This is a genomic window from Embleya sp. NPDC001921 (assembly GCF_053594475.1).
In genome coordinates this window covers 115343-161111 of sequence record NZ_JBSFEO010000031.1, presented here as the reverse complement: position 1 = coordinate 161111, position 45769 = coordinate 115343, and the positions used below count along the sequence as shown (strand labels likewise).

At 70.2% G+C, this 45769-nt stretch carries 47 protein-coding genes (1 of these 47 only partly in view); 23 read left to right on the top strand and 24 right to left on the bottom strand.

The features are described from left to right. Nucleotides 1–21: 21 nt before the first annotated feature. The 5 genes from ACWCPW_RS31805 to ACWCPW_RS31785 all read left to right on the top strand — a co-directional run bounded on the left by ACWCPW_RS31805 (nucleotide 22) and on the right by ACWCPW_RS31785 (nucleotide 3368). Nucleotides 22–1161 carry an N-acetylmuramoyl-L-alanine amidase gene (locus ACWCPW_RS31805; protein WP_449765009.1) on the top strand — a complete coding sequence of 380 codons (1140 nt, stop codon included), beginning with the start codon at nucleotides 22–24 and terminating at the stop codon, nucleotides 1159–1161. A gap of 2 nt (nucleotides 1162–1163) precedes the next feature. Next, nucleotides 1164–1406, top strand: coding sequence for a holin (locus tag ACWCPW_RS31800; protein ID WP_449765008.1), 243 nt, complete (start codon nucleotides 1164–1166; stop codon nucleotides 1404–1406). Continuing rightward, nucleotides 1403–1831 (top strand): hypothetical protein, encoded by a 429-nt coding sequence (locus tag ACWCPW_RS31795; RefSeq protein ID WP_449765007.1) that lies wholly within the window; start codon nucleotides 1403–1405, stop codon nucleotides 1829–1831. The genes ACWCPW_RS31800 and ACWCPW_RS31795 overlap by 4 nt, the downstream gene beginning before the upstream one ends. Then, the gene (locus ACWCPW_RS31790; protein WP_449765006.1) at nucleotides 1828–2190 is read left to right on the top strand and encodes a hypothetical protein; all 363 of its coding nucleotides are present in this window, start codon (nucleotides 1828–1830) and stop codon (nucleotides 2188–2190) included. Before ACWCPW_RS31795 ends, ACWCPW_RS31790 begins: the two co-directional genes overlap by 4 nt. Before the next feature lie 329 nt (nucleotides 2191–2519). Beyond that, on the top strand, nucleotides 2520–3368 hold the full coding sequence (locus ACWCPW_RS31785) for a hypothetical protein (protein ID WP_449765005.1): 849 nt from the start codon (nucleotides 2520–2522) through the stop codon (nucleotides 3366–3368). A 127-nt stretch (nucleotides 3369–3495) separates the two neighbouring features. Here ACWCPW_RS31785 and ACWCPW_RS31780 read toward each other — a convergent pair whose 3' ends face one another. From ACWCPW_RS31780 to ACWCPW_RS31765, 4 genes are all read right to left on the bottom strand, one after another. After that, nucleotides 3496–3696 carry a hypothetical protein gene (locus tag ACWCPW_RS31780; RefSeq protein ID WP_449765004.1) on the bottom strand — a complete coding sequence of 67 codons (201 nt, stop codon included), beginning with the start codon at nucleotides 3694–3696 and terminating at the stop codon, nucleotides 3496–3498. A gap of 60 nt (nucleotides 3697–3756) precedes the next feature. Next, on the bottom strand, nucleotides 3757–4005 hold the full coding sequence (locus tag ACWCPW_RS31775; protein ID WP_449765003.1) for a hypothetical protein: 249 nt from the start codon (nucleotides 4003–4005) through the stop codon (nucleotides 3757–3759). A 70-nt stretch (nucleotides 4006–4075) separates the two neighbouring features. Continuing rightward, nucleotides 4076–4324, bottom strand: coding sequence for a hypothetical protein (locus tag ACWCPW_RS31770; protein WP_449765002.1), 249 nt, complete (start codon nucleotides 4322–4324; stop codon nucleotides 4076–4078). Beyond that, complete coding sequence (locus ACWCPW_RS31765; protein ID WP_449765001.1) at nucleotides 4321–4596, bottom strand: hypothetical protein; 276 nt, start codon at nucleotides 4594–4596, stop codon at nucleotides 4321–4323. The genes ACWCPW_RS31770 and ACWCPW_RS31765 overlap by 4 nt, the downstream gene beginning before the upstream one ends. Before the next feature lie 201 nt (nucleotides 4597–4797). On the opposite strand from ACWCPW_RS31765, the gene ACWCPW_RS31760 reads away from it, so the two are divergent. The 4 genes from ACWCPW_RS31760 to ACWCPW_RS31745 all read left to right on the top strand — a co-directional run bounded on the left by ACWCPW_RS31760 (nucleotide 4798) and on the right by ACWCPW_RS31745 (nucleotide 7028). Beyond that, entirely contained in the window at nucleotides 4798–6000 is a 1203-nt protein-coding gene (locus ACWCPW_RS31760) for a helix-turn-helix domain-containing protein (protein WP_449765000.1), read from the top strand. Nucleotides 6001–6115: 115 nt separating this feature from the next. After that, nucleotides 6116–6316 (top strand): hypothetical protein, encoded by a 201-nt coding sequence (locus ACWCPW_RS31755; protein ID WP_449764999.1) that lies wholly within the window; start codon nucleotides 6116–6118, stop codon nucleotides 6314–6316. Beyond that, entirely contained in the window at nucleotides 6313–6510 is a 198-nt protein-coding gene (locus ACWCPW_RS31750) for a hypothetical protein (RefSeq protein ID WP_449764998.1), read from the top strand. The genes ACWCPW_RS31755 and ACWCPW_RS31750 overlap by 4 nt, the downstream gene beginning before the upstream one ends. A 311-nt stretch (nucleotides 6511–6821) precedes the next feature. Beyond that, entirely contained in the window at nucleotides 6822–7028 is a 207-nt protein-coding gene (locus ACWCPW_RS31745; RefSeq protein WP_449764997.1) for a hypothetical protein, read from the top strand. Between the two features lie 88 nt (nucleotides 7029–7116). On the opposite strand, the gene ACWCPW_RS31740 is transcribed toward ACWCPW_RS31745, so the two are convergent. Further along, nucleotides 7117–7485 carry a hypothetical protein gene (locus tag ACWCPW_RS31740; protein WP_449764996.1) on the bottom strand — a complete coding sequence of 123 codons (369 nt, stop codon included), beginning with the start codon at nucleotides 7483–7485 and terminating at the stop codon, nucleotides 7117–7119. A gap of 155 nt (nucleotides 7486–7640) precedes the next feature. Here ACWCPW_RS31740 and ACWCPW_RS31735 point away from each other — a divergent pair, with 155 nt between their 5' ends. Then, nucleotides 7641–8384, top strand: a complete 744-nt coding sequence (locus ACWCPW_RS31735; protein WP_449764995.1) for a GntR family transcriptional regulator — start codon at nucleotides 7641–7643, stop codon at nucleotides 8382–8384. A 148-nt stretch (nucleotides 8385–8532) separates the two neighbouring features. Here the strand turns inward: ACWCPW_RS31735 and ACWCPW_RS31730 are convergent, their stop codons facing one another. Then, the gene (locus ACWCPW_RS31730) at nucleotides 8533–8907 is read right to left on the bottom strand and encodes a PH domain-containing protein (protein ID WP_078979150.1); all 375 of its coding nucleotides are present in this window, start codon (nucleotides 8905–8907) and stop codon (nucleotides 8533–8535) included. A gap of 49 nt (nucleotides 8908–8956) precedes the next feature. Next, entirely contained in the window at nucleotides 8957–10063 is a 1107-nt protein-coding gene (locus tag ACWCPW_RS31725) for a PLP-dependent cysteine synthase family protein (RefSeq protein ID WP_449765016.1), read from the bottom strand. A 231-nt stretch (nucleotides 10064–10294) separates the two neighbouring features. Between ACWCPW_RS31725 and ACWCPW_RS31720 the strand changes: the two genes are divergently transcribed. The 5 genes from ACWCPW_RS31720 to ACWCPW_RS31700 all read left to right on the top strand — a co-directional run bounded on the left by ACWCPW_RS31720 (nucleotide 10295) and on the right by ACWCPW_RS31700 (nucleotide 15603). Further along, complete coding sequence (locus ACWCPW_RS31720) at nucleotides 10295–10804, top strand: SigE family RNA polymerase sigma factor (RefSeq protein ID WP_395859804.1); 510 nt, start codon at nucleotides 10295–10297, stop codon at nucleotides 10802–10804. 203 nt (nucleotides 10805–11007) lie between these two features. Then, on the top strand, nucleotides 11008–11949 hold the full coding sequence (locus ACWCPW_RS31715) for a hypothetical protein (RefSeq protein ID WP_449764994.1): 942 nt from the start codon (nucleotides 11008–11010) through the stop codon (nucleotides 11947–11949). 183 nt (nucleotides 11950–12132) lie between these two features. Next, nucleotides 12133–13503, top strand: a complete 1371-nt coding sequence (locus ACWCPW_RS31710; RefSeq protein ID WP_449764993.1) for a DUF2252 domain-containing protein — start codon at nucleotides 12133–12135, stop codon at nucleotides 13501–13503. Between the two features lie 88 nt (nucleotides 13504–13591). Beyond that, on the top strand, nucleotides 13592–15052 hold the full coding sequence (locus ACWCPW_RS31705) for an AlkA N-terminal domain-containing protein (protein ID WP_449765015.1): 1461 nt from the start codon (nucleotides 13592–13594) through the stop codon (nucleotides 15050–15052). Next, nucleotides 15049–15603: a methylated-DNA--[protein]-cysteine S-methyltransferase gene (locus tag ACWCPW_RS31700; RefSeq protein ID WP_449764992.1), complete on the top strand. Its 555-nt coding sequence runs from the start codon at nucleotides 15049–15051 to the stop codon at nucleotides 15601–15603. The genes ACWCPW_RS31705 and ACWCPW_RS31700 overlap by 4 nt, the downstream gene beginning before the upstream one ends. Before the next feature lie 44 nt (nucleotides 15604–15647). Here ACWCPW_RS31700 and ACWCPW_RS31695 read toward each other — a convergent pair whose 3' ends face one another. Continuing rightward, nucleotides 15648–16448, bottom strand: coding sequence for a hypothetical protein (locus ACWCPW_RS31695; RefSeq protein ID WP_449764991.1), 801 nt, complete (start codon nucleotides 16446–16448; stop codon nucleotides 15648–15650). A gap of 327 nt (nucleotides 16449–16775) precedes the next feature. Between ACWCPW_RS31695 and ACWCPW_RS31690 the strand changes: the two genes are divergently transcribed. Further along, nucleotides 16776–17981, top strand: a complete 1206-nt coding sequence (locus tag ACWCPW_RS31690; RefSeq protein WP_449764990.1) for a DUF4073 domain-containing protein — start codon at nucleotides 16776–16778, stop codon at nucleotides 17979–17981. Nucleotides 17982–18233: 252 nt separating this feature from the next. Here ACWCPW_RS31690 and ACWCPW_RS31685 read toward each other — a convergent pair whose 3' ends face one another. Further along, nucleotides 18234–19172, bottom strand: a complete 939-nt coding sequence (locus tag ACWCPW_RS31685; RefSeq protein WP_449764989.1) for a hypothetical protein — start codon at nucleotides 19170–19172, stop codon at nucleotides 18234–18236. A 34-nt stretch (nucleotides 19173–19206) separates the two neighbouring features. Then, complete coding sequence (locus ACWCPW_RS31680) at nucleotides 19207–21120, bottom strand: IucA/IucC family protein (protein WP_449764988.1); 1914 nt, start codon at nucleotides 21118–21120, stop codon at nucleotides 19207–19209. Nucleotides 21121–22020: 900 nt separating this feature from the next. Here ACWCPW_RS31680 and ACWCPW_RS31675 point away from each other — a divergent pair. Continuing rightward, nucleotides 22021–22566, top strand: a complete 546-nt coding sequence (locus ACWCPW_RS31675; RefSeq protein WP_449764987.1) for a hypothetical protein — start codon at nucleotides 22021–22023, stop codon at nucleotides 22564–22566. A 44-nt stretch (nucleotides 22567–22610) separates the two neighbouring features. Here ACWCPW_RS31675 and ACWCPW_RS31670 read toward each other — a convergent pair whose 3' ends face one another. Next, nucleotides 22611–23033, bottom strand: coding sequence for an ATP-binding protein (locus ACWCPW_RS31670; protein WP_355529513.1), 423 nt, complete (start codon nucleotides 23031–23033; stop codon nucleotides 22611–22613). A gap of 242 nt (nucleotides 23034–23275) precedes the next feature. Between ACWCPW_RS31670 and ACWCPW_RS31665 the strand changes: the two genes are divergently transcribed. After that, nucleotides 23276–23773, top strand: a complete 498-nt coding sequence (locus ACWCPW_RS31665; protein ID WP_449764986.1) for a hypothetical protein — start codon at nucleotides 23276–23278, stop codon at nucleotides 23771–23773. An 82-nt stretch (nucleotides 23774–23855) separates the two neighbouring features. Then, nucleotides 23856–25418: an MDR family MFS transporter gene (locus ACWCPW_RS31660; protein WP_449764985.1), complete on the top strand. Its 1563-nt coding sequence runs from the start codon at nucleotides 23856–23858 to the stop codon at nucleotides 25416–25418. Here the strand turns inward: ACWCPW_RS31660 and ACWCPW_RS31655 are convergent. Continuing rightward, a complete protein-coding gene (locus ACWCPW_RS31655) occupies nucleotides 25380–25919 on the bottom strand; it encodes a hypothetical protein (RefSeq protein ID WP_449764984.1) in 540 nt (179 codons plus the stop codon). The genes ACWCPW_RS31660 and ACWCPW_RS31655 overlap by 39 nt on opposite strands. 274 nt (nucleotides 25920–26193) lie before the next feature. Here ACWCPW_RS31655 and ACWCPW_RS31650 point away from each other — a divergent pair, with 274 nt between their 5' ends. Next, nucleotides 26194–26724 carry a hypothetical protein gene (locus ACWCPW_RS31650; RefSeq protein WP_449764983.1) on the top strand — a complete coding sequence of 177 codons (531 nt, stop codon included), beginning with the start codon at nucleotides 26194–26196 and terminating at the stop codon, nucleotides 26722–26724. A 52-nt stretch (nucleotides 26725–26776) separates the two neighbouring features. Beyond that, entirely contained in the window at nucleotides 26777–28657 is a 1881-nt protein-coding gene (locus ACWCPW_RS31645) for a serine/threonine-protein kinase (RefSeq protein ID WP_449764982.1), read from the top strand. 22 nt (nucleotides 28658–28679) lie between these two features. Here the strand turns inward: ACWCPW_RS31645 and ACWCPW_RS31640 are convergent, their stop codons facing one another. Beyond that, a complete protein-coding gene (locus tag ACWCPW_RS31640; protein WP_449764981.1) occupies nucleotides 28680–29054 on the bottom strand; it encodes a peptidase inhibitor family I36 protein in 375 nt (124 codons plus the stop codon). 202 nt (nucleotides 29055–29256) lie between these two features. On the opposite strand from ACWCPW_RS31640, the gene ACWCPW_RS31635 reads away from it, so the two are divergent. Continuing rightward, nucleotides 29257–29757: an AMIN-like domain-containing (lipo)protein gene (locus tag ACWCPW_RS31635; RefSeq protein WP_449764980.1), complete on the top strand. Its 501-nt coding sequence runs from the start codon at nucleotides 29257–29259 to the stop codon at nucleotides 29755–29757. Between the two features lie 42 nt (nucleotides 29758–29799). On the opposite strand, the gene ACWCPW_RS31630 is transcribed toward ACWCPW_RS31635, so the two are convergent. The 6 genes from ACWCPW_RS31630 to ACWCPW_RS31605 form a co-directional block, all read right to left on the bottom strand. Beyond that, nucleotides 29800–30471: a class II aldolase/adducin family protein gene (locus tag ACWCPW_RS31630; RefSeq protein WP_449764979.1), complete on the bottom strand. Its 672-nt coding sequence runs from the start codon at nucleotides 30469–30471 to the stop codon at nucleotides 29800–29802. Between the two features lie 56 nt (nucleotides 30472–30527). Continuing rightward, on the bottom strand, nucleotides 30528–32165 hold the full coding sequence (locus ACWCPW_RS31625; RefSeq protein WP_449764978.1) for a BCCT family transporter: 1638 nt from the start codon (nucleotides 32163–32165) through the stop codon (nucleotides 30528–30530). 92 nt (nucleotides 32166–32257) lie between these two features. Beyond that, entirely contained in the window at nucleotides 32258–35431 is a 3174-nt protein-coding gene (locus tag ACWCPW_RS31620) for a hypothetical protein (RefSeq protein WP_449764977.1), read from the bottom strand. A 257-nt stretch (nucleotides 35432–35688) separates the two neighbouring features. Beyond that, entirely contained in the window at nucleotides 35689–36636 is a 948-nt protein-coding gene (locus ACWCPW_RS31615) for an ABC transporter ATP-binding protein (RefSeq protein ID WP_449765014.1), read from the bottom strand. A 38-nt stretch (nucleotides 36637–36674) separates the two neighbouring features. Beyond that, nucleotides 36675–37484: an ABC transporter permease gene (locus ACWCPW_RS31610; protein WP_449764976.1), complete on the bottom strand. Its 810-nt coding sequence runs from the start codon at nucleotides 37482–37484 to the stop codon at nucleotides 36675–36677. After that, nucleotides 37477–38331, bottom strand: coding sequence for an ABC transporter permease (locus ACWCPW_RS31605; protein WP_449764975.1), 855 nt, complete (start codon nucleotides 38329–38331; stop codon nucleotides 37477–37479). The genes ACWCPW_RS31610 and ACWCPW_RS31605 overlap by 8 nt, the downstream gene beginning before the upstream one ends. A gap of 301 nt (nucleotides 38332–38632) precedes the next feature. Between ACWCPW_RS31605 and ACWCPW_RS31600 the strand changes: the two genes are divergently transcribed. Then, the gene (locus ACWCPW_RS31600; RefSeq protein ID WP_449764974.1) at nucleotides 38633–39946 is read left to right on the top strand and encodes a TerD family protein; all 1314 of its coding nucleotides are present in this window, start codon (nucleotides 38633–38635) and stop codon (nucleotides 39944–39946) included. Nucleotides 39947–40462: 516 nt separating this feature from the next. Here ACWCPW_RS31600 and ACWCPW_RS31595 read toward each other — a convergent pair. The 5 genes from ACWCPW_RS31595 to ACWCPW_RS31575 all read right to left on the bottom strand — a co-directional run. Then, nucleotides 40463–41512: a hypothetical protein gene (locus tag ACWCPW_RS31595; RefSeq protein WP_449764973.1), complete on the bottom strand. Its 1050-nt coding sequence runs from the start codon at nucleotides 41510–41512 to the stop codon at nucleotides 40463–40465. Between the two features lie 292 nt (nucleotides 41513–41804). Continuing rightward, nucleotides 41805–42740, bottom strand: a complete 936-nt coding sequence (gene arcC, locus ACWCPW_RS31590) for a carbamate kinase (protein WP_449764972.1) — start codon at nucleotides 42738–42740, stop codon at nucleotides 41805–41807. Nucleotides 42741–42902: 162 nt separating this feature from the next. Continuing rightward, a complete protein-coding gene (argF, locus tag ACWCPW_RS31585) occupies nucleotides 42903–43904 on the bottom strand; it encodes an ornithine carbamoyltransferase (protein WP_449764971.1) in 1002 nt (333 codons plus the stop codon). Between the two features lie 100 nt (nucleotides 43905–44004). Beyond that, nucleotides 44005–45231: an arginine deiminase gene (locus tag ACWCPW_RS31580; protein WP_449764970.1), complete on the bottom strand. Its 1227-nt coding sequence runs from the start codon at nucleotides 45229–45231 to the stop codon at nucleotides 44005–44007. A gap of 160 nt (nucleotides 45232–45391) precedes the next feature. Then, nucleotides 45392–45769, bottom strand: the 3' portion of a protein-coding gene (locus tag ACWCPW_RS31575) for an amino acid permease (protein WP_449764969.1). Its footprint extends 1077 nt past the window's final position; the window shows 378 of its 1455 coding nt (coding positions 1078–1455); its start codon lies off the right edge, out of view; it ends in the stop codon at nucleotides 45392–45394.

Below are 45769 nucleotides of genomic sequence, written 5' to 3'. Positions count from 1 at the left end.
GGGCCGGCGGATCTCCCGGCGGTGGCCGCCTACTTCTCCGGCATCGCGAGCGTCTTCGACACGGCGAACGTGGGCATCTACGGCGGCCGGCGCGCAATCGAGTGGGCGATGTCCTCGGGTGCGGCCCGCTGGTTCTGGCAGACGGGCGCCTGGTCGGCCGACCACAGGGTGCCCGGTATCCACCTGTGGCAGCGGATCCCGACCACCCGCCTCGGGGCCTACGAGATCGACATCGACGACAGCCTCCAGGCCGACTATGGCGCCTGGTTCACAACTGGAGAGGCCATGGCTTGGTGCCCGTTCGCCAAGAAGATGGAGCTACTGCCGGAGTCCAACTCGCAGGCGGCGATCAAGCCGACGCAGTTCATCCTGCACTCGATCGCGGCGCCGTGGACGGTTCAGCGGATCTTTGAGTACTGGCGGGACTCGACCAACCTGGACAGCCACTTCGGGCTGGGCTTCGACGGTTCGCTCGGCCAGTACATCGGGACGCAGACCCGCGCCGACGCCAGCGCCCAGGCGAACGTCCGCGCGATCAGCCTGGAGTCTGCGAGCAATCTGCAGCACACGGATCCGTGGACGGATGCGCAGGTCGCGATGATCATCCGCCTGGGTGTGTGGCTGTGCCAGACCCACGGCATCCCCGCCCGCAAGCCGTCGTCGTGGGACGCGCCGGGGATTGGCTACCACCGGATGTATCCGCAGTGGTCGACCGGCGGCACCGCGTGCCCGGGTGACGCGCGCGTGCGGCAGTTCGACCAGCTCATCCTGCCCGGTATCCAGCGCGGCCTCGCGGGCGGGCCGATCCCCACCACCCCTTCATCAGGAGATGAGTTCGATATGGCGAGCGTGGAAGAGGTCACCAACTCGGTCACGGCTGCTGTCGTGAAGCGGCTGCGGGACGACCCGTACCCGGAGGCGACGTTCGAGCTGGACGGCAAGCCCTACGTGCCGCGCGGGTTCGAAGTCGACCGGGAGATCTACATCTTCAAGAAGCAGGTGATGGACGTGCTCGCCGAGATCCGGGCCGCCCAGTCCACGCCGGTCCCGGTCCAGGTCGACGCGACGGCTGTGGCTGCGGCGATCGCGGCCGACAAGACGCTCATGTCGGCGATCGCCAAGGCGGTCGCGGACGAGGACCACAAGCGGACGGAGGCGTGACCATGGCTGCTCCTGTGGAAACGAAGGTGAAGGCTGCCGGTATTGCCACGTATCTCGGTCTGGCCGGCCTGCTCGGGATCCTGAACGCGACGGGTGACGCGGGCCTGCTGGGTGGTTTGCCGGACGTGGCCGAGGTGTTCGTGGCTCCGATGCTGCCGACTGCGATCACGCTGGTCGCGGGTTGGCTGGCGAAGCACACTCCCCGGCCGGAGGACGACACGGCCTCGCCGGGGTACTCGCGGTGAGGCTGGCGGCGGCTCGTGCGCGGCAGCGTCTGGGCCGCCGCGGCATCTACCTGCTGGGCGCGGGCCTGGGGAAGGTGTGTCTCGGTGTCAGTTACCTGACGGGTCCGCTGACGACGGTGAGCCCGCTGACGTCCGTGATGCCCGTGTGGGCGTGGGCGTGGCTGTGGATCGTCGTGGGGGCGTGCGTGTTCGCGGGTGCGTGGATGCCGGTCGGTCGTGACGGCCCGGCGTTTCTCGTGGCGCTGGTGCCGCCGGTCGCGTGGGCGGGGACGCTGTTGTGGGCGTGGTGGACCAGCGACTACCCCCGCGGCGCGGCGTTGTGGGGCTGGCTGATGTGCGGCCATGTGTGGGTGATCCTGTGGGCGAGCACGGTGCCTGAGCACTCGGTCCCGCCTGCGGACCAGGTGAGAGCGAGTGACTCGTGAGTGAGATATGGAGCCTGGCGGGGATCATCGGGAGTGCGGGGATCACGGCTGCGGGGGGCTGGTTCACGCTGAGGGCGACGCAGCGTGCGACGCAGGCGGGTATCGAGGCTCAGCGTGCGGTCGCCGAGGTCACGGCGGAGCCTGCGCGTGACCAGGTGAGTCTGTCGATTCTGAAGGAGACGACGGAGCGGGTCGACCGGGAGAACGGCGAGTTGCGGCAGCGGTTGTCGCGGCTGGAGGCGGTCTTGCGGGCGTTCTCGCGGAGCGCGGATCGGTGGTGTGCGCAGATGCGCCGGGCGGGGATCGACCCGGAACCACCGGAGCCGTTGGTGGAGGAGTACCAGCGAACTGGAGTGTGATCGGCCCCGCTGTCGCCTTCGGGCGGCGGCGGGGCTTCTCGTCGTGAGGGGGTGTGTCGTGGCTCGGATGCTGGGTGTGTGCCGGCGTGCGTGGTGTCCGGTGTGTCGGGCACCGGGCGGTGTGGACTGCCCGTCGACGAGCAGACCGAAGGGGGCAGCGCGCGCGAGGGAAAAGGCCGGGTGGCGGTGGGAACTGACAGGCGTGGCGCGCCGGTTCGAGCGCGCCTTCAAGGGGTGTGGCGACTAGAATCGAGGCAGAAAACACAACGGCCGGACGGATCCAACTCCGCCCGGCCGTAAGTGATTTCGGCGGGCTACCGACCCGCGCAGTGCCCTATCACCGTCACGCAGTAAGGCACGTCTATGACTGTACCGATCCCTGTCCGGCGCCGTCATCACCGGGCGGCAACATGCTGAGGATACGTCGCTCCAAGCCCGTCTCCGGGTTCACGATCCTCCCGAACGACACCTTGCGGGACGACCGCTTGAGCTACTGCGCTCGCGGCGTCCTCGCGGAACTCCTGAGTCGCCCCGACAAGTGGGAGACGAACGCCGACGCCCTGTCCGAGCGGGCCCGCAAGACGCGCGGTGACGTCGTCGGCGAGGGCCGCCGCGGGATGCGCGCGGCGTTCGCCGAACTCGAAGCCGCGGGCTACATGGTCCGGCGGAAGGAGAAGCTCGCGAACGGCCGCTTCTCCACGGTGCTGGAGGTTTTCGACCTGCCGCAGGACCGGGGTACCGCTCGCGGTACGTCGGCGGACGGTACGTCGGCTCGCGGCACGTCGGTGACCGGTACCTCTTCAGGAAGTACCGATGAACGAAGGAATGATGGCGAAGACGGCGGCGAGGAACATTCCTCCGCGCTCGCTGCTGCTCGCGCGGGGCAGGCGGGCCCGCAAGATCGACTCGGCGTCGAATTGCAGGCGTGCTACGACGCGGCCGACCGGCTCGACGACGAACGGCTTCGGCGGCACCTGCTGGCATTCGAGCGGAAGCGGCCCCAGATCTACCGGCTGTGCCGCCAGGGCGCCCTGGTGCAGATAGGCAACGAGCCCGGCGGCAGGCAACTGTTGGGTAGCGAGCGCGGTGTGCGGACGATCGATCTGCTCAGCTTCAAGTACGCGCTCCAGCACTACGTGGAACGGATGCCTGATTGGCTGGTGAAGCTGCCGGCCTGAACAAGTCCTCGCGTCCGTTGCACGGATGTCCGTCCCGGCGGCTAGCGTGTCTCTCGTCGGCCCCGCTCGCGCGGGGTTCGCGGCCCCACCTCCTCACGGGGGTGGGGCCGCTTCGTGCCGTCCGGACTCAGCCGACGCTGCCCTGGTAGTACAGCCGCCCGTCGGATGGGTCGTTGCCCGGCTCGTAGTTGTGGAGCCGGTCGTCGTGACCCTCGGTCTGGGGCAGGAGCACCCCGTCGTCTCCACCGCCCTCGGCGATCGCGGACGCCAGGTCGATGACCTCGCCATCGAGGGGTCCGCCGGTCAGGACGCGTTTCGTGTCAGCCATGGACCCAGGCTGCCGGCCGCTGGCCACAGGTGACCCGGTTATCCACAGACCCGATGGCCCCTACTCGCCTGCGGCCTGCCGCGCCCGGTACAGCGCGACAACGGCCGCCCGCGCCTCGGCCTGGAGCCGGCCCCACTCCTCGACCCAGGCGGCGTGCTCGGCGTCCCACGCGGCCCGCTCGCCCTCGTCCTCGGGCGGGGTCGCGTCGTTCCGCCAGCCGGTCCGGGCGTGGGCTTTGACCGCGGCGTCGGCCGCGTCCCACCGTGCTTGGGCGGCGTCGAGCGTGGGGGTGTCGTGCGAGTCGTGCATCCGCCCGACGCTACCCGCCGCCTCCGACACCGGGCTCGTGGGCGCGGCCGGCGTCCGGGTGGCGGCTCGGCTACCAGGCCAGCGCGCGAACCACGGTGACGGTGAGGACGGACGCCGACACCTCGTACTCGATGATCACCGTGGACACCGAGGCGGACCGCCGGTCCTTGTCGCCGCGCACGGCCGAGGACCCACAGCCGTAGGGGTCGCGGCCGATGGTCCGCTCGATCTCCGCTTTGACGTTGGCCCGACTGGTGGACGACAGGCCGGCCAGGCCCGTCTCGGCTTTGTCGGTGTAGGCGACGTAGTAGCGGCTCACTGCGGCTCCGGGGGCTCGAAGGGCGTGCCGTCCGCGTTGTGCAGGCCGGAGAAGTCGCCGGCCCTGAGCCGGGCGATCTGCCCCTCGTCCTCTTCGTGGGCCTCGTCGGGCAGCGCGAAATCGATCAGCGCGACCTGGGCGATCTGCCTGAGCGGGGTGGCGCCGATGACCTTGTCGAACTCGGCGCGACGTTCTTCGGGGAGGGCTGCGCGGATCCCGTCGAGGGTGTCGGGGAGGACGACGGCCTGGCCGCGGACGTGTGTGATGGGCATGGGCCCAGCGTGGCACCACGCCGCCCGTGATCGGTAGCCGGCGCACTCGCGCGGGTTACGCGACCCGGTGTGCGCCCTGCGGCTCCGGGGCCGCTTCGACCCGCACAGTTTTGTGCGGGTGGGCAGGCTTCATCTGTGCGTTGGTATGCGGACAGGTCTGGCGACGTACTCTGCGATTGCCACCGAACCGGGGAGACAGCGATGGGCCTCATGGACGACGAGGGCGTGGGTGCGCGCATCCGTACCGCGCGCAACCTGCACCAACTCACTCAACAGCACACCGCGAACGCCGCGGGCATCTCCGTCAGCTACCTCGAAAAGCTGGAGCGCGGCGCACGGCTCCCGACACACGACGTCTTGGTGCGCCTGGCTGGCGCGCTCCGTACCGACGTGACTCGCCTAAACGGTCAGCCGGACTTCACCGACCGGGACGTGAGCGGCGTAATCCCCGAGTTGCGGCGGGTCCTGCTGTGCTACCGAAACCCGGCCCGGTTGACCGTCGCGCCGCGTTCCCTGGCCAAGTTGCGTGTCGAGGTCGAGAAGATCAGTCGGCACCGTCGCGCCGCGCAGTACGCGCAGGTGGCCCCGAGTCTGCCGGGCGTGCTCACCGAGTTGGGGCACGTCGCCCTGGGGGCGGAGGGCTCCGAGCGTCGCGAGGCGTTCGGATTGCTGGCGACCGGCTACCGGGCTGCGAACTCCCTGGCCCACAAGCTCGGCTACTACGACCTGAGTACGTCCGCGCTGGAGCGCACGGAATGGGCGGCCGAACAGTCGGAGGACCCGCTGGCCGTGGCAACCGCGCGCTACCTCCTGGGTGGGGCCATGCTGCGCGAGGGCGCAATCGAGTCGGGGGTACACCTGCTGGAGGGCGTCGAGCGGGACCTGGTCGCGTTGTCCGCGCAGCGACCGCGCACGATCCAGGACACCGGTGTGCATGGTGCGATCCTGCTCAAGCTGGCGATCCTGACGGCGCGCGGTGTGGGCAACCGCAACCCCGGGGCGTACTTCGAGGAAGCCGACCGGCTGGCGGCCACCATGGGCGGCGACAAGGTCGTCTACGAGACGACGTTCGGGCCCGTCAACGTGGCCATTCACAAGGTGGCCGCCGAGATCGAGATCGGCGAGATGGACAACGCAGTCCGCATGGCGGACGGCATGGTGCTGCCGGACGATCTGGCCCCCGAGCGGAGTTCGCATCACCACATCGACGTGGCGCATGCCAAGTTGGCAACGGGTGACCGAGAGGGGACGCTGAAGTCGCTGCAGGAGGCGCGGAAGTTGGCGCCTCAGCACACCAGGCACCATCCGCGGGTGCGCGACACGGCCGCCGCGCTGTTGAGGCAGGATCGTGGGAACCGCGAATCCATCGCCGGATTCGCCCGTTGGAGTGGTATCGACCTCTAGTCCCCGGTGTATTCGCACTTCAGAGGGCCCGCACAAAACTGTGCGGGTCCTCCTCTGTTTTCTCTCGCAAGATCTATGCACTGGGAGTGACACCAAGATCACTAAGGGAGAAGCGATGGCCGGCGAAACCGAGCAGCCGCGAGTGACCCTGGAGCTGGAGCCCGAGGCCGACCGGCCCTTCATCGTGCGCATGTCCGGCGCCGGGCCGGCTGCGCAGGTGGAGCTGACTCGCGAGGAAGCCGAGCGTCACGTCGCCGAAATGGTCGACCTTCTCGACCTGTTCGACGTCAATGCGACGGCAAGGAACGTTCGGTGAGCGCCTCCGTTCCGGTCGTGAGCGTGGGCCCCTCCGGCGATCCACACCGTCCGATCCGCGTGAAGCTGCCGGACCGTGAGCCGACGGACATGACGCACGACGAACTCGTCGCTCTCCAGCACGAGATCCGCGTGTACCTGCTGTACCGGGTCCCGGCTCCGCCTATCGGCCGGATCTCGAACTCGGGCGGCTAAGCCCCGCCCGACGCCGCCCGCGATCGATCCGCGGCGGCACCCCCGGCTGTTCGCCCTTCGCCCGGCGGACGGCCTGGCCCGGCGGCTGGTAGACCGCCGGGCCCTCGACTCCGGTCCTGCTGCCACCGGCGCGGTAGCGGGGCCGGCCCACTGTCGCCCGCCCTTCCGTTCGACGGGCGACTCGGCCCGGTGGTGCCTCACATCACCGCCGGGCCCTCACCACCTCGCCCGGCCGGGGGAGATCGCGCCCAGCGCGCCGGCCGGGCGAGGCACCAACACGCAGCCACCCACCCACCTGATGGAGATACGTGATGGCCCACGACGCGCGACCGCCCGGAGACGGCGACCACGTCGAGTACACCTTCGACGCCCGAGGGCGCGCGCCCGGGATCGTGCAGGGTTGGCCCCAGCGCGGTCGAGTGTGGGTGAAGCCGCACAACGGCGACGCGAAGTGGTCGGCGAAGGTCGAGGACGTTCGGGTGATCCGCAGGTACCAGGCCAGCAGGCCCACCTGGTAGGCCCCATAGACCACCGCCGGACCAGGCGGTGCCGCACGGGCGGGGTCTGAGCTACGCAGGCAGGGACCCCGCCCAAGACACTCTCTGTCTACTCCATCCAGGTGATCCGCGCACGCATGATGACCACTCCATCGACGTCGACCCGCTGCTCGAGCGAGTCCGCCAGCGCGTCCACGATCACCAGCCGTGGATGCTCACCAAGGTCGACGCCGCTGCCCGGCGTGGTGGGCCCCGGCTCACGGGACGTCACGACGACCACGCACTCGCCGGCCGTGCGCTGGAGTTCGACGCGCACATCCCCTTCGGCACCCTGGGCCAAGGCCTCGCCGAGGAGTTCGCCGACGACCTGCTCGACAGCCGCCCGTCCGGGTGAACCGTCCAGCAGCAATCGCGCCCACGCCCGGCCGAGCGACACACTCGCGGGCGTCGCGGGCAGGGTGATGTGTGCGGGATCCATCCGGGAGCTCCAGCCGTTCTGGCCACCTTTGGTCACGGACTGTACACGTTATGGGTATAACTGGCGGCTCTCCCGAAGGATGACATCCTTAGCCACGCAGAGTGGCAGGAGGAACCGTCGTGGCAGGTGTCCCTCACGGGGAGACGGCGGCGTACATGCGCGTGGCGGCCGAGCTCCGAGACCGAATCCAGTCGGGGGCCTATCCCCCTGGATCACGGATTCCGTCGCGGGCACAGATCACGCAGGAGTTCGGCGTCGGCCACGGCACGGCCCTCGAGGTCCTGAAGGTCCTGACCGCCGAGGGTCTCGTCGAGGGCCGGCAGGGCACCGGGACGTTCGTCCGCAACCGGCGTTCGGAGGTGCACCTCGTGCGCCACTGGACTGAGGACATAGGGCACCGCATGCCCTACACAATGGCCATGGCGGCCCGGCCGGGAGCGGACCCGACCTGGACGGTAGATACGTCGACGGACGCGGTTGCGCCCGAGCACATTGCCCAGCGCCTCGGCATCGCCGCCGGCGATCGCTGTGTCCGGAGCGTCTACGTCTTCCGCCTGGGCGCCGATGTGGTGATGTGGCATTCGAGCTGGGAGCCGTATGCGATCACCGGCGGGACGCCCGTTCTCCTGCCGGAGCGTGGGCCGCTCGCGGGTGCCGGCGTACCGGCCCGCATGGCCGCGATCGGACACGTGATCACTCGCACGATCGAGGACCTGACCGCCAGGCCGGCGCTTGCGGAAGAGGCCGCGGCTCTCGACGTGCCGACGGGGGCGAGCCTGCTCGTGATCAGGCGGACGTGGCACACCGACGACGGCCCGGTCGAGACTGCCGATCTCCTGATCCCTGGCGGCGCGAACGAGGTGCGGTACGAACTCCCCGTTCGGCCCCCCACGCCGTAACGCAACGAAACGCCCTGGGACGCTACAGGGATTTCTGGGATCCCAGAGGGACGAAACTAACCCCTCCGAGAGAACGCAACGAAACGCCAGGGAACGGTGTTATGCCTGATCACCTGGCGTTTCCCCACCTCCGCCGCCGGTCACAGGCCTAGTGCATGATGTAGTGCAGGATCACGTCGTGGACGTGTCGGCCCTTGTCGTCGCTGCGGAACTCCACGCTGTAGGTCTGCGTGCCGACGTGGATCGCTATTTCGCTGGAGCTCAGGTACGAGCCGGTGAAGCTCTTGTTGGAGACCATGCTCACGCTGCTGATCTTCGAATAGGGCAAGGAGGTGATCGCGACCTTCTTGCCGACGAAGCTGTTGTCCTGGATGATCGCGCGCCGGTCGGTCAGCCCGATGAACCCGGTGCCGACGCCCTTCGCGTCGTAGACCGCGATGATCTGCTCACCCGGCAGCAACCCGCTCTGGATCTTCTCCAATTGCTCACGCTTGTCGAAGACGACGTTTCCCGCTCCGCTCATCCCTTGCTCCTCCTCGTCGACCTGCGACACCCAGCCTAAGGCCGCTCGATCAGCGCCATTCACTCGTCGCGTGGAAGTGTCGCAACGTGTCCTCGTACGCGGTCAGATCCAGCTTTTGGCGCGCGAGCCACTCGTCGGAGTAGTACGAATGCGCGTAGCGCTCGCCGCCGTCGCACAGCAGCGTCACCACCGATCCGGTCCGACCCGCGGCGCGCATCTCGGCCACCAGACGCAGCGCGCCCCACAGGTTGGTGCCGGTCGAGCCGCCCGCCTTGTGTCCGGTACGCCGGTGCAGTTCGCGCATCGCCGCCACCGACGCGGCGTCGGGGACCTTGATCATGCGATCGACGATGTTCGGCATGAAGCTGGCCTCGACCCGAGGTCGCCCGATGCCCTCGATCCGCGACGAACACGCCTCGGTGTACGCCGGATCGTGCGTGCGCCATCCGTCGAAGAAGGCCGAGTTCTCGGGGTCCACGACGCAGATCTTGGAGTGGTGCCGGCGGTAGCGGACGTAGCGGCCCATGGTCGCGCTCGTGCCGCCGGTGCCGGCGCCGGCCACGATCCACTCGGGGATGGGATGCCGCTCCTCGGACATCTGCTCGAAGACCGACTCGGCGATGTTGTTGTTGCCCCGCCAGTCGGTCGCGCGCTCGGCGTAGGTGAACTGGTCCATGAAGTGCCCGCCGGTCTCCGCCGCCAGCGCGCGCGAGACGTCGTACACCGTGGCGGCGTCCTCGACCAGGTGACATCGGCCGCCGTGGAACTCGATCAGCTCGATCTTCTCGGGGCTGGTGGTGGCGGGCATGACCGCGACGAACGGCAGGCCGATCTGGTTGGCGAAGTACGCCTCCGAGACGGCCGTGGAACCCGAGGACGCCTCGATCACGGTGGTGCCCTCCTCGATCCACCCGTTGCACAGGGCGTAGAGGAAGAGCGAACGCGCGAGCCGGTGCTTGAGCGAGCCGGTCGGGTGGGTCGACTCGTCCTTGAGGTAGAGGTCGATGCCCCACTCCGCGGGCAGCGGGTAGGCCAGCAGGTGAGTGTCGGCGGAACGGTTCGCGTCGGCGGCGACCTTGCGGATGGCCTCGTCCACCCAGTCGCGGGTCTTGGCGCTGAAACGATCCACATCGTGGTCCACCGACGTCACGTCCACTCCCCTGGTTGGTTCGTACCCCACGCCGGGTTCGGGCGGCGAGGGCTGCGGGATCGATGGTGATCGATCGTGGCCCAGGCTACGGGCCGACGCGCGGACCCCCGGGCCAACCCCTCGAATGGCCCATGAGCTGCGCATACGTATTCTCGGCCGGAAGTTGTGACGTGCCGGGGGGTCCGCCGCGTCTATGGGGTGGGTACGCGCGAGGGCGCGTAGGGACGAGGAGGGTCTATGGCGGGCTTCGACGCTGAGCCGGCCGATTTCCTGGAGTTCGCCAACGCGTGCAGCGGTCGGCTGTTCCGGACGGCATGGCTCCTGTGTGGCGATTGGCATCTCGCCGAGGACCTCGTGCAGACGACGCTGGGCAAGTTGTATCGGGCCTGGAAGCGGGTCAGCCGGGCCGACAGCCCGGAGGCGTACGCGCGCACCGTGCTGACACGCACCTATCTGTCCCACCGACGCAGGCTGAGCAGCACCGAGCAGCCCTACGCCGACCTGCCGGAGGGCTCCGGCCCCGAGGAGGACCAGGCGTTGCGGTTGACGCTCTTGAAGAGCCTGGCCGAACTGCCGCCCAAGGACCGGGCGGTGCTGGTCCTGCGGTATTGGGAGGACCTGAGCGTGGAGCAGACGGCGCGGCAGATGGGCGTGTCCGAGGGGGCTGTGCGCAGCAGATCGATGCGGGCCTTGGAGAAGTTGCGCAGCGTGCTCGGGGCCGAATCGGGATGGCTCTCCGCCGCATGAGGGAGTTGCCGCGTACACCGCCGGTACGGCCGTACGGCTGGTGAGCAGCACGACCTGTGTTCGCACGGATGTCAGCGATGCGAGGAGACGGTAGGTCTATGGGGTCCGACGAGAATGAGCTGGCGGTCGCGATGCGAACGTCGGCGTCGGGGCTGGTCCCCCCGACAGGATTGGTCGCGGGCGGCATCGCCCGGGGCAGACGCATGAAACTGGTACGGCGTATCCAGGTCGGCGTGTCGACCGCGGCGGTACTGGCCGTGGCGAGCACGACCCTGCTCGTCGTGGCGGACGGAAGCGACGACCACCGCGGGCAGGTGGCGGGGCCCGCGAGCACGACCGCCGAGGTCTCCGCGCCCGCCTCCCAGGCCGGAAAACCCCGGCCGACGCTCACGGTCCCGGCCGGGACCGTGCCCGTGCTACCACCGCTGCTGCTGCAGAAGTTCCTGGAACTTCTGCCACAGGACACCCTGAGTTCCGGGATCACCGGGTCGGACAACACGGACCGGACGTCCGCGGGAATTCACGTTGCGGGCGCGTCGGCGTCGTTGGTGCTCGAGGACTCCGTCGGGCCCAGCCTGCTCTCGGTGTCGGTGCAACAGAACGCCGAAAATCCGGAAACCGTGGAATGTCCGCCTCCGGGCGGCGAAACCTACGCCAAGTGCGTGAACTACCAGGCTCCGGAAGGCAGGGTGGTGGAGCGGCAGGACTGGGTCTACCCCGCGGCGCCGGACACCCCGGAAAACCGGGCGGAGGGCAAGGCCGGGCCGTGGGGCAACGGGCCCAAGGTCTGGTCCGTGCGCGTCGTGCGTCGCGACGGCGTCGTGATCATGCTCGAGGAGATCGCCTCTCGGGAGGAGAAGGGCAAGATCGCCCGGAACACGCCGATCCTGCCGATGGACCGGCTGCGCGCGATCGCCCTCGACCCGACCTGGCAGGTGTGGGTGGCTCCGGACGCCAACAAGGTGGCGGCGGCCACTCCGCCCAGGATCGACTACCGATCCCCGCTCCGCCCGAAGTCCGACACCCAGCCGCCCACCCTGCCGTCCCCGCCGAGCTCCGGGGCGGCGTGGCCGCCGAACGGGGCAGGAGCCGTCCCGGGAACCAGCACTCCCTCCGGAACGATCGGGATCGGCTCGCAGTCCTGAGCATCTTCGACGCGTCCCGGGCATGACTCGCCGCCGACCGGGCATGCGCCGGATGTCGAGCCCCCGGGCGCCTCTGACTCCCCCCTCACGCTCCGGGGGCTCGATGCCCTCCCGGTCCTCCCGTCTGGGATCCTGACGCGGGGTCCTGCCGGCCTCGCGGAGACTTCGAGGGAGGCGGTCGCGATGACCGAGGGCATAGGGATCGGTCTGGGCGGCGTGGGGTTCGAGGGCGGCTACGCGGAATACGGCCCGGCGGACGCCGAGGACCGCGCCCGGCACATCCTGGAGGTCTTCGAACGGGCCTTCGGCGCGCTGATCGACGGCGATTCCGCCGCGTTCCGGGTGAAGTTCCGCAAGATGGCGTCTTCGGCGTTCGCGTTCTATCGGGGTACGGCCTGCCTGTTCTACGCCGATCTGGACGGCCGCGAGGACCCCTTCCTGGACGAACGCACCTCGCGGGTGTGGATCCACGGCGACCTGCACGCGGAGAACTTCGGCACGTACATGAACGCGGACGGCAAGCTCGTGTTCAACGTCAACGACTTCGACGAGGCGTACGTCGGCCCGTGGACCTGGGACGTCAAGCGCTTCGCGGCGAGCCTCGCGCTGATCGGACACGGCAAGGCCCTCAGCGACGACACGATCACGACCCTCGTCGCGGGCTACGGAGCCGCCTACCTGGACCAACTTCGGCTGCTGACCGACAAGACCACGCCGCAGGAGGCCGCGCTGACCCTGGCGACGACCGAGGGGCCGCTCCTGGAGGTGCTGCGGCAGGCTCGGCTGCAGACCCGGATCGAGTTGCTCCGTTCGCAGACGGTGGTGCAAGACCACGAACGGCGGTTCGCCCTGTCCGGCGGCGCGTTCGAGTTGTCCGACGACGTCAAGGCGACGGTACTGGAGGCCTTCGGGCGTTATCTGGACACGTTGCCTCCCGCGACCCGGCAGCGGCCGGACACCTACGACGTCAAGGACGTCGTGGGGCGGCGCGGGGTCGGCATCGGCAGCGCCGGCCTGCCCTCGTACAACCTGCTGATCGAGGGCAACACGGAGGCGTTGGAGAACGACGTGATCCTGTACATGAAGCAGGGCCAGACGCCGTCGGTGAGCCACCACGTCACCGACCCCGAGGTGCGCTCCTACTTCGAGCACGAAGGACACCGCACGGTCATCTCGCAGCGCGCCCTGCAGGCGCACGCGGACCCGTGGCTGGGCTACACCGACATCGACGGGGTGGGCCAACTGGTCGCCGAGGTGTCGCCGTACGCGAACGACCTGGACTGGTCCGACCTCAACGAGGTGGCCACGATCGCGGAGGTCGTGGAATACCTGGGCCGGGCCACCGCGACGATGCACGCGGTGGCCGACGAGGAAAGCGGTCACACGCTCGTACCGTTCTCGACCGAGCATGCGATCCTCGAGGCGATCGAGCGCGACGAGGCGGGCTTCACGACCTCGCTCGTGGACTTCGCGCACGCGTACGGTGCGCGCGCTCGCGCCGACCACGCCATCTTCGTCGACCTCTTCCGCAACGGGCTGATTCGGGGGTTGTAGGCGTCACCGGCGGCGCGAAGGCGGCCTCACGGTGCTGTCCGATTCCCGCCGGCCACTCCCGTGGGAACAGGTGACACTGGTCGACGTGATGGACGACGAGCAGTGCTACCGAGCGTGCAGCAGCCGGGACAGTCGGTTCGACGGCTGGTTCTACATGGCGGTCACGAGCACCGACATCTACTGTCGGCCGAGTTGCCCCGCGGTCAAGCCGAAGCGTGAGAACGCGCGGTTCTACCCGTCGGCCGCAGCCGCGCAGGCGGCGGGGTTTCGGGCGTGCAAGCGCTGCCGTCCGGACACCTCGCCGGGCTCGCCGGAGTGGGACGTCCGCGCCGACGTGGTCGGGCGCGCGATGCGCCTGATCGCGGACGGGGTCGTCGACCGTGAGGGCGTCGGCGGCCTCGCGGGCCGGCTCGGGTACAGCGACCGCCAGTTGAACCGTCTGCTGATGGCCGAGGTCGGCGCGGGCCCGCTCGCACTCGCCCGGGCCCGACGGGCGCAGACGGCCAGGATCCTGCTGGAGACGTCCGACCTCCAGATCGCGCAGGTCGCGTTCGCGGCCGGGTTCGCGAGCGTGCGGCAGTTCAACGACACCGTGCGCGAGGTGTTCGGCCGTACCCCCTCGGAGGTGCGCGGTCGGGCCGGCACCCGAGGCGTCGAGCCGGGCGAAATCCGGCTGCGGCTGCCCTACCGGGAGCCGATCGCGCTCGGGCACGCGCTCGACTTCCTGGGGTTGCGGGCGATCCCCGGCGTCGAGGAGTACGTCGACGGGGTCTACCGCCGGGTGCTGTCGCTCCCGCACGGCACCGGCGTGGTCGAGCTCTCGCCCGGCCCCTCCTGGGTGTGGTGCCGCCTGGTCCTCGCCGACCTTCGCGACCTGGGCGCCGCCGTGCAGCGCTGCCGACGGCTGCTCGACCTGGACGCGGACCCGCTCGCGGTCGACGAGGCGCTCGGGAGTGCCGAACCGGGCGAGGGTGGCCTGGGCGCGCTCGTGCGGGCCACCCCGGGGCTGCGCTCGCCGGGACACGTGGACCCCGACGAACTCGCCGTGCGCGCCGTGCTCGGCCAGCAGGTCTCGGTCGCGGGCGCGCGCACGATCGCAGGCCGGCTGACGGCCCTGTACGGCAAGCCGCTGGCGGCGCCCCTGGACGGACTCACCCACGCGTTCCCCTCCGCGGCCGCGCTGGCGGACGCGGATCCGGCGGATCTGCCGATGCCCGTGTCGCGTAAGAAGGCGCTGTTCGCGCTCACCGGTGCGCTGGCGTCGGGGGCGGTCCGGCTCGACCCGGGCGTGGATCGCAGGGCGGCGGAGGCGGGTCTTTTGGCCCTTCCGGGTATCGGCCCCTGGACGGCGTCGTACATTCGACTGCGGGCACTGGGCGATCCGGACGTGTTCCTGCCCACCGACTTGGGCGTCAAGCACGCGCTCGCGCGATGGGACCTCCCGGTCTCGGCCGCGCAGTCGTGGTCCCCATGGCGCTCGTACGCACTGCACCACCTGTGGGCGAGCCTGTCCGCAGCACCCACCGTCTCGGTGAAGGAAGCAGCATGAACCAGGACGCCCTGTTCGAGGCCGTCGAAACGCCCGACCCGCACGTGCCCCCGGCCGTGTTCCACACCCCGCTCGACGGCCCCCGCCGATACGCGGTGATGGACTCCCCGGTCGGCGAGCTGCTCATGATCGGCGACGGCGTCTCGCTCACCGCCCTCTACATGGCGGCCACGCCGGGCGCGGACTGGGTACACGATCCCGGTGCGTTCACCCAGGCGCAGGCGCAGTTGAGCGCTTACTTCGCCGGCGAACTGCGCGAGTTCGACCTGCCGTTGGCGCCGGCGGGCACGGCCTTCCAGCTCAAGGTCTGGTCGGCCCTGACCACCATCCCGTTCGGGCACACGATGTCCTACGGCGCCCTGGCGACGAGGTTCCTCGGCCAACCGACGGCGTCCCGCGCGGTCGGACTCGCCAACGGCCGCAACCCGATCAGCATCATCATCCCGTGCCACCGGGTGATCGGCGCCGACGGCACCTTGACCGGCTACGCGGGCGGATTGCCGCGCAAGCAGCGCCTGTTGGCGCTGGAGCACGTCCGCGTCACCGGGTAGCCGGGCCACCCCGAACCGCACCGGCACCGGCGAGACCGCGCGATTCACGACTGGAACGCCCGCCGCACGACCCCCGCGACCCGCCCCCGCCGGAGCGTGTCGTGCCAGGTGAAGCGCAGCACGAGCGCGCCCACGAGAGCCAGTTCGTTGGCCCGGGACCGGTCGCGAAAGAGCGCGTCGGGCCGCGAGTGCACGTCCGCGCCGTCCGCCTCCGCGAAGATCGGTCGCAAGCCGGTCAGCCACGCGAGATCCACGCGGGCCCGGCCGCCGCCGGGCAGCGCGACCTCGTGCTGCAACTCGTCCGGTGCGACCCCGCCCCGAACGCAGTCGAGTCGTACCCGCGACTCCAACGGGCTCTCGGCCCGCGCGTCCGCGATTTCGAGCAACGGCCGAACCCGCCCCGCCCCGGGCCGGCCCGCTGCCGCCCGCTCGACCGCCTCCAGCTCCGCCGCCTCGACCAAGCCCAGATGCAGCGCCGAATCGAGGACCGCCAGACCCTCCTCGGGTGGCAGCGTCGGCACCAGGTCGGCCAGTGTTCGCACCGGCGTCGTCACCGCAAACCCGTCCACCGTCACGACCTCGTCGGCCCGCAATCGGCGCCGATGCGCGACGATGCCGGGCCCACCACGACGCGACGCGGTGTCGGGCGTCGCGATGTGCACACAATCCACCCGCGGCACGCCACGCATCCCGTGCACGCGGGCCGCACTGTGCAATGCGGCCACGGCTCGCTCGCCATAGGCCGCGAGCCCGGCGCGCAACAACCCGCGCGAGGAGAGCACACATCGATCGGCATCGACGAGCCCCACGCCTCGCGCGAGTTCGCGCACCTTCCCAGCGTTCACGAGTCTGCGCCACACCCGCCCGGACACCCCGGCGGATACCGCCTGTTCCCGCGTTACCACTCCGTCGTGCTGCCATGCCAACCCCCGCAAGACTCGTACGGCCTCTTCCATCCCCGGATCCTGGTCCGCACGGCCCGCGGCGCGGTGTGAGCGGTCGCAATCTGTGGACAACCCGGCACTTGTGGACACCTTGGGGCACGCTTTGCCGGATTCGCGGATGATCTTCAGCCGCTCGACACCTTCATGATCATTGCGAGCCGCCGTGCGGCCGGCGCCAACCGGTGTGATGGGCGGGTCCCCACGCCCCGCGTCGTCCCGAGGATCGCCATGCCCAACTTCCGCAAACACCGCCGCGTCGCGGCCGTGTGCGCCGCGCTCGCGCTCACGGCGGGCGCCGGTGCCGCCTACGCCGAGAGCCACCCGGCTCCCCGTGCGTCCGCTCCCGTCGGCGCCGCCCCCGCCGCGCCCGCCAAGGTGTCCTTCAACGTCATCAGCGACGTGCAGGGCGACCTCGCGGACTTCGGTCGTGCACTCGACCAGATGAAGGTGATCAACCCCGCAGGCAGCGCGCTCGTCGTCAACGGCGACATCACCCCGCGCGGCTACAAGGCCGAGTACGACCAGGTGAAGCAGGTCCTGAACACGCGTCCGCACCCGGCGAACACGTTCTTCACGATCGGCAACCACGAGTTCTACGTGCCCAAGTACTGCAACCCGGACAAGCTGTGTCAGGAGACCTGGCCCAACGGCACCACCGAGCAGTCGCTCTTCCAGAACTTCTACGACTTCACCGGGCTCGACAAGGTCTACTACGAGCGCGTCGTCGACGGCGTCCCGATGTTGTTCCTCGGCACCGAGAAGTACATGAAGTACAGCGACCCCACCAAGTGGGACGAGGTGTGGTTCAGCGATGAGCAGCTGACCTGGCTCGAGCAGCGGATGAACTACTGGGAGGCGCAGGGCAAGCCGACGTTCGTGTTCTCGCACCACGTCCTGCCGGACACGGTCTCGGGCACGCGCAACAAACTCTACAAGTCGGACTACCTCCAGGCCGACCGCATCATGAACATCCTGGGTGCCCACAAGGACGCCGTGCTGTTCACCTCGCACACGCACTGGGACCTGAACCTGTCCGACTGGGCGGTCCGCAAGGTCGTGCCGGGGACCGGCAACCTCGAAGGCTTCACGGTCGTCAACACCGGTGCCGTCCAGACCCAGTGGACCGACGACGGCTCGGGCGGTGAGAGCGCGCTGAGCGGGTTGGAGAACAGCGGGCTCCAGGTCGAGGTCACCAACGACCGGGTGTCGATCAAGGCCCGGGACTTCCGACGCAACCAGTGGATCAAGGAGCTCAACGTCCCCCTGCACACCAAGTGCGCGGCGGCCAAGCCGTGGACCGAGTCGATGACGTACACGAACGGCGACACCGTCGTGTGGAACAACCACACGTGGCGCGCCAAGTGGTGGACGCGCGGCGAGACGCCGGGCACGACCGGCCAGTGGGGCGTGTGGGAGGACCAGGGCGCCTGCTGATCGCCCGCGACAAGCCCTGAAGGGGTGGGACCGTCGGCGGCCGGTCCCACCCCTTCGGCCGACCCGCACCCGCAGCGGACGTCACAGGACTTCGGGGCGGACCCGCGGGCCGATCACCGCACGAGGATGCCTTTGGTAGAGGCATCGCCTCTACCGATACGGCTCGGCTTCGGACGCCGCAGGACGAGGCTTCCCGGGCCGTTGGCGACCAAGGCGACCGGTCGTCGACGCCCTCACCCGCCGAGTCGAGCGCTATCGGGGCCCGGCTCGACGCCGGACGGACGACGACGACGGGGGCGTACGCGGAAGGTCTCGCGCGTGATCGGGCGCCGCGTCCGAGGCCACCGGAGCCCGAGCCGGGCCAATCATGGGGTCGATGCGCACGATGGTCAGGTCCCCGTTCTCGAGAACGCCCGCCCGCCGACGCGCGGCCGCCCACCGGGCAAGTTCGCGGGGACTGCCCGCGGCCGGCTCGCGCAATTCCTCCCACGGCCGCCCGCCGGCCAGAGCGCTGCGCAGGAACCACGCGCCGGCCGTGTCGTTGGCCACGTACAGCAGATCCCTGTCGGTCCAGGTTCCTCGCGCACACCGAACCCGCCGCGCCACCGCGGCGGGGTCGGCGCCGTTGCTGGTCGCGACGTCGGGCCGTCGTGAGGTCGGAAACACCCGCCAGAGCCGGTCGCCGCGCACCTGGAAGAGATAGGCGTCGCCGAGCACCGCCGCCGCCCACTGGCCCCGCCCGGACAACCACGGATGCGGCGCGAGGTGCGCCGCGAGCACGGCGGAAGCGTGCGCTCCGCGTTCCAATTTGCGTAGTTCGTAAGGCTGTACCGGCATTCCGCGCCGGTCCCGCTCGACCAGGTAGCGCTTGGTCAGCTCCGGCCATCGGTCCGCCGCACGCGCCAGCACGTCGGCGAATCCGGTACCGCCGCACAGGAGCGGGGTGGGCGCCGCACCGCACGCTCGCACCAGGAGTTCGGCCCAGCGCCGCGCGAGCAGACTCTCCGCGGCGCCGTCCGCGAGGGCGACCCGCAAGGCGCCGGGGCGATCGACGCGGGCGCGCCTGCACGCGGGCCCGGCCGGCGGCAGGAACCCGCGTCCGGCTCCGTCGCCGATCCAGACCGCGTCCTCGTATTCGAGGGGTTCGCCTTCGTGCCGGTGCAGCGCCAGGACCGTGACGTTCGCGCGCACCGTGCCGTCTCCTCTGTGGTGGTACGAGAACCGCTCAGCCGCGTACGTCCGCGATCGGGTTGAGGATGTCGACGTAGACGGATTGGGTCTCCAACGGGACTTCGAGTTCGTCGAGACCCGCGACGCGGGTGAGCAGGTTGGCCTTGCACCGCAGTGTGGCACCGTCGAGGAGGCGGTCCACGAGCGGGCGCCCGGCGGGGTGATCCGTGCGCGTGCGCACGAGCCGGTCGCGGAAGATCGCGATCAACGCCCGCTCGTCGGCCAGGCCTTGCGCACCCATCGCGCCGACGAGGCCGAGCACGTTGTTGATCGCGAGGTAGTAGCCGAGCCGTTCGTCGATCACGTGGTCGGGACACCACGTCCCCAGGTCCCGGCCCGCGCCCGGGAGCCAGCGGGCCAGGCGCGCGCCGCGTTCGGCCGAGAAGTAGTAGCCCTGGTTGCCGCGATAGCGACCACCGATCGGGCGGCCGTCGGTGTCCAGCACGACCAGCGTGTTCTGCTGATGCGCCTCCAGTCCCAGGCCGTACTCGCCGTGCAGCCACAGGATCGGCGCGACCAGCACGTCCAGGTAGCGGCGGAACCACGACTCGGCCGTCTCGCGCAACGGCGTCGCGGTGCGGGCGGCGAGCGTGTACAACACGTCGGCGAGCATCGACCGACCCCGTGGCAGATCGGGGCGTGGCGCGGCCAGTCCCGCGATGCAGTACACGCGGTCGCGCGGGCCGAACGGGTTGTCCCGCACCACGAGTTCGAGGCCGGATTCGCCGCGTCCGCCGGGGACGTCCACCGCTATCCAGCCAAGATCGCGCAGCACGTCGAACCCCGGGTGGGCGGAGTGCATGACGCGCTTGAGGCCGGCGTCGAGCATCCGGTGCACGGCGAGACCTCGGCGCAGTTCGCTGCGGTGGTTCTCCCGGCGGGAGTTGGTGATCTCGACGCCGAGCGAGGTCTTCAGCATGACGGGCGCGCCGGTGCGGTACACGGTGCGCAGCGAGGAGGTGGCCGACCACGCGGGCCCGCCGGGCCCGAGGTCGCGGAGCAGCCCGCGCTCCAGGAGCGCGGCGACACCGGGTCGCCCGAGTACGTCGCGGGCCTGCCACGGGTGCGCCGGCAGGGCGACCATGCCCGGCGGCAGGTTCACATCGCCTTCGGCGAGCCCGGCGAGCACCACCGGTACGGGTCGCCCCAGGTCGCCGTCGTGGACCGCCACCGAGGGGTCGACGGCGAACCAGTGCAGGGGGAACGATCCGCGTAGTTCCGGGGAGTAGCGCGGCGACGAGGGTCCGTACATGCCTTGCCGCGATGCCGGCGAGGGATGCATCGGGTGGCCGAGAACGATCGACTGTTCGGTGCACAGGAACGGCGTCGTCCCCGGAATGTCCTCGGGCGCCTTGCGGCGCTCGGCGAGGTGGTGGGCGATCCGCCGGGTCGAGTCGATCACCCGGTCGGTCATGTCGGCGATCGCGGTGATCGAGCCGACTCGGCCGTGCGCCGCCTCGATCGCGAGGAGCACGGCCAACGTGGTCGCGTCGAGTGCGACCCCACTGCTCAGTCGGACCGGGCCGAAGCGGTGCATGCCGGTCTCGGAGCGGTACAGGATCGGCGCGACGACGGTGCTGGCGGTCGCGGGCAGCGGAAGCCGTAACGGCCCGTCCGCCGGAACCGCGGTTCCGCTCTCGCGGATGCGGCAGCGAAGCAGGTTCTCGATGGCCGCGTGATCGGCGGCACGTGCGGGCGCGGGGTCGAGCAGTGGATCGCTCGACCCTCGGTCGCCGGGGGCGAGGTGTCGCGCGGCGCCGAGTACCGCCCCGGTGCGCGGATGTTCGGGTTCGAGATGGGCCGGGTGGGCACGCGCGGGCGAGGGCTCGTCACCTGCCGGGCCCGGAACGGGCTTTCGAGGGCTGCCCGGTCGCGCCGGCTCCGGAAGCGCCTCCGCGGATGTCGACATGTGCGGTACGTACCTCCCCTGGTCTGCACGGCCGTGGGTCGGGCTACGGTTCCAATCGTGGACGCGGTCCATTCGCCACCGCTCCCAGGGACGTTCACCGTACGGCAATCCGCCGGCTATCAGAATCATGTCCCGCAACGGGCTCCCGTGTGCGGGCTTTGCGTGATGGCAACCCCTTGGCATGTTCCGCGAGGCCGGTGGTCGCGGACCGATCGCGGTCGCGACCCGTCGCTCGCGGCGTCGGCACCGGGCATGTCCGAGGACGCCTCGCCACGGTACGAACGGCCCCGTAAGAGCGGCATCAGGGGCCGGAGTCGGCAACTTCGGTCGGTTTCGCGCTCCCCGGGGTGGGGTCGCGCGGGCTCGGCAAGGCGATCGTGGGGTCCGCCGGCCCGGGGTGATCGTCGATGCGGGCGATTGGGGATGAACGCGATGTACATCTCGCACCTCGCACCCATATGGAGTTTGCGCCATTCACGACGGATCGGGGCGCGGGTGGGAAAATTCCCCCCTGCGATCTCCTCGATCCGTCGATCATCGCCACCGACCGTCCACTTGTGGTTACGATACGAACGCCCTTGTGCCGTAGGTGCCGAGGGACGGAACGGGGGGAATCTCGGTCCAGTCCGTACTTCCGCGCGCACGTTTCCGCGGACGATTGGGCGAGGCTCCGTCACTGCCTGAAGATCGACCTGCCGCCGCCGCGCGTCGGGCCTCAGCCTTTGGCAAACACGGAATCCGGAGCCGGTCATGCCGTACCAGCATCAGCCGAACGGCCCGCACCAACCGCCTTACGGGCAACAGCCCCACCAGCCGTATCCGTCGCAGATCCCGCCCTCCTACCCGCCACCGCAACCACCCCCGCGCCGCGACCGAGACGGCGGCGGCAATGGGAGGTTGATGTTGATCCTCACGCTGATCGGGACGGTGGCGACCGTGCTGAGCGTGCTCGTCGCGGTGGGCATCGGCCCGTTCGATCTCTCGGACGACTCGCCGGCGTCGGGCGGGAGCGACCAGAACGGGGCCGGACCGGCGGTCGCGACGCAGGGTCCCGCGAAGCAGACGGCGGAAAGCTACGTCCGGGCGGTCAACGAGGTCTGCCTGGCTCGTTCGGACAACGTCACCAAGCTCTTGAACGACCTGACCGCCTCGACCGTGTCGAAGGACGTCGCGCAGCAACGCACCGCACTGGCCGCGGCGAGCGCCGAGTTGAAGAACACCCGATCCCACATCAGGGCCGTACCGCTGCCGGCCGATCCGGCCGCGGCCGGGCCGTTCACGCAATGGCGTGACGCCTACGACAGCCGGGTCGACGCCTTGAGTGAGGCGGCCTCGACGCTGAACAGCGGCGACTCGGCGGGCTTTCGGGCCGCGTCGGACCGATTCGTCAACGAGACGGGCCCGATGAAGGACAAGCAGCGTGTCCTGAACATCGCCTGCCCGTAGCGGGCACGGTGACCGAGGCAGGGAGGAAAAGCCGGGTGCGCGGGTCAGGCGACCGGCCACGGCAGGATCACCCACAGGGTCTTGCCGTCCGGGTGTGCCTCGATGTGGATCTGACCGCCGAGTTCGGTGACGATGTTGCGCACGATCAACAGACCTCGACCCGACGTGTCGTCGACCGTTTCCAACAGGGCGACCGGACGGTAGGGATGGCGGTCGCGTACGCCCAGCCACAACCAACCGTCGTGCACGGTGCAGGTGACCGATACCTCCGGCGACAATACGGCCGCGTGTTCGACGGAGTTGGTGATCAGCTCGGAGGCGACCAGCTTGAGGGCGTAGCCCAGATCGTGCCCGTAGGGCAGTCCCCAGTAGGTCAGATGGTCCGCCAGCGCCCGTCGGGCCTGGGCGACCGAGGCCGGTTGGGCGGGCAGGGTGAACCAGCAGGATCGCTCGTATCCCGTTCCCATGTCACCCCTTTCGGCACCGCGCCTCAGCGTACTGACCGGCGCGCTTGCGGGCGCACGGTTGACGATTCGTCATATCGCTACGATTCGATGATCGGTCGCGTGTGTGAGTGAAGGTCGACATGGGCAAGACCATCGCAGTCCACGTCCCTCCCGACGTGTGATTGTGAGCGCCGAACAGCGGCATTCCTCTGTGAATGACCGGATTGTGCACGGTGCGGATTCCAGAAGGGTGACTACCTGTGGTGGAAGATCTCGATGCCGTCGAACAGGCCATGTTGGCCAACCTTCTCGACGGTCGGCGGCCTCGTCGGCGCGCCTCGGAGACGCCGACCCGGTCCAATCGACAACACCAGCCCCCGCAGCAGCAGCGCCGTCAGGCGCAGTCGGTGCCGCGTGCGGTCATCCCGGCGCCGGTGCCCGCGGCGGCACCCAATCGGGACGCTACGCGCGTTCTCGACATCGGTCGCGTGATCAAGCAGATCGATCCCCGGACCACGCCCGAACAACGGCACGCGATGGCGACGAGCTGGACCCAGTTGGATCTGACGGCGGCCCAGGTGTTGGCCTGGCTGACCGCCGGCATCCTGCCCGCGGAGTACAAGCTGGCGGCGGCGTGCCTGGAGCGGGGCCTGACCCCTCAGGACATGAAGACCCGCCTGGACGGCGTGCGCGTGGTCGAGCGACTGCGCAGCGACGGGGTGGACGGCGTGGTGGCGCAACTGCGCAGCGGCGCCGCGTAGGCGGGCCGCGCCGGGGGACATCGCAGGCCGGGCCGTGGATGATCATTGACATGGTTCATTACCAAGCCTAGCTTTTAGCGATGTGAAGGATTCGGGGGCGGGTTCCGCCGCCCCACCCACTCTGACGCATCGCCAGATCATGTTGGTCTTCTGCGGGTTGATGCTCGGCGTGATGCTGGCATCGCTCGACGCGACCATCGTCTCGACGGCGATGCCGACGATCGTTGCCGACCTCGGCGGGCTCGAACACCTGGCATGGGTAACCACCGCGTACACCCTGGCCACGGCGGTCTCGATCCCGCTGTACGGAAAGCTCGGCGACCTATACGGCCGCAAGCGGCTCTTCCAGTTCGCCATCGTGGTGTTCCTCGTGGGCTCCATGCTGTGCGGCACCGCACAGTCGATGGGCGCCCTGATCGCCTTCCGGGCGATCCAGGGACTCGGCGCCGGCGGGCTGATGAGCAACGCGCAGGCCATCATCGGCGACCTCGTACCGCCCGCCGAGCGCGGTCGATACCAGGGCTTCATCGCGTCCACGGTCGCGTTCTCGACCGTGTGCGGGCCGCTGATCGGCGGCTTCTTCACCGAGGCGCTGTCGTGGCGATGGGTGTTCTATGTGAACATCCCACTGGGCGCGGTGGCGCTGATGGTCACGTCCGTGGTGCTCAGGCTGCCGCGCAAGGCCTACACCAAGCGTCCGTTCGACGGTTTCGGCCTCGCCCTGCTCACCTGCGGAACCAGTGCCTTGATCCTGTTCACCAGTTGGGGCGGTACGCAGTTCGCCTGGGTCTCCGCATCGAGCCTGGTGCTGGCCCTGACGGCGGTCGGCGCGCTCGCGGCCTTCGTGTTGGTGGAGCGGCGTGCGGCCGACCCGTTGATTCCGCTGCGGTTGCTCTCGCGCAACACGATCGTGCGGGTCGCGTGTCCGCTGACGATGGTCACCGGTTGCCTGACCCTGGGAATGAGCACGTTCCTGCCGATCTACCAGCAGATCGTGCGCGGTCACGGGCCGACCCAGTCGGGGTTGCTGCTCGCGCCGATGATGCTCTCGATGATGGTGTGCTCGACGTTGTCGGGTCGGTTGATCTCGCGAATCGGCAAGTACAAGCGCTTCCCCCTGGTCGGCACGCTGCTGGCCGCGGCAGGGCTCGTGGTGTTGTCGCTGCTCGGCGTCGACAGCCCGTACTGGCATCTGCTGATCGGGCTGATGGTGCTGGGGTTCGGGCTCGGCACTATCGGTCCGGTCACCACGCTCGCGGTGCAGAACTCGGTCGACCACGCGGACATCGGCGTGGCCACCGGCCTGAACTCGTTCGCGCGCTCGATCGGCTCGGCCCTGGGCGCGGCCGTGCTCGGCGCGGTGTTCGCGCACGGGGTGGCCGACGGGACGGGGCCGGCCGGGGCGGGCGAATCCGGCATGGGGGTCACCCGGCAGGCGATCGACGCGTTGCCGCCAGCGCAGCGCGAGGCGACGCTCGTCGGGTTCGCGGACGCGCTCGACGCGGTGTTCCTGGCCGCCGTCCCGATCGCGGTGCTCGGCTTCGTCCTCGCGCTCATGTTGCGGGAGATCCCCTTGCGGCGCGGCCCACAGCAGGTCGCGGCGGCCTCAACAGGCACCGAGCGCGAGTTGTTCGAGGCCGGCTGACAGGTCGCGCAGGTCCTCCGCAGCGTCCCAGGCCCAGTGGCTGGGGTTGCCGGCGAGTGACTCGTCGGTCTCCAGTCGGCGCAGCGCGAGCCCCGCGAGGTCCGGGACCAGGTCGCGCTCGCCCACTCCGTTCAACCGGTGCAGCACGCCCACGACATCGCACACCCGCCGGGTGAGGCTGCGTTCGGGGATGCCCTCGATCAACCGGGAGAGACCGTAGCCGGCCATCAAGCCCAGGATCATGCCGCGTATGGCCGGTAGGTCGCGCCGTTCCCGGGCCGGTTCGAACCGGCGCCACCAGCACACCCACGCCTGCGGCTCCGTGGTCGCGCGAGCCTCGATCGCGGTACGGCGCGGCCGGATGGACGCCGACCGCGCGGATCCGGCGAGCATCAACCGCTCCAGCGCCGCGTCCACCGCGGCCTCCAGGTCGGGGTGCGGCGGATCCGACCGCACGCGGGTTCGGGTCTGTTCGGCGGCTGTCAACGCCATCGTCGTCATGCGATGTATTGGAGCGGAGTGTCTCGTCTGCCCGCCCTGCGATCACTCGAAAGAGGGACAATGTGTCGCATGAACGAGTGGGAACTGTGGCGCCAGGACGACAATGGCGCGCGTTTCCGGATCCGGGGCTATGCCGATCGTGTGGCCGCGATCGCCGGCCGATTGGTGATCGAGTTTCGGCGGCTGTCAACGCCATCGTCGTCATGCGATGTATTGGAGCGGAGTGTCTCGTCTGCCCGCCCTGCGATCACTCGAAAGAGGGACAATGTGTCGCATGAACGAGTGGGAACTGTGGCGCCAGGACGACAATGGCGCGCGTTTCCGGATCCGGGGCTATGCCGATCGTGTGGCCGCGATCGCCGGCCGATTGGTGATCGAGTCCGGAATGCCGCACAAGCAGTTGTACTGGGTGGCGGGGCCACGAACCCCGACCTGCCCGACACCGGCCGCCGCCGCGGACCTGATCCAGGCCCTGGCGGCGGATCGCGAGCCGTCCGCGCCCGCGTTCCTCGCCGCCTACCGGCGCGTCGGGGCGTCGTTGCGGGATGAGCGCCGCCTCGAACCCGACACGATCGCGGCCGTGTTCCGCGCCGCATGGGATACCGCCGAATCCGGGCCCGTGCACGGGCGCGGAGACGATCCCGGGCGCGAGCGGGCGGGCGGAGGCGACCCGGAGCGAGCTCCGGCGCTCGACCGCGCACGGGACCATCTGGCCCACGCAGCGGCGGTGTTGCGGACCAGGGATCCACAGGCGGATCTGCACTGGCACGACCTGCTCGACCTCGTGACGCGCGTGCCACGCTGACGGCGGCTCGTCGTCCTCGGGGCGCGAACACTCATCGACTCAGGGGGAATCGATGCGCGAGCTCCAGGCCGGTGATCCGACTCGGATCGGGCCGTACTCGATCCACGCCCGGCTCGGCGCCGGTGGCATGGGACGCGTCTACCTCGGCCGATCGCCGGGTGGACGGCCGGTCGCCGTCAAGGTGATCCATACCGAACTGGCCCAGGACGAGGATTTCCGGGCCAGGTTCCGGCGCGAGATCGATGTCGCCCGGCGCGTACAGGGCTTCTTCACCGCGCCCGTGCTGGACGCCGACGCGGATGCCGACGAACCGTGGTTGTCCACCGCCTACATCCCCGGGCCATCGCTGCGCACGGCGGTGGCCGAGCAGGGTCCGTTGCCCGTCGAGGCGGTCCGGGTATTGGCCGGCGGCCTCGCCGAGGCGCTGGCCGCATTGCACGCTGCCGGGGTCGTACATCGCGACCTGAAGCCCTCCAATGTGCTGTTGGCCGAGGACGGTCCGCGCGTGATCGACTTCGGCATTTCGCGGATCGGTGAGCAGACCGCGCTGACCCGCACCGGGAGCACCGTCGGCTCCCCCGGCTACCTCGCCCCCGAGCAGGCCCTGGGTGCGGAGGTGGGCCCCGCCGGTGATGTGTTCGCGCTCGGCGGCGTGCTGGCCTATGCCTCGACCGGTCGCCCGCCGTTCGGCGGTGGCCGGGTGGAGGCGGTCGTGTATCGGGTCGTCCACGGCGCAGCGGATCTGGACGGCGTCCCCCACGAGTTACGTGGCCTGATCCAGTCCTGTCTGACCAAGGACCCCGCGGACCGCCCGCCGGCCGCCCAGGTGTTGACCTACCTTCAAGCCCTCGGCGTCGACGCGCGCACGGCCCCCGACACCTGGCTCCCCGATGCCGTCACCACGATGCTCCCGGCGCACCGGGCCGCCGTCGACGACCCACCCGGGCCCGTACCCTTACCGCCCGCGCCGACTCCCACGCCCCCGGCGACCGCCACGCCGCCGCCGATGCCCGCGTCGTCCCCCGGCCTGCCATCGCCGTCACCCACCCGGCCGCAACCCGTGCACACGCCCCACGCGACGCCGTCTCCGCTGTCGCGACCATCGGCCCACCCCGTGAGCCATGGCGCCCTTCCCCCGATCCCGCCTCCGGTCGACCCCCGCAGGCGCGGACGCGCCGGGCCGATCGCCGCCGCCGCGGCGGCGTGCCTCCTGGCCGTGGGCACGGCGGTGGCGGTACCGAAGCTGATCCACGACGACCCGCCGGCTGCCCGCCGAACGGATGTACCGACGCGGGCGACCACTCCGGGCGAGGCCATCGCTCCGGGCAGTGCCGTGCCCGATCGGACCACGCCCACCGCCTCGCTCGCGCCCACGGTGCCCGGAGCACGCCCTTCGGCGATCCCTCCGGGCGCGGGCGGTGAGAGCCGGCACAACCTTCAAGGCATCACATTCGCCGTTCCGGCGGGTTGGACGGTCCAGCGGGGCGGTGACGGCCCCAACGTGCTGTGCGTGCTGCCGCCCGCCGCGCTCCTGGGTCGCCCGAACGAAGGATGCGCGGTGGACGGCGTGGAGATCCGCCTGCCCGATCCACCGGGCGACGAAGCGGGCCGGGCGCTGAACCTCGAATCCGGATCGGGCTGGGTCTGGCAGGGCGACGCCTGGTGCCGCGGGGCGATCCCCCGCGGCACCTCGTTGACCACGTCCTCGACGATCGTCGAACGCGGGTTCCGCCCGGTCGGACCCAAGACCGCCGACTACCGGCGCTGGTCGGCCGGTTGCGACAACGGATCGACCTATCACCCCCGGGTGTGGTGGCTGCCGATCACGAAGCTGTCCATCGAGACCTTCGCCATGCCGCCGAGTCTGGACGCGGCGGTCGATCGGATCGCCGCGTCCTTCGACTTCTCGGGCTACTCCGGAGTCCAGGGATGACGGCCGTCCCCCGCGGCCGCCGTCACGGCTTCTCCCAGATCTGGAAGGCCCGGACCGTGAAGGGCACATCCGGCACGAAGACCCCCTCGCCCGGATACGTGCTGAAGTCGCCTTCCGTGGCGCACTCCCTGCTCTGGTACATCGTCACGTAGCGATCCATGCGGTTCGCGAAGGACAGCGCGTCGACCCCCGCGGGCAGGGACACACACTGCTCGACGTTGGCGTCGGCCAACTCGAAGGCCGCCGCCGGCGCACCGGCGAAGCTCGGCCCGGTCCAGAAGCACACCTGACCTGGTTCGCACATGGCGGCCCCGGTCGCGTCGGCGGAGGCGCCCGGTGCCGCCACGGCCAGCAGGCTCGTGGTCAGGGCCAGCGCGCAGACAAGACGACGTCGCATGCGGTTCATCGGTGTTACCCCGTTCGTCGAATCCGTTGCCCCGGTTCCGACGTGTGTCCAGGGTTGCTCGTGTATCGGCGAAGCGCCGGCAAATGCGGCCGGATTACTTCGAAAGAGTGCATTGAAGATCAACTTCGATGATCTCGGAACCAGAGTACGAAACGTTTCGTCGCTGTAGATATCGGCTCATTCGGAGGCTGTCATGGCTGTTGTATCCGTCCCTCGTCGCCATCTCGTCCGCTCCGCCCTCGGCGTCGCCGCCGTCGTCGGCATCGCCGCCACCACCGTGTTGTCCGGGACCGCCCAGGCCGCCGGCACCACGTACCTGACCAACATCCGCACCGGACAACACGCGACCTACGACCGTGTGGTCCTCGACTTCTCCGCCGGCCTTCCGGCCTACGGGAGCACCACGAGCAGCGGTCTCGAGCAGTGCGCGAGCGGCAAGCCCGTCAGCTTCCCGAACAGCGCCGAATACCTCGAACTGGACATCGCCAGCGCCGCGCACGACGACGACGGCAACGCCACGTACACCGGTCCGCGCCATGTGGTGACCAACATGCCCTCGCTCACCGGGTACGCGGTCACGTGCGACTTCGAGGGCAAGCTCAAGGTCGGCGTCGGTTACAAGAGCAACGTGCGCGAGGTGCTCACGTTCGTCCTGAACAACCCGAGCCGCATCGTGATCGACGTCAAGCGCTGACCGGGACCGGGCCGCGCTCCGCCGCCGCCGGCCCGGGCCTTCCTACCGGTTCATCCGACGTTCGACCGCCGCCAGTTCGGCGGCGGTCAGCACGTTCGGCGTGCCCACCGCGAGCGCGCGCACGTACACCTCGCACAACCACTCCAGGATCCGAGTGCGGTCGTACGCCTCGGTCAGGTCCCGTCCCAGGGTCACGCCCCCGTGGTTGGCCATCAGCGCCCCGCTGCGGCCGCCCGCGAGCGCCGCTCGCACCGAGGCCGCCAACTCCGGCGTCCCGTAGGTCGCGTACGGCGCGACTCGTACATCGTGGCCGCCGAGCAGCAGCACGTTGTAGTGGATCGCCGGCAACACCGGCAGCGTCGTCGCCACCACCGCCCCGAACACCGCGTGCGTGTGCACCACGGCGCCGGCGTCCGGGTCGCTCTCGTACAGCGCGAGGTGCATCGGCGTCTCGGAGGAAGGCGTCCGGGCGCCCTCCACGACCGTGCCCGTCATGTCCACGACCACGCACTCCGCCGGCGTGATGCGCTCCAGCGGGGCGCCGGAGGGGGTGACCGCGACCAGCGGACCCCGACGCACGCTCAGGTTGCCCGAGGCGCCGACCACAAGTCCGCCCTGGACGATCCGCGCTCCGAACTCGCACAGTTCACGACGCTCGTCCTCCAACAACACCGCGGCCTCCCGACCGGGATGCGCCCGGATTCGCTCTGACACCACCACGACCGATCGAGGCCGACTTCGCCCGAACAGATCCAATCAGATCGTCGTACTCAGATACCGCCGTGGTGTCGGTGGAAGGCCTCCGCGTCGACGCCCTCGCCCTCGTCGCCCACGGTCGCACGCACCGCGGCGGACAAACCGCGCGCCCGCATCCGTCTCGGTCCCGGTGCGACCATCGGATCGCTGTTCAGGTCCTTCAGCAGTGCCACGCACAGCGCCAGCATCACCAGCACGAACGGCAACGCGACCAGGATGGTCGCCTGTTGCAGCGCGGTGAGACCACCCGCGACCAGGAGCACGGCCGCGACCGCGCCGATCAGCGCGCCCCACCCCACCACCAGCCAGCGCGCCGGTTTGAGCGAGCCGCGGCTGGTCAGCGAGCCGAGCACGAGCGAGGCCGAGTCGGCTCCGGTGACGAAGTACAGGGCGACCAGGACCATCGCCACCGTCGCGGTGACGGCGTACAGCGGCAAAGCGTCGAGCATCGCGAACAGGCCCGACTCCGGCCCGTCGGCGACCTCGGTCACCAGATCGGCGGCGCCGGTCTGCTGCAGGCGCAACGCGGTCCCGCCCATCACCGCGAACCAGATCGTGCTCGCTCCACTGGGTACCAGCAGGACGCCGATCACGAACTGGCGAACCGTGCGGCCGCGCGAGATGCGTGCGATGAACGTGCCCACGAACGGAGCCCAGGACAGCCACCACGCCCAGTAGAAGATCGTCCACGAGCCCATCCAGGCGTCCCCGCCGAAGGTTCCGGTACGGGTCGCCAGGGTCAGCAGGTCGTTGAGGTAGCTGCCGACCGAGGCGGGCAGCACCCCGAGCACGTACACCGTGGGACCGACCACGAACACGAACAACATGAGCACCAGCGCGAGCAGCACGTTGGCGGTGCTGAGCCACTTCACGCCGCGATGGATCCCGCTGAAGGCGGACACCACGAAGGCGGCCGTGAGCGCGACGATGATCACCACGTGCAGGGTCGAGGTGTCCTTGATGTCGGTGGTCAGGTCCAGGCCCTTGGCGACCTGGAGTGCGCCGAGTCCCAGGCTGGTGGCCGAGCCGAACACGGTCGCGAAGATGGCGAGCAGGTCGATCGCCTGCCCGGCGGCACCGTCTGCGTGTCGGCCCAGGAGCGGTACGAACGCGGCGCTGACCCGGTTTCCGCGACCGCGCCGAAACGTGGCGTAGGCGAGGGCGAGGCCGGCGATCGCGTAGATCGCCCAGGGGTGCAACGTCCAGTGGAACAGCGTCCATTCGAGCGCCGCGCCCGCGGCCCCCGGGGTCTGCGCGACCGCGCCCGAGGCCGGCGGCGGCGCGGCGAAGTGTTGGATGGGTTCGGCCACGGCATAGAACATCAGCCCGATGCCCATGCCCGCGCTGAACATCATCGCGACCCAGGCGCCGGTGCTGAACTCCGGCTCGTCGTCGTCCTCGCCCAAGCGGATTCGGCCGTACTTCGACGCGGCGATGAAGACCGCGAGCACGAGGAAGGTGTCGGCGGCGACGACGAACAGCCAGCCGAAGTTGCGGATCGTCCAATCGAGTCCGGTCGACGCCGCGGTGTCGAGCGAACCCTTGGCGAGGACGCCCCACAGGACCACCGCGAGCACGAGGGCGAATCCGATGGCCGCGACGACCGGGTCCACGCGGGGCGCGGCGGCATCGTCCCGGCTGGATCCGCTCACGTAGTCGTCCTTTTCATCCGCTCAAGCGCCACACGCCATGGTGCGGTCTCACGGATGGGGAAAGGTGGGGCACGCCGGACCGGGCTCCGGCGTCACCCCTTTGTCGCAACCACCGGCACGTCGTTCGCCGCGGATCGGTACAACGCCACGATCTGCCGAATCTGCTTGTCCGGGTCACGGATCCAGTCACCGCTCCACAAGCGGTACACGACCCACCCGCGCCGCTCCAGCCGAGCCGCCCGCAACCACTCGCGCTCGCGGGCGGAGGCCTCCGCGAGGTAGGTCGCGCTTCGATCGGTCTCGATCGCGACCACCATCCGCCTTGCGAGCCCGGTGCCCGCGGGCGCGCCGGCGTCTGCGACCGCGACTGCGGGCTCGCCCTCGTCGGCGCCGGCGTCACGGCCGAGACGCGAGCCGACGCCTGCGCCTGCGCCTGCGAACGCACACTCGTCCGGAACCGGCTCCCTTGCGGTTGCCTCACGTTCGCAGGCGTCGGCTCCGGTCCTTGCGCCGGCTACCGTACGTCCGCCCGCACGCGCACGCGCACTCGCATCCGCGCCCGGGGTGGAGCCGGCGACCGGCAACGCGATCACGACGCCCGCCGGCCCGCCGAACCCGTACACCGGTTCGAGGCCGGCCGCCCGCAGCCGATCGATCACATCGGCGTGGAACACGTCCAGCAGGGCTCCAGCCGCTCCCGCACCCGCACCGACCTCGTTCTCGACACCGACACCGACACCGGCGTCGACGTCGACGACCGCAGGCGCAGCCCCGCCCTCGGCCTGCCCATACTCGACCCCGCCCCCGCGCCCACCCGAAGCCGCGTGTCGCAACACCCTTCGCAACAGCCGTGCGCCGGGAGCCCGCAGCCGGGCCGGGTCGAGTTCGCTCTCCTCGAAGGCGGTCACCACGACCAGTCGCCGGCGCGCCCGCGAGAGAGCCGAGGCCACCAGCGCGTCCCCACCGGGCATGGTCGCCGCGCCGAATCGGTGGATCAGCCGTCCCTCGGCATCCCGCCTCGCCCCGATGCTGAGGAGCACCGTGTCCCATTCGCCACCGTGCAGGGCGGCCGCTCGATCCACCGTGAACTCCGCGGCCGCGTGCCCCGTCTCCTGGGCGGAGCGGATGCGCCGCGCCTGCGACCCGCCCAGCGTGACGATCGCGAGACTCTCCCCGGGATATCGCGCCTGGTACCGACGAGCCGTCGCGAGCACTTCCGCGACGTCGTCCGCGCCCGCCACGAGGTGTTGTACGGCCACCGGCTCGACGTGCACGCCCGGGAGTTCCACCGCCCGCGACACGCCCGGCAGCGCGAGGCGTTCGTCGAGTGCGCGGTGCGGGTGCCCGATCCGAACCGGATCGACGAACCGGCTCACCGCCGCGAGGGCGGAGCGCAGGTCGCCTTCCGAACCGGGATCGCCCGGCTCGACCGGACCGTCCGCATCACCGAGTCCCGGCCCGGCCGGGTCTCCGAACAGCACGGCCCGATCCGCGCGCAGCAGCGCGGGGATCACGTCGCGTTCGCTCACCGTCCCGGCGTCGTCCACCACCACCAGGTCGAAGCGCGCGTAATCCGGCAAGCGCCGAACCGCGCGCGGCGACATCACACTCACGGGTACGCCCGCCGGCACACCCGACCGGCCGTACCGCACCCTCGTCACCGAGATCGGGCGGGCAACCGCCGACGACGACACCCGGGTTCGATACCGGTACGCGTGCGCCTGTAGGCCCACCACCCCGCCGGGCCCGCCGGCGGTGATGGTGTGGGCGAGCGAGGTGTACAGGAAACGCTCGTACTCGTCCGCGACCCCCTCCGGCGATACCCCTCGCGCCGTCAGGTCCGCCATGAGCGGTCCCAGACCGGCGGTCGCGAGAGCACCGTACGAGCGACAGCGGTCCGCCAGTCGCTCACAGGACACGCCGTCCGCCGAGATCGACTCGGCGAGCCGATCGAGCCGATCCCCGATGTCGGGCAGTGATGTGTCCACCGGCAGGCCCAGGACCGGGAACAGCGAGTCCGCGTAGCCCGCAAGCGCCTGCCGTTCGCGTTCCGAGTCGGACCACGCCGGGACCATGTCCCGCAGGAACGCCGTCTCGGGCACCCCGTCCGGCTGCTCCCGGAAGAGCCGGACCAAGGCCCGGGCCTCGGTCATGGTGAGCCGCATGGCGGCCCGGTCGTTCGGGAATCGCGTACGGTCGCGCAGATATCGGCGCGCCGCGGGTCGTCCGTACCAGCGTGTGGCCGCCAGCAGTTGGGGAATCGAGTACGGACCGGTGAGGACTTCCGGGTCGACCACGACCGAGAGCTGCCGCACTCGCTTGACGACTGCGAGACACGCCGTCCATTCGGCGAGATCACGCGGCTCGGTCCGATCGGGGTGGAGCCGGGCCCGGGCCGCGGCGGCGCGGATCTCGCGAAAGCGTGCGCGTAGTTCGGCGACTTCGCCGACGACGAAACGAGCCTGCTCGGGCGTATCGATCCGCACACCGTGCCACGCCGCGTCACGCAGCCCGCCCGCATGCGCGAATTGTTCGAGGTCGCGGCCGAGCCGATGGGCCTCGTGCGGATCGAGCGCCGACACGACCTCCGGATCGAGCACGGGCCCGGTCCACAGCGGCCGCCCCACGAGGTGGTCCTGGACTCCGGCCAGGGTCACCCCCCAAGCCCCGTACGGCTCGACCATCGAGCGCACATGCCGATCCAACGACACCTCGTCCGCATCGCAATCCCCTGCGGCCCCGAGCCCGGCCCCCGTTCCCGGCCCGCCCCCGCGCCAAGCACCACCCCCACCGGGACCTACGCGCCCCGCACCCGCACCCGCGTGTCCACCGCCCGCACCCGCACCCGCGAGCCCGTCCCCCGCGCCCACACCCACGCTCGCAAGTTCCGCCCACACCCGCCGCGCCCCATACCCCTGGCGCGTCACGACCAGCACCCGTCCGCCGGCGTCGAGTTCGCGGCGGATCACCATCGCGGCGGTCCTGGTCTTGCCCGTACCGGCCGCCCCCACGACCACCAGGGCGGGAGGACGGGCAGACGCGGCGGCGAGTACCCGTATCTGGTCCGGGTCGGCGTCGCCCACCCACCCGACCACCGCCGCGTCGGGCTCAGCCGCGCGCAGCGTCACGGCGGCCCCGGCCAAGGCCGCGACGACGCCTCCGCGAGCGGTGTACCAGTGATGCCCCGAGTCGGTCGGCAACGGAAACCGCCCGTTCGCCCACCGCGGCAAAGCGGCACCGACGACCTCGTCCTGACTGCGCGTCATGTCCCGTCCCCCTCGGGAAGACTCTCCTCCGGGACCGCACACGACCACAGGGGGCAATCCCTCAAAACCGGGAGCCCGCCGAACACGTCCGCAGGCCCCGAACACGTCCGCGGGCCCCGGACACGTCCGCGGACACCGGCCCTCGACACCGCCCCGGAGACCGGCTCCGACCGTAAACGCATCCCCGGCAACCTCCCGCGACCGCAGCCGAATGCCCATCGCCCGCAGAGGCCCGGGCCGCCCTCGGGTCCGCCCCGTCACCCCCGGTACAGCCTCGCGACCACCTCCTCGATCGCCGGCTCCCGCACGGACACGTCCCGCAGGCCCCCGTCGCGCGCGATCCTGGCGATCAACTCCCCGGCAGGCACGCCGTCCAGCGCGAAGGTGACCCGCCTGCCGTCCGCCTCGACGGCCTCGACCGCGACCCCGGGCATCCGCACGTCCAGCGCGCGCGCCTCGTCCAGGTCCACCACCACCCGCCGGCGCGAGCCGTAGCGCGCGTGCAGGGCCTCCAGCGTCCCGTCGTGCACGACCTGGCCGCGGTCGATCACGATCAGCCGCCGGCACAGGTGCTCGATGTCGGCTAGGTCGTGCGTCGTGAGCACGGTCGTGACGTCCCCGCGCGTGCCGATCTCGGCCAGGAACGCGCGCAGCGACTGCTTGCTGACCACGTCGAGTCCGATCGTCGGCTCGTCCAGGAACAGCACATCGGGACCGTGCAGCAGGGCCGCCGTGATCTCGCCGCGCATCCGCTGCCCGAGCGAGAGTTGGCGCACCGGCGTGTCCATGAACTCGTCGAGTTCGAGCATCGCCCGACACTGTCGCAGCCTGGCTTCGTGCTCGACGGCGGGCACCGCGTAGACGAACCTCAGCAACCGGAACGACTCGCGCAGCGGCAGGTCCCACCACAATTGCGAGCGCTGTCCGAAGACCACCCCGATCCGACGGGCGAGCCGGCGTCGACGGGGCACCGGTTCCAGGCCGCAGACCCGTACATGCCCCGAGGTCGGCGTCAGGATCCCGGTCATCATCTTGAGGGTGGTCGACTTCCCGGCGCCGTTGGGTCCGATGTAGCCGACCGTCTCGCCGCGCGCGACGCTCAACGCGACGCCGTCCACGGCGGCCACCGTGCGCGATTCCCGGCGGACCCGGCCGATCTTGCGCCTGACGGTGAACTCCTTTCGTAGGTCCCGCACTTCGATCATGGTCTCGGTCGTGGTCTGGGTGATGGTCTCGGTCGCGGTCACGATCCCGTACTCCTGTAGTGCCGAATCCCGGTCCGCCACACCAGCAGCGCGATCGTCCACGCGAACGCCGCGACGACCGGGGACAACCATGCGAGCCAGTCCGGCCCGCCGAGCGGATCCGCGTGTCCCGTCAGGAACAGCGCGGGATGATAGCCGACCAGGGCGAGGCCGACCCCGTAGCCGAACACCCGGCGCAGCAGCCCCGGGTAGATCGTCGCCGGATAGCGGGCGAACTCCTTGCCGCCGTAAGTGAACGCGTTGGCCATCTCGCCGGATTCGACGAACCAGAACGCGACACAGGCCCCCAGCACGAACACCGCGGCGAACAGCGCGCAGCCCGCGATCGGGGTCAGCACGAGCAGCAGTACGCGCGCGGGAGTCCAGTGCGGGTCCGCGTACACGAGTACGGCCACCAGCAGCACCAAGGACTGCGCGGCTCGGCCGATCCGGCGCAACGCGAAGTCCGTGGCGAGCAGTTGCGGCAGGACGCGCAACGGGCGGACCAGGATCGCGTCGAGCATGCCCTTGCGCACGTACAGGGACAGTCGTTCGATGTTGCCGACGAACAGGTCGGCGAGGTCGAACGCGAAGACCGCGAGCGCGGACATCACGAGCACCTCGCGCAGCCCGAATCCGCCGACCGTCGGCGAGACCCGGAACACCACGAGAACGACGGCGGCCTCGACGAGCGTGGTCAGCGCGCAGGACGCGACGTCGACGGTGAACGAGGCGCGGTACTGGGTCTGACTGCGGATCTGGGCTCGCACCAGATGCGCGTACGCCTGGATCGTGCTCGACTCAGCCACCCTGGATCACCAGCTTGTCGGTCGCGGCCCGCTGCACGCGCCGCACCACGGGTACCAGGATCGCGACCCAGAGCAACTGGAGCGCGACACTGCCGATCTGCTGGGCGGGGCCGGGACGTTCGACCAGGACGTCGAGCGGGATCTGGAACAGGCCGGGGAACGGGGTGCACAACCACAACACGGCCTGGGCCCAGTCGGGCAGGAAGCGCAGCGGGAAGAAGGTGCCGGCGAACACACCCGAGGCGAGCAGCCACACGGCACCGAGACCGCGCGCGTCGAGCAGCCAGAACGCGCCGAGGTTGACGAGGTAGCGCATCGCGAAGCTGAGCACCGTGCCCAGGGTCAGCGAGAGCACGAAGAGCGGGATCGTGTAGGGACGTTGCGGGATGTACAGGGTGAACATCAGCGCGCCGGCGAGGACGGGTACCACCATCCGGGCGAGCGCCGCGTAGGCGGCCCGGCCGAGGTCGGCGGCCAGGAACGCCTCGAACGGGTCGATGGGGCGCAGCAGGTCGGCGGTCACGTCGCCGCTGCGGACCCGGTCGGCGAGTTCGTTCCACGTCCACACGTGGACGACGCTGAGAATGCCCTGACCCACCCAGACATAGGTGGCCAGTTGCGCCGCGTCGTAGCCGCCGGGCCGGCGGCCGTCCTCGGCGAGGGCGCGCATCAGCGAGTAGATCATCACACCGAAGACGATGTTGGTGAACAATCCGGCGAGGGTTGCCTGCCGGTAGGTGGACCAGCGGCGGAAGCCCGCGCCGAACAGCGCGCCGAAGCGGTACAGCCGGGCCCGTCGGTCCGGCGGTTGGTCGATCCGCAGTGAGCGCGCGGAAGCGAACGACATGGTGAAATCCCTTTCCCCGGGCAGCGTGCGGCCTCGGCGGGGCCGAGCGGGACACGCGACTCCGGGCATACCGAAGTGACCTCGGTCGGAGGTGTGGGGATGCTCACTCTTGGTTTCGTTGCGCCGAGCCTGATGCGTGACGAACGCCGGCCCCGGCCCGCAACACCCCGGGCAAGGCGAGCAAGAGTAGCGGACGAGCGGGGACGATTCACCCCGGTTTTACTGACCCGTACGAGTGGGCACCCGATTTTTTCGCCGCAAAGGATGAACCGATCAGCCCACTCGTGTGACGATCGTGCGCATGGTGCAGCAGTTGGGCAAGGGACAGAACACGCCGGTGGCCGCCGCGAAGGTGAGCGCGGTCTTCGTCTGGCGACCGGGGCCGAGTACGCCGGGTCTGGACGCGTCGGCGCTGTTGTTGGGTGCGTCGGGTCGCGTCTCGGGCGACGCGGACTTCGTGTTCTACAACCAGCCGACCCATCCTTCCGGCGCGGTCCGCCACGCCGGCAAGAACGAGGGGACGTGGTCGAGGGACGCGCTGGAGATCGACCTGGGGTCGCTCCCGCCGAGTGTGGATCGGGTGGTGCTCGCGGCGTCGGCGCACAGCGGCACCTTCGCGGGCATCCGGGATCTGCACCTGTTGGTGAGTGATTCGGGTGCCGAGGTGGACCTGGTCCGGTTCGACATCGCGGACGCGACCGTGGAGACCGCGATGCTCGCGGGCGAGTTGTACCGCCGGGGCGGGGCCTGGAAGTTCCGCGCGATCGGGCAGGGCTACTCGACCGGTCTGGAGGGGCTCGCGACCGACTTCGGCATCTCGGTGACGGCCCCGCCTCCGCCGCCCCCTCGCGTGCAGGCGCCTCCGCCGCCCCCTCGGGTGCAGGCGCCTCCTCCCCCGCCGGCACCCACACCTCCGCCGGCGCCTCGGCTGAACGTCCGCAAGCCCGAGCCGGTACGGCAGCCGCCCGCGCCCACGCCGGCGCCGGCGACCACTCCGAACCGGCCTCCCGTGCGGCTGAGCAAGGTGACGCTGACCAAGGCCTCACCGATGGTCTCGCTCAGCAAGGAGGGCATCACCGGCAGTCGCATGCGGGTGAACCTCAACTGGGTGCAGGCCGCTCCCGGGCGCGGCATGATCAAGCGGCTGATGGGGCCGACCGACCTCGACCTGTGTTGCCTGTGGGAGCTCAACGACGGCACGAAGGGCATCGTGCAGGCGCTCGGCAACATGTTCGGTTCGGCGGACTCGCCGCCGTATGTGTACCTGGACGGCGACGACCGCACCGGCGCGAACACCGCCGGCGAGAACCTGTACATCAACCTCGACCACAAGAGCAGCTTCAAGCGCCTGCTGATCTTCGCCTTCATCTACAAGGGTGTGACGTTCGACGACGCGCAGGCGGTGGTGACGCTGACCCCGGCGACCGGCCCCGAGTTGGAGATCCGGCTCGACGAGACCGGCGGTGCGGCGCGCTCGTGCGCGATCGCGCTCGTCCAGAACCAGGGCGGGGACCTGACGATCCAGCGCGAGGTGCGCTACATCAAGGGCAACCAGCAGAAGGTCGACCAGACCTACGGCTGGGGCCTGCAATGGCGAGCGGGCACCAAGGACTGACAAACAAACCGAACACGGGACCGTGACCCCGGTCGCGGTCGCGGTCGCGGTCGCGGTCGCGGGTACGCGCCGGCGCGGTCGCGGTCGCGGTCGCGGTCGCGGGTACGCGCCGGCGCGGTCGCGCGCGCAGCGCCATGGGTCGCGGTCGCAGGTGCGCCTGCGGGTATACGCGGCCCGGTCGCGGGGGCATGCGCGCGACCGCCGGCGTGCGCCTGCGCCGACACCTGCGTGTGCGCGGTCGCCCGAGGCGACGCAGGCGCGGGCGACGGCGCCCGCACCCGCAGGCGAGCGCTCATGCGGGTGCGGGCGCGCAGCCCACCGTCGCCGGTGCAGTCGCGATCGCAGGCCCACAGTCGCGATCGCGGCTGCATCGCGCATGCCAGGCGCACCGGTCGCAGGCGCAGGTGCGCGCCCCTCACCCCGCCGCCGCGACCGCGCACCCCGGCCCCGCGATCCGGCCCCGCCCCGCCTCGCCCGCGTGTCAGGCCTCGAGCACCAGGTCTCAAGTCGTGCCGGTCACACGTCGTCCGGGTGTGTCCCCTCCGGGCGTACTCCGATCCCGGGCAGGTCGACATACCCACCCGACGTCCACGCCCGGGTGCGCAGTCGCCGTGCGCCGTCGATGCCCCAGAAGGCGAACGCCTCCAGGATCGACTCGGCCGCCGCGACCGCGTGTTCGGTGCCGGGGCGCAGCCATACCTGGCGTCCGTTGCCCGGCACGTTGCCCAGTTCGAGGCGGTCCTGCCCGACCCGGATCTCGACCGTGTGCGCGGGTTCGGCGACATCGCCGAGCACCAACAGGACCGGTTCCACCCACCCGACCAACGGCATGTCCACCACCAGCGAGGACAGTACGCGTGGCAGCGCCTCGCGGAAGTCGGCCCAGTCGCGCGGGTCCGGCCCGAACGGCAGGAACAGTTCCGCCAGGCTCATGTCCGGCCGACTGACGCACCAGATGTAGGGCAACTCGGCCAGGGACCCCGCCCGCTCGAAGCCGTGCCGCTCGAACGCCTCGCCGGCGCGCGTCGGAAACAACTCCATGACGAGCGCCTCGTTCGCGTCGTCCCGAGACAGTCGCAGGGTGATCCGACGCGATCGCCAGCGCAGCCACGCGGCGGGCCCGCCCCGCCACGGCGCGGGCCCCAGCGTCGCGGTCAGCGCCGCACCCAGCCGGGTGTGCGCCGCGTCCAATTCCCGCCCTCGATCGCGAACGTAGGGCACGGCGCCCCACGAACCGGAGCCCGGGCCGTACGCGTATTGACCCGGCACCGACGGGCCTTGGAACCCGGGCACCGGCGGCGGCGGGTCCACCCGGACCGGCAGCGGGGCGCTGAAGCGTACGCAAGGCGCACCCTCGGCGAGTTCACCGGGATCCGCCCGGCACTGCAGCCCGGGTATGCCGGTCTCGATCGCCACCTGCCCGTCCTCGACGCGGCGAGTCTCCCAGCCGAGCCGTCCGGCGGTCTCCTGCAGGGCTTCGACGGACCAGTCCCCCCACTCGGCGCCTCGGGCGGCGAGCAGCGTTCGAGCGAGTGTGTCGGCGGCAGGCATCACGGAGACGGCCATGCTCGACATGGTCACAGGACACGGGCCGATCGGACCAGACCCTTTACCGATCCGCGCTCGAAAAGATCGTCGCCGAACCCGCGCCCCCACACGTGTCCGCCGCGATCCGCATCGCCTCCACCGTCACGCCGACACACACCCGCGGCCGCCCGAAGGCCCCGTCCCACCCGCGGCACTGTGCCCTCGACCGCTCGCCCCTCACTCCCTCGCTCCCGACCCCTCCGCCCCTCGGCCCCTCGGCCCCTCAACCCCTCGGCCCCTCGGCCTCGCCCCCGCCCCCACAACCCGGCCGTCACAACAAACTGGTCTCCGGATACTTGCCGCTGGGCGTGACGATCGTCCCCGCGTTGCCCCGGAGGATCTCCGCGGCCTGATCGAGCGCGCCGATGGCCGCCATGTCGCCGGTCATCTCGACGAAGCGGCAGATCGCGTCGACCTTGGGGCCCATCGAACCGGCCGGGAAGTCCCCCGCGCGCAGTTGCATGGGGGTGGAGTTGGTGATCTCCTGCGCGTCGGGTTGTCCGAATCCGCGGACCACTCGGGGGACGTCGGTGAGCAGCAACAGCACGTCCGCGTCCAGGGCCTCGGCCAGCAGGGCCGCGGTCAGGTCCTTGTCCACCACGGCCTCGACGCCGGTGAGTTGGCCGAGTTCGTTGCGGACCACCGGGACACCGCCGCCGCCCGCGCACACCGCGACCGCCCCGGAGGCGAGCAGTTGCCGGATCAGTCGGGTCTCCACGACCCGCGCGGGCTTGGGCGAGGGCACCACCCGGCGCCACCACTTGCCGTCCGGCTTGACGATCCAACCGCGCTCGTGGGCCAGTCGCTTGGCCTCGTCCTCCTCGTACACCGGGCCGACGAACTTGGTCGGATCCTGGAACGCGGGGTCGGCGGTGGAGACCAGGGTCTGGTTGATCAGCGAGCACACCTGCCTGCCCGGCAGCGCGTTCTGTAGGGACTGGAGCAGCCAGTAGCCGATCATGCCCTGCGTCATCGCGCCCAGGACGTCGAACGGGTAGGGCTGGGTGAGCGTTTGGTCGGCGGCGGACTGGAGGGCGAGCACGCCGACCTGGGGGCCGTTGCCGTGGGTGACCACGAGTTCGTGTTCGCGTGCCAGCGGGGCCAGCGATTTGACCGCCTTTTGAATGTTTTGAAGCTGGATGTCGGCGTCGGGCCTGTCCCCGCGCTGAAGCATCGCGTTTCCGCCGAGGGCGACGACGACGCGCATGGTGGATCCCTTCGGTTCGGGCGGCGAGCGCGAGCGGCCGTCGACCGCTCACCTCGTCGCGGCAAAGCGAACGAGTGGGGCAAATAGGGTGTTCCACAATCACGTGCGGCCCGGGTACCGGTTGGTCCGGTGCCCGGGCCGCGCCGTTCCTCGTACCGCGCTCTAGTCGCCGAGTGTGGCGACCATGACCGCCTTGATCGTGTGCAGGCGGTTCTCGGCCTCGTCGAAGACGATCGAGAAGTCCGACTCGAAGACCTCGTCGGTGACCTCCAGCGCCTCCATGCCGGTCTTCTCGAAGATGTCCTGGCCGACCTTGGTGTGGCGGTCGTGGAACGCCGGGAGGCAGTGCATGAACTTGACCTTGGGGTTGCCGGTGGCCTTCACCACGTCCATGTTGACCTGGTACGCCTTGAGTTGTGCGATCCGGGTGTCCCACACCTCCTTGGGCTCGCCCATCGACACCCACACGTCGGTGTAGAGGAAGTCCACGCCCTTGACGCCTTCCCCGACGTCGGCGGTGTGCGTGATCCGGGCACCGGTCCCGGTCGCGATCTCCTTGGCCTTGGCGACGATCTCCGCGTCGTTCCACAATTCCTCGGGCGCGACCATGCGTACGTCCATGCCCAGCATCGCGGCGGTGATCATCAGCGAGTTGCCCATGTTGTTGCGGGCGTCGCCGAGGTAGGCGAACGAGACCTGGTGCAGCGGCTTGTCCGAGTGCTCGCGCATGGTGAGCATGTCCGCGAGCATCTGCGTGGGGTGCCATTCGTCGGTCAGGCCGTTCCACACCGGCACGCCCGCGTACTTGCCGAGTTCCTCGACGTACTCCTGCTTGCTGCCGCGATATTCGATGCCGTCGTACATCCGCCCGAGCACCCGCGCGGTGTCCTTCATCGACTCCTTGTGCCCGATCTGCGAGCCGCCCGGGTCGAGGTAGGTCACGCCCGCACCCTGGTCGTACGCGGCGACCTCGAACGCGCACCGGGTGCGGGTGGAGGTCTTCTCGAAGATCAGCGCGATGTTCTTGCCGACGAGACGCTTGCGCTCGTTGCCCGCGTACTTCGCGGCCTTCAGGTCCGCGGCGAGGTCGAGCAGGTGGTTGAACTCCTTCGGAGTGAAGTCCAATTCCTTGAGGAAGTTGCGGTGACGCAGGTTGAAGGCCATGGCTCCAGGCTTCTCTTCGTGCGGGATCGAAAGGTCGGTGGACGAGTCGGGCGGGTCGGGCGGGTCGGCCGATTCGTCGACGGATCGGCAAACCGCCAGGTTAGACGGCCTCGCGCTCCACCGGACAGCTCATGCAGCGCGGCCCACCGCGACCGCGGCCGAGCTCGCTGCCCCGGATGGTGACCACCTCGATGCCGTGCTTGCGCAGGTAGGTGTTCGTGGTGACGTTGCGTTCGTAGGCGAAGACCACACCGGGCTCGACCGCGAGCACGTTGCAGCCGTCGTCCCATTGCTCGCGCTCGGCGGAGCGTACGTCCTGGGTCGCGGTCAGCACCCGGATGTCGGACAGGTCCAGGGCGTTCGCGATCGCCTTGTGCATGTCGTGTGCCGGGTGGTCGGTGACCTTGAGCTCCTTGACGTGCTCGCCCGGTTCGATCGTGTACGACGGCAGCATGCCCATGCCCGCGTACTTGGTGAAGGTCTCGCCGTCGAGCATCGTCATCACCGTGTCGAGGTGCATGAAGGCGCGTTTCTTCGGCATGTTCAGGGCGACCACCTTCGTCGCGGAACCATGCTTGAACATCGCCCGCGCGAGCGCCTCGACGCCCTGCGGGGTGGTCCGCTCGCTCATCCCCACCAGGACCGCGCCGTTGCCGATGACCAGGACGTCGCCGCCCTCCATCGACGCGGGGAAGCTGCTCTGGCCCGGGTTCCACACGTTGAAGTCGCCCTTGGCGAAGTTGGGGTGGTAGTTGTAGATCGCCTCGAAGTGCACGGTCTCGCGCCGCCGGGCGGGCATCATCATCGCGTTCACCGCGACGCCGTCGTAGACCCAGCACGAGGTGTCCCGGGTGAAGATGTGGTTGGGCAGCGGCTTGAGCACGAAGTCGTCCACGTCCATCGTGTGGAACGCGACGCTGTGCGGTTCCTGCATCATCTCGAGGATCTCGCGCTTGGTGATCCCGCCCACCAGGTAGCGCACCAGCTCGTTGGTGTCGAAGCCCTCGAACAGGCCGCGCAACTCGTCCACCGCCAGCAGGCCGAACTCGCGTTCGTCGAAGACCCGGTCCAGCACCATCTTCTTGGCCGCCGGCTCGCCCGAGAGCGTCTCGCGCAGCAGGTCGGTGAACAGGTGCACACGAATGCCCCGATCGCGCAGCGCGTCCGCGAAACCGTCGTGCTCCTCGCGGGCCCGCTTGACCCACAAAACGTCGTCGAACAGGAGTTCGTCCTTGTTCGTCGGGGTCAGCCGCTTCATCTCCAGATCCGGGCGGTGCAGGATCACCTGCTTGAGTCGACCGGTCTCCGACTCGACGTGGAACCCCATGGATGGTCCTCCTGACCGTTGCGAACTGCGGTGTGCCTTCCGGCCATCGGGACCGGCTCCGGTTCTGCTTCCGACGGTGCTTCCGGTTCTCGTGCCGTGTGCGCCTGCGGATGATGTTTCCGATTTCGAGGGGTACGACGCGCGCCGGGCGCACACCGCGCTACTCGCGCACGGCGTGGGTCGCGCCCTCGGCTCCGACGCGGGTCGCCTCCGTGCCGCCGGGGCCGTACGCGCCGCGCGCGGCCCTGACCCGGAGGTGGACCGGGATGCCGAGCAGCAGCATGGCCAGGCTCTTGAGCACCGCCTCCGTGCCCGCGCCGTGGAGCATCCACAGGGTGAACAGCAAGCCCACGACGGCGATGGTGAGGTCCTTGGCCAGTGCCGCGCGAGTGACCGCGCGCTCGCCGGTGACCAGCCAGAACAGTTGCGCCGACACGGAGGACAGGTAGGGGATCACGGTGGTGACCGTGGCCAGGAGCAGGATCGTCTCGAACGCGTCCTCGGACCACACGTGGTTCACCGCGACCACGACCGAGGT

Excerpts from the sequence above, each read along its gene's own strand:
- ACWCPW_RS31800 (WP_449765008.1), top strand. The coding sequence starts at position 1,164 with ATGGCTGCTCCTGTGGAAACGAAGGTGAAGGCTGCCGGTATTGCCACG.
- ACWCPW_RS31780 (WP_449765004.1), bottom strand. The coding sequence starts at position 3,696 with ATGGCTGACACGAAACGCGTCCTGACCGGCGGACCCCTCGATGGCGAG.
- ACWCPW_RS31775 (WP_449765003.1), bottom strand. The coding sequence starts at position 4,005 with ATGCACGACTCGCACGACACCCCCACGCTCGACGCCGCCCAAGCACGG.
- ACWCPW_RS31765 (WP_449765001.1), bottom strand. The coding sequence starts at position 4,596 with ATGCCCATCACACACGTCCGCGGCCAGGCCGTCGTCCTCCCCGACACC.
- ACWCPW_RS31760 (WP_449765000.1), top strand. The coding sequence starts at position 4,798 with ATGGGCCTCATGGACGACGAGGGCGTGGGTGCGCGCATCCGTACCGCG.
- ACWCPW_RS31755 (WP_449764999.1), top strand. The coding sequence starts at position 6,116 with ATGGCCGGCGAAACCGAGCAGCCGCGAGTGACCCTGGAGCTGGAGCCC.
- ACWCPW_RS31745 (WP_449764997.1), top strand. The coding sequence starts at position 6,822 with ATGGCCCACGACGCGCGACCGCCCGGAGACGGCGACCACGTCGAGTAC.
- ACWCPW_RS31740 (WP_449764996.1), bottom strand. The coding sequence starts at position 7,485 with ATGGATCCCGCACACATCACCCTGCCCGCGACGCCCGCGAGTGTGTCG.
- ACWCPW_RS31735 (WP_449764995.1), top strand. The coding sequence starts at position 7,641 with ATGCGCGTGGCGGCCGAGCTCCGAGACCGAATCCAGTCGGGGGCCTAT.
- ACWCPW_RS31730 (WP_078979150.1), bottom strand. The coding sequence starts at position 8,907 with ATGAGCGGAGCGGGAAACGTCGTCTTCGACAAGCGTGAGCAATTGGAG.
- ACWCPW_RS31720 (WP_395859804.1), top strand. The coding sequence starts at position 10,295 with ATGGCGGGCTTCGACGCTGAGCCGGCCGATTTCCTGGAGTTCGCCAAC.
- ACWCPW_RS31715 (WP_449764994.1), top strand. The coding sequence starts at position 11,008 with ATGAAACTGGTACGGCGTATCCAGGTCGGCGTGTCGACCGCGGCGGTA.
- ACWCPW_RS31710 (WP_449764993.1), top strand. The coding sequence starts at position 12,133 with ATGACCGAGGGCATAGGGATCGGTCTGGGCGGCGTGGGGTTCGAGGGC.
- ACWCPW_RS31705 (WP_449765015.1), top strand. The coding sequence starts at position 13,592 with ATGGACGACGAGCAGTGCTACCGAGCGTGCAGCAGCCGGGACAGTCGG.
- ACWCPW_RS31700 (WP_449764992.1), top strand. The coding sequence starts at position 15,049 with ATGAACCAGGACGCCCTGTTCGAGGCCGTCGAAACGCCCGACCCGCAC.
- ACWCPW_RS31690 (WP_449764990.1), top strand. The coding sequence starts at position 16,776 with ATGCCCAACTTCCGCAAACACCGCCGCGTCGCGGCCGTGTGCGCCGCG.
- ACWCPW_RS31680 (WP_449764988.1), bottom strand. The coding sequence starts at position 21,120 with ATGTCGACATCCGCGGAGGCGCTTCCGGAGCCGGCGCGACCGGGCAGC.
- ACWCPW_RS31675 (WP_449764987.1), top strand. The coding sequence starts at position 22,021 with ATGTTGATCCTCACGCTGATCGGGACGGTGGCGACCGTGCTGAGCGTG.
- ACWCPW_RS31670 (WP_355529513.1), bottom strand. The coding sequence starts at position 23,033 with ATGGGAACGGGATACGAGCGATCCTGCTGGTTCACCCTGCCCGCCCAA.
- ACWCPW_RS31655 (WP_449764984.1), bottom strand. The coding sequence starts at position 25,919 with ATGACGACGATGGCGTTGACAGCCGCCGAACAGACCCGAACCCGCGTG.
- ACWCPW_RS31650 (WP_449764983.1), top strand. The coding sequence starts at position 26,194 with ATGAACGAGTGGGAACTGTGGCGCCAGGACGACAATGGCGCGCGTTTC.
- ACWCPW_RS31645 (WP_449764982.1), top strand. The coding sequence starts at position 26,777 with ATGCGCGAGCTCCAGGCCGGTGATCCGACTCGGATCGGGCCGTACTCG.
- ACWCPW_RS31640 (WP_449764981.1), bottom strand. The coding sequence starts at position 29,054 with ATGCGACGTCGTCTTGTCTGCGCGCTGGCCCTGACCACGAGCCTGCTG.
- ACWCPW_RS31635 (WP_449764980.1), top strand. The coding sequence starts at position 29,257 with ATGGCTGTTGTATCCGTCCCTCGTCGCCATCTCGTCCGCTCCGCCCTC.
- ACWCPW_RS31620 (WP_449764977.1), bottom strand. The coding sequence starts at position 35,431 with ATGACGCGCAGTCAGGACGAGGTCGTCGGTGCCGCTTTGCCGCGGTGG.
- ACWCPW_RS31615 (WP_449765014.1), bottom strand. The coding sequence starts at position 36,636 with ATGATCGAAGTGCGGGACCTACGAAAGGAGTTCACCGTCAGGCGCAAG.
- ACWCPW_RS31605 (WP_449764975.1), bottom strand. The coding sequence starts at position 38,331 with ATGTCGTTCGCTTCCGCGCGCTCACTGCGGATCGACCAACCGCCGGAC.
- ACWCPW_RS31600 (WP_449764974.1), top strand. The coding sequence starts at position 38,633 with ATGGTGCAGCAGTTGGGCAAGGGACAGAACACGCCGGTGGCCGCCGCG.
- ACWCPW_RS31595 (WP_449764973.1), bottom strand. The coding sequence starts at position 41,512 with ATGGCCGTCTCCGTGATGCCTGCCGCCGACACACTCGCTCGAACGCTG.
- arcC (WP_449764972.1), bottom strand. The coding sequence starts at position 42,740 with ATGCGCGTCGTCGTCGCCCTCGGCGGAAACGCGATGCTTCAGCGCGGG.
- argF (WP_449764971.1), bottom strand. The coding sequence starts at position 43,904 with ATGGCCTTCAACCTGCGTCACCGCAACTTCCTCAAGGAATTGGACTTC.
- ACWCPW_RS31580 (WP_449764970.1), bottom strand. The coding sequence starts at position 45,231 with ATGGGGTTCCACGTCGAGTCGGAGACCGGTCGACTCAAGCAGGTGATC.